Source organism: Sinorhizobium fredii USDA 257 (assembly GCF_000265205.3).
GTDB lineage: Bacteria > Pseudomonadota > Alphaproteobacteria > Rhizobiales > Rhizobiaceae > Sinorhizobium > Sinorhizobium fredii_B.
Genome location: NC_018000.1, coordinates 456,372 through 514,042 on the forward strand (window position 1 = coordinate 456,372; position 57,671 = coordinate 514,042).

The following is a 57,671-nucleotide window of genomic DNA, read 5'->3' on the forward strand; positions in this document are numbered from 1 at the left end:
TGGGCTATCTCCGAAATTATTGGATGGTGAGCGGAAGCCTTCGGGGGCGGAGCGATGTAATAGCCAAGCCAGGAGTGCTGCGCCACGTTGGAAACAGAAACAGCCTGTGGCTGACGCCCGTCGATCAGATAGCGATAGCGGGATAAAAGCCTGGTCTGATGAACGAACAGGCCCTGGTCAGGGCCTTGGTCGAGAAAGCCGTCCCGGCCTGTCGCAAGGACGGTCCGGCCTTTGCTCACATAGATGGTTTCCGGACGTGCCCGCAGGCGAATGAGGCTGTGGTCGGGGAGTTCAAGGGGCATTTCCGTCGGCTCCAACCTGCAGGATATTACGGCGGGTGGCCAGCGAGAAATGTCGGGCGTTCAATTCCCCGTGAATCCACCCGGCAGGCGGGAACAGCCGACCCGTTCGGGCCGTTCCTTCCGAGCAGAAATTTCGCCCGAAAGGGAGTTACAGCTATGGCCTATCGGGAATACATCCACACGCCAGTGACACCGCGCGACATGCGGTGGGGTCTTCGGCAGGGCGCCATCGCAGGCATAGTCGCGGGCATCGTGTTTGCTGCCTTCGAAATGATCGTCAGCGCGTCGATGATGGGGGCGGAGGCGTTCTTCATGCCGTTGCGCATGATCGGCGCGATCGCGCTCGGACCGGCGGCACTCGATCCTGGCTATTCGCTCGTGACGGCAGGCGTCACCGGCGTCGTCGTCCATTTCGTACTTGCGATCATCTACGGAATAATCTTCGGTGAAATCGCAGCAATGTTGCGAGGCCCTGTTGCCTTTATCGGAGCAGGCGGCCTCTTCGGGCTCGTCCTTTGGCTGATCAACTTCTATGTGATCGCACCGGCCCTGTTCCCCTGGTTTCTGGAATCGAGCCCGCTGGTGCAGTTCATCGCCCATACCTTCTTCTTCGGGTCGGTGCTCGGCTACTATCTGTGGAAGTCGCACCAGAGAAGCGGGTTGGAAGACCCGGTGGTTTAGTCGTGCCTCTGGCATTTGCTAAGTCGGAAGCACGACTCAAGGTAAAGCAGTAGTGACTCGCCGGCGCATCCGCCAGTTGGAGGCGCCACTCGAAGCTGGCTCGGCGGGGACTTTCGAGCGGGACTGTGTTGCGAAGACCGGAGGCGGAATTGAGCCGACGGCCGTCAAGTCCGCGCAACGAACGTTTTCTTCGTTCCCAGGGAAGCCCGCGCCAGCGACGTGCGGTCAACTATGCACTGGGTTCTGAGGAATAGCCGCGCCAGGTGTGTTGGAGTCAAATTGGTTCAACTTGTGCACCATTCCGAACTATCGGGGAGGACGGTTGTCGTAACGGGAGCATCCGCGGGCGTTGGCCGGGCAACCGCTGTTGCCCTTGCTGGCATGGGCGCCAAGGTCTGTCTTATTGCCCGGCAAAGTCAGGGCCTGCTTGATGCTACAGCCGAAGCTGAGTCCAGGGGCGCGAACGCAATTGCCATTGCGGCAGACGTGGCAGATGCCAGCGCGGTGTTCGCTGCCGCCGCCGAATGTGAACGGCGCCTTGGAGCGATCGATGTCTGGATCAACAACGCGATGGCTACCGTGTTCTCGCCGGTGGCGGAGATTACTCCAGAAGAGGTCCAGCGCGTAACGGAAGTGACCTATCTCGGATGTGTCCACGGCACGATGGCTGCCCTCGGCGTCATGCGTCCCCGTAATCGGGGAGTAATCGTCCAGGTTGGCTCTGCTCTGGCGTATCGCGGCATTCCGCTTCAGGCTGCTTATTGCGGCGCGAAGCATGCCATACGCGGCTTTACAGATTCACTCCGCGCTGAACTCATTCACGAAGACAGCAAGATCGCGCTGACTACAGTCCATTTGCCTGCGGTGGACACGCCGCAATTCGATTGGGCACGTACGCACATGGACGCGCAGCCGAGGCCGGTCGCGCCGGTCTACCGGGCGGAGGTGGCGGCAGCTGCTATTGTTCGTGCAGCACTCCGTCCGAAGCGCGAATACTGGCTCGGGAATCGGACGTCGCTGATCATTCTAGGCAACATTGTTGCGCCCTCGATGCTGGACCGGCTCTTGGCATGGACGGCGGTCGAGGCTCAGCAGACTGACCGGCCGGCGAATCCCAACCGCAAAGACAATCTCTTTACGTCTGTCGAGGGAATGCACCGGACCAACGGGTCTTTTGGGATTGAAGCAGGAGCCGATGCAATTGCCGTTTCGGAGCCTCGGGCCAGAATCGCGGCCATAATCGGCGGGGCACTCATTGCAGCAGTCCTCGGGGCCCTTATCGGGCGCGCCCGGCGCCACAGACGGATCTGGCGCTGACTGCGACAACCGGCGTGCACCGCCGCCTTTTCCCATCCTTTTGCAGGCGGACCGAATGAATTGGCGATAATCACGTCATGCTGCCGAGAGTAGAGGTCCTTCAGAGGTTCGGGGGTTGCCCTTCACGAAGGCATCCAAAGCCCGATGATCCTGCTCGATGAATTTCTTTAGCTCAGATTGTTCTTCAGCGTGACACGTGGCTTTCGCCTCTGCGATGTGTCTCGACCGACAGCTACGCTCCTGCCTTCGCGCGACAGGAATATGGTCGCGGAATCTCTATTAGAAGAGGTTCACACTGTGTGGACCGACGTACGCTATCCTGTATCCCTGTGCGCGCGCTGTTCTCATGAACTCGTTCGCCCCGATGAGGTCTATTCTGACGACATCATCTCCAGAGAGAGAACCCGATTGGTAATTGGCTCGGAGCCATCTGCCTGCGCGCTCAGATAAGGCAAGGATTTCCCACAAGCGGTCCGCCGCCCTTTGGACGCGAAAATCAGCGCCCTCTGCCCGTTGCGAAGCGGAGTCACTTTGAAGACCAGGGAGTTCTGTCAGCGCCTCGGTCGAAACGATTGAGCGGTCCATGATTCCTCCTCCTTCAGGCATTCTTTTGACGTGAGCGCGAGAGTATCGCAGTCCCTAGAGTTTCTTATCCGAGCTGCGCCAGCGATCGTTGGCTCGTCTCTTGATGATTATGGAAATGGAGTCGCATTTTACTGCGCTCAATACTATCATAAATAGTAATGGTTTTGCGGTATTTTCATCTTTTGGTAGTATGGTCTCACGACGTCAAGACCGGTCGCACGCGCAAGACCGTGCTTATCGTGGGAAGACGAGTTCCTGATAGCAGGAGCACTCATCAGCTCCACCGAATTCTATATGATTCCGGGATGCTTTTGCTGTTCGATAATGTAGGCGACTGCGGCAGCCTCCGGCTGGCGGCATTCCTCTTCCGCGCGAAGGAGGGCTTCATCGTCTGTTTGTGCCGCACAGCGAAGAGCATCGCGCTCCAGGCACGCAAGCTCGTATGCCTCGCATAGCTTCATGAATACGAGGTCTTTTATCATCCAGGCATCGCGTAGCTTGGGGGTTGCGAGAAACAGCCGGCCTTGCCTGCGTTCTGCACGTCTATGACGATCGCTCGTCCTTTGACGGGCCGATCGGCGTTTTCGGAAACAGGTAGCTATCGAAAAGTTCCGGACGGGCAGGGCCCCGGGATTAAGCTAGCGAACTTGGGAGCAGAGAACGAACAAAATCGTCTGTCGCTGGTTGGGAGTTCACTGAGTGAATTCAGGAGGACACGTGATGGACTGGAACCGAGTTGAAGGGAATTGGAAGCAGGTCAAAGGCAAGATCAAAGAGCAGTGGGGCAAACTCACTGACGACGATCTGGATCGAATCGCCGGCAACCGTGACCAACTTGAAGGCAAGATCCAGGAACGCTACGGCATTGAACGGGACCGAGTGCGGCGGGATCTGGACGACTGGTACAATCGACAGACCTGGTAATTGCACCCTTGTCACAAAATTGACCCCGCTTCGGCGCGCCCCTCTCCGCGGCAGGATTGAAATGGCTTCTGTTGGGGCAGGGCGGCAGCCGGCACACGCAAGGTGCCTGGGGTCTGTGAAAGAGCCGCTCGGAAGCGGCTATCGATGCGAAGCTTTGGGACTGCCGGCGGCGTTATAACGATACGGGGCTACCCGACCCAGACCGGCGAACGATCTGGAACATGTTGTCGGTTGCGCTGCCCGGCCTGCCTGGGACGCTCGGCGCTGCCGCTCTCGAAGCTTGGACAGTCTCTCTGGCGGGTCGGCGCTCGCCAGAAAGGCGATCACCATGGCGGCTCCCATATAGATTCCAATCGAAAAGGGGCCGGATATTCCCCATAGAAAATCGGAGATCCGATCCTTCCATCCCGTGTGCGATGTCATAGCGGCTTATCCGGTACATTTGTCTTGATTGATAACCTTTGCGCCGGCGGCGCTTACGCGCGGAAGTATGGAATGGACAAACCGTTCTGCAACCGACCTCAGACCTTGCCCGCACGGATTGGACTAAGGTCCTATGGGAGCCACCCTAGATTTCTGGGGTGCTTGCGTTGCTAAGCTCCTGGTGAAGCGGATTTCCGCCGCGCGCACTGGGCAAGGCAAACTTGAAATCCGCGCGAGTGCCGCAATCTTTCGCCGATGCCTCTGTTCCGCCTTCATGTGGCGTTCACGATGAATTTCCGAAACCAAGGCACCGCCCGAGGCGTTGATTCGCCACACGGATAAAGGAGCTCAATATGAAGATTGTGACCTTGACTGCCGCCGCTGGCGTAGCTTTCACCGCTTTTGCGGGTGGCGCACTAGCCGATCCTTGGAAGGACGAAAGCGGCCACGGGCGCTGGCGCGGCTATTACGACGGACCGCGATATGAGAGAAGAGCATACAAGGAAGAGTATCGTCGCGGTCGATGCAAGATCGAGCGAAAGTGGGACGACGACGAGTACAAGGAAGAAATCAAGTGCAAGCGCGGCGCCCGGCCTGTGTATGGGTACTACCGCTACTGATCGACGGAACGGATTCTCACAAGGCGTCCGCTACTCCAGGTGCTCATTTTAGCCACTTGAACCCCGCCGCTGAAGCCCGGAGGTGACCACTTCAGGCTGGTGGATTGGCGGTGATCAACGCAGGAGGTGCCCGCTAATCTAACGCCACTCGCCGTCAGACGATCGGAACCCATTCCCTTCTCAAGAGTTGAGAGGCCACCTGCAGTACACTTGCTTTTGGGAGGATATGCTATGAAATCTCCGCGTGTGAACTCTCTCCTGACCGGGCTCGCCGTTCTCGCAATCTTGGCAGCGGGCTCCGTTTCCGCCGAGACATTGAAATTCAAGGCCGACTTGAAAGGAGCGAGTGAAGTGCCGGCTAGCGACAGCGCTGGCCAGGGAATGGGTGACATTACTTTAGACACTGACACCAAAAAGCTGACCTGGACGGTCACGTCCAGCGGCCTTTCCGGGGAAGTCACGGCCGCCCATTTTCATGGCCCAGCCGCACCGGGCGAAAATGCTGGTCCGGTCGTCGACATTTCCAAGGCGATAGCCTCCGGGTCTGCCGAAATCACCGACCAGCACCTGGCGGATTTGCAGTCCGGAAAGTGGTATCTCAACATCCACACGGCGAAGTTCCCCGACGGAGAGATCCGCGGTCAGGTGGAAAAAGCACAATAGGCAGTCCGCTGCCCGTGCACTTGAGGTTACCTAACCCTCGCGATCGTTCATGGATGGCGGCACCGGTCCAAATCCGCCAAGTACGCGCCATCAGCAGTCGCACGACGGTTTCCGATAGGTGGAAGGAATCGACCCCATTGCGGCCATCCGAACCTGCTCGCGCTACGGCGCAAATTGGGGTTGGAAGCACACGTTCGACGTTTGACATGGGGCGGCCGCAAGTCAGCGAAGCCCCGGTTGTGGACGTCCCCTGGATGGAAGGGTTAAGCCTCACGGTTCGTGGCAAACCGCTTCGATATTGTGCCCGTCCGGACCAATGACGAAAGCTGCATAGTAGTTCGCGTGGTAGTGCGGGCGCAGACCAGGCGCGCCATTGTCTTTGCCACCCGCCTCCAGAGCCGCGCGATAGAAAGCTTCGACTTGCCGGCGATTCTCGGCCGTGAACGCCAAGTGAAGATGCGCCGGCTTCTCCTCGGTTTGGTACAGGCACAATGAAGCCTTACCCTTTGGGCTAAGCTCGACACCGTACGTCGGCGGCCCCTCCGAGACAACGGCTACGCCGAGCGGTTCGAGTGCCTTGAGGAAGAACGCTTTGCTCGCTGCATAGTCGCTGACTCCGAATTTGACATGATCAAACATGAGTTCTCCTGAAGTGTTGGGCCTGCCTGACGGAGAGGCAACCGGAGCATGCCGTCCTGCTGCGCACCTTGCAATGTCTTGTGGCGTTCCTGCCGATTCAGATCGTCGGCAGGAATGTGAACTTTCCACCCATCCAGGACGGAAGGTGGAACCGGAAAGATCGACCCACTACAGACATCCGCACGCTTGCCGAGGCAAGCAAGTTCTGCCGTGCGAACTGGATCGCCGCGCTAAACAGACTGCAAGGCAATCCGCTGGTTTCGTGCGGTTATGAAGGCCGTGACGTTATTCTTGTACACGCGGTATTCATCGACGTCTGCCGGCAAAGGTGCAGTGTCGAAACCGTGAAACGGAATGAAGAAATTGATGGAGGTACCGTCGTTCCCAATCAGGTCCTGAAGCAAGAAGAAGTCGACATATCCCTCGAAGCCGCCGAACAGCTCGAAATAGTCGGCATATCGCGCCAATGCTTCACCAAGCGGGCTGTCTTGGTTTTGGTAGTGACGCCTGATGCACTCCAAGGTGAGGTGGAAGCGGTCCTTGATCTTGCTATTGAGCCCGCGTACGCCATTGATGGTCGGCTTTCGATCGATCTTTCGAGCAGGAAATACCATGTAGGCGCCGACAGTGCTGCAAACTAAAAAGAACTGGTCGAGTTCTTCTTGGGGAACTTCTCCAATGATGTGCGCCATCGATCTGACGTAGCGATAGGTGTGCCCGATCGAGTCGCTGGATAGAACATGTTCTCACAAGTCGGACTTGGAAATTCGTCGCAGGTTGCGACATGAAATCAGCAGCCAGAAGCATGCTGGCGCTAACCAGTTGATTTTATTATGGAAATTGTTGGCTGGGGAACCTGGATTCGAACCAGGACTAACGGAGTCAGAGCCCGCCAGCGTGCTTTGTTTTTATTGAATTATCAGGCGCCATGTCGCGTCTGTGTCGCACCGAGAGCCAGCAGACTGCGTTCGGCGGTCGCCAATGCTTCGGCGTCATCCGTGCTTGGGAAGAGATGACCATACACGTCCATCGTCATTTGGATTGACGAATGTCCCATGCGTTGCTGAACCATCTTACCGGGAAGCTCTAGCCCGCCATCTACGCGCCTGTTGATGCACCAGGAGGCAAACCAGTGTCGCAAAGCATGCATGCCTGTGTACTTCGCACCAACGATAGGATTTCCCTCATCGTCGAGTTCTCCGGTCGGCTTCACTACGCCGGCCGCGACTTGCACGGGGTGCAGTCCGCGCTTGACGATATTTGAATGCCATTCCACGTTGCCTTCGCCGTTGGGGAAGACGAGGTTCAGATCACCTTTGGGGCAGGCGAGCTTCCATTCCTTGAGCGTGTTGATCACGATCGGGGGCAGGGGAATTGTTCTTTGCCCGGCGTCCGACTTGGGCATGCCGATGGCGTGATATTTGTCGGCGCGCCGCCGGACATGGATCTCAGCCTTTGCGAGATCGACGTCGTCCCATGTCAGGCCGCGTAGTTCGGAAGCTCGCAGGCCGGTGAAGATAGCTGTCAGGAGGAGCGGGCGGTATCGTCCCTGAGAATGTTCGATTATCTTCCGGATTTCCTCATTCGTCGGGATGTCGGTACCGATGCGCAAGTGAGCCTTTTGGCGTCGTTCCCTCTTGCTGGCACTTTTCCTACGGCGACTCATCTCATGTACGGCATTGCGCACGATAAGCCCGCGCTCCTGTGCGTCGGCGAGAATGCTGCCGAGGCTTACGGTGACTCGCTTGATCATAGCCGGCGATCGGCCGTTCCCCCGCAACTGATCCTGAAATTGTCGGATTGTCGGCAGGTTGATCTTTGACAGCTTCAGGCTGCCTAAGAAAGGCGTGATGTGCAGGTCGAGGTGTTGGCGGTATTGATCGAGCGTCGAGCGTTCTAGTCCGGCATTGGTGCCGGTCTCAAACCATTTCTCACCTGCTTGCTTGATAGTGAAGGTGGCGCTGTCGGCGACGTGAATGCCATCTCTTACTCCAATATGAGCGGTGGCAGCGAAGACATCCGCGTCTTTCTTCCTCGCGAATGTCTTTAAACGTCGCACGCCTTTGATGTCGGTGTAATTGACGACCCAGGCTTCTTTCTCAACGCCGTTTCTCGTCCATTTGCGCTTGCGAACTGACATGGATCAGCCCTCCTTTGCAGAGTTGCGTGCGCGCATTGCCGCAACCCGGCAGCGATCGGAACAGTATTTTGCGTGTGATCGCCGGCCGGTAAGGGGGCCGGTTAGAAAGATTGTTCGGCAGTGCTCACAAGACGTTGCGACTGCGCCTGCCTCGTAGATAGCGGCCACTTCCATCACCATGAAGTCCCAGAGCGTGTCGGCTTTCAACACAAAACGCATCGTGCCTTCGGAATGCACGAAGCACGGGTGCACGATTACCTCTGCGCTATCCATCAGTTCGTTCAGATCACGCACTTTTGTTTTGGCGTCGATGTGTCGCGCCACCCGGGTTGCGTTGATGAGTGCCTTTAGGGACAACGCACGGTCTCTAAGCACGGTCAAAATTACAGGCACTGAATTCGACCCAATTCCGGCCGGCCGACGGTAGCCGGACGATCTCGGCTTCTGGAAGCTGCCTAGCGTGTACTCGATGTCTCCTTCGATCTCGTCGCTCTTGCTGATCTCCGTTTCTTCCAAGGTGCCGAAGCGCGCGAGAAAGGCGATAAATTCCATATCGGTCTCGCAGTTGATGAAGTGAAGCACGACCGGGTCTTCGAGATGGATTGCCTCATAAAGGATCGGATCGGTCCGCGCGCTTCCCGGTTCGGCAATTGTCACCTTGGAACCGTTTGAGTTCTTAAACTCTACCGGCTCGAAGCCGTCCGTTAGCAGTTGCCAGTTTAGCCGAATCGGGATCAAAATCGTCTCCTCCTGTTACGGTATTTCCATTAAGTCCGTTATATGAAAATTTTCCGTTTGGCGCAAGCTGCCCTTCTGAGTTACGATCTTTTTCACAAGTCACGGACAGAGGAATGGAGCCATGAAGGCGAGCGAGACGCAATTGAAGGACGATCTTTTGTGGGGGGCGTGCGCCATTGCCAGGGAAATTGGGCGCGGCGAGCGTGCGACGTATTACCTTCTCGAGAGGGGGGAGTTGCCGGCCAAGAAAGTCTGCGGTCGATGGGTATCCACAAAGAGCAAACTGCGGAGATACCTAGCGGGCGAGCAGCCCGCCTAACAAAACCGTCGTAAGGGGTGGGGCGGTTTGAGAAGGATTTAGAGGCACCCGCTAAAGTCCTCGTCCAGTCCAAACGCGCAAATGAGCGGCGATTTGTCCAGTTTTGCAGAAGGAGACCGTTGATGGCCAGCGAATTTACGAAGCTGCGCTCCCTACTGCGGCGTGACTTCGCGGCTGCTAGGAGCGTTATCCACTCGCTGCATTCGGGTGGACTCGAGCTCATCGGCAGCGGTGCCGAGCCGGTCAATTGCGACGCGCGTGCCGGAGAAGCCTTTGAGCAGGCCGGCAAACCCAGCTTGAGCGAGCAGGAGCGGGCAACCGAAATCGATGACCAGAAGGTCGCGCGAGGCGGGGAACCGGAGGAAGTTGCCCGGCAATTTTGGCCGCAGATCGCCCCGGAACCGCACGGACGCTTTTTGGTTTTCGCCCCAGAGGACATGCCGGAACCGCGGCCCGTTATACGTCCCGATGGATCACTTTCCGATGGCAGCCGATCCTTATCAATACCGGTAAATGCCCATCGTCGGTGGCAAGGACGGGGAGAAACTAAATGAACCTTCACGATCTCGCCCGGCGGTTGGGCGGCGAACTCGCCCGCAACGGCATTGTCACATGTCCCGGCCCAGGCCATTCGCCGAAAGACCGATCACTAACCGTCTGGCTTGAGAGTGACGACGTCAATGTTCACAGCTTCGCAGGTGATGACTGGCAAACGTGTAAGGACTATGTGCGCGAACAACTTGGCCTGCCTTCGTGGGAAGCGGGAAAGGGTCAGAAAGGTAGAGCTCGTCGTCCCACTTCAAAACGGACGTCCTACGACGACGAGGGGTCCCGCATCGCTCTTGTCCGCCGCATCTGGCGCGAAGCGAAAGACCCGCGCATCGCTCCGGTCCTTGCATACCTTGAACATCGCGGCCTGCCTCCGTTCACGAACGATCAGATACCCGTCTTTCGCTACCATCCGAATTGCCCCTTCGGCGGCGAGCACGTGCCGGCCTTGATCGCTCGTTTTTCGCCAATCGAAAATGATCCCGGCCTTGAGGTCGAGCCGACCGCAATCTTTCGCATCCGCCTTGACCTTTACGACGGCGACCGGCGCAAGCTGGCGCTCGGTCCTTCACGCGGACAGGTCATCAAGCTGGACCGGGATATTTCCCTTGCAGGACTCGGCATCACCGAAGGCATCGAAAAGGGGCTCGCGCTCGTCGCAAGCGGGTGGCAGCCAATCTGGGTGACCTGCGGCACATCGACTATGCGCAACTTTCCGTTGCTGCCCTGGATGGAATGTCTGACGATCTTCTGCGACCGCGACGAACCCGGTCGCGACGCGGCGCTGGTCGGCATAGATCGCTGGCGCAATGCTGGGCGAGAGGCACGGGCACTTGCACCGCCAGCGCCCTTTAAGGACTGGGATGCATGGACTCGTAGGGGCGGTCAGGGATGACCCGCACCGTGGATGATATAGAGCGTGAGGCCGAACGAGTGGACGTTGCAGTTTCCAACGGCTCATGGACGTGCAACTTATCGGAACTAGGCAGCGGCGGCGGTTCGGCCGGCAAGTCTGACACCGGTAGGAAAGCTGGCGGGATGAACAGGCAAGCGTCCGCGCCTGAAATATATGATGCCGCGGATCTGCGTATGGAGACTTTCCCCCCGCTGAGGCAGGTCGCCGGGGATATCATACTCGAAGGGCTTACTATACTCGCGGCACGGCCGAAGGTTGGCAAAACCTGGCTCATGCTCCAGATCGCTATTGCCGTCAGTGAAGGCGGCTATTGCCTTGGTGATATCCAGTGCGAGTCGGGCGACGTGCTCTATCTGGCGCTCGAGGACAACAAGCGGCGGCTTCAGCGGCGATTGACGAAGATGCTCGGAGTTCACGGGCGGGAATGGCCGCATTTCAAGGTCGCGCACAAATGGCCGCGCGCCGACCAAGGTGGGCTCGACCAACTTCGGAAGTGGATCGACAGCGCCGATAACCCCCGGCTGATCGTGATCGATGTTTTTGCCCGCTTCCGCAAACCAGCATCGCCAGCCAAGCAAAGCTACGATACCGACTACGCCTCGATTAGCGAGTTGCAGACATTGGCCGCCGAGACCGGCATAGCCATCGTCATCGTGCATCACCTCCGCAAGTCCGAGGCCGACGACGACCCTCTCGATACTGTTTCCGGCACGCTCGGACTGACTGCCGCCGCCGATGCGATACTCGTTATCAAAAGGACCGGTCAAGGCACCACACTCTACGGCCGTTCTCGCGATGCCGACGAGATCGACAAGGCGGTTCAATTTCACCCGGGCACCGCGCTTTGGACCGTCATCGGTGAGCGGGACCAGGTGCAGCGCAGCGAAGAGCGCTGCGCAATCCTCAAAGTCTTGGCAGATGCCAGAGAGCCAATGTCGCCGAAGGACATCGCCGCAGCGCTTCGCCGCAAGGATGGAAGCATCCGATTCCTGCTTTCAAAAATGGTCAAGGATGGCGAGATCATCAAACTGAAACGCGGCGTTTATGCAGTCTCTCCGTCCCCCCGCTAACATCGCCAACATCGCTAACAATTAGATGAGGGAGCGAAGGGAAGGATTTCTTGTGAGGGCCCCGCTCTAGCGGTCCAAGGCAGGAACCGCTGAACCGAAGAAAACCGCCCAACAAATCGATCTCAACCTGGAAGGTGCAAGCAAAGAGGGTCCAGCCGACCCTCTGAACATCGCCAACATGCTAACAAATGCACAACCACAGGACACCCATCGTAGCGTTGTTAGCGTTGTTAGCGGGGGTGACACTGAAGGGGCAAGCCGGGAGACCCATGTCATGGGTCCTTCCGACGCGTTGATTAAATGCGGGGGAGGCGGCAGCGCAGGCTTTTTGGCTGTGTGTCGTTCCGAATGGGTTTGCTTTCGCCTTGTTGTTTTCTTGACTCCTGTGCGAGCCCCGAGCGGACGCGCACGCTGATCCAGAGAGGAAAGCAGAACTGTGCACGGGTGCGGGAGATGGCTTTCTAGCGCGAATCCCGCAGCCCAATCCGGATTTTTCATCTCGCCAGGCTGTCCGCTCACGCATCGATTAGGAAACATTGGCCAATGCCGAGAGCACGCCAATAAACCGCTTCTGCTCGCGACGGCTGCCGGGTTGGAGCGCCAGTTGGTACCTGGCGATCAATGTGGCGATTCGATCTCGGCCACCAATGGAAGGTGGTCGCTGAGGCCCATTGCGAAAAAGTGTTCAGGATCTCCGATGAATGCTGACTTCAGGTGGACCCGAAAGGTCCCGGAGAGATAGAGATGGTCCAACTGGTGCCGGAAAATGTCCCTCTTGCGGTAGGATTTCCACGAGGGCACCGGCCCACCGCAGATGTGCCGGATAGCTTCCACAAAACCGAGGCGCTTCATTCGTTCGATCACTTCGCGGTTGGCGTCATTCTGACGTTTCGTCCTGCCGATAAATTCACTGGTGTTGAAGTCCCCTCCGACGATCCAATCCCCTCCGAGAGAGGGCATCGTCTCCTTTAACGCCGCCCAAAGCAGTTCCGACATGCTGATCGTTCTGTATCCGGGCAGCATAACGTCCGTAACATCTTCCGAGGTGAATTCTTTGTACGGAAAGGGCCGCGCCGGCATGTGGACGCTTACGACATTGACGTCCCCCCAAGCCTCGAACGAAACCTTCCGCGCGACGAAGTTTCCCGGAAAGGTCGTCAATCCCTCATTGACCCAGCTCTGCTTTGCGGTCAGTTCGATCGGGGGTCCAATTTTCCCCTTTGCCAATATGCATGTCCTGAACCTGCGTGGGGTACGGTTGTGCCCCATTGCGGGCTCGCAGTAGAAGCTGAAGCCGGAGAGGTCGTCCGGAATGAAGTTCGCTTCCGAGATCAGCGCCAGGTCCGGGTCAAGAGCCATAAGCTCGTCCCATGCTCCTTGATTGTTACGTCTGTTGTTCAGGTTCCAGGCTACGACTCTCATTTGGCTTTTCCGGGCGAGTTACATGGGTGAAGAAGGCCAGCGCCTTTGGTGCGCCCTGTCATTCGCAGGCCACACCGTCGCCGTCCCGGTCGAGTTTGCGACGAGAACCCGGTTCCCCGGCACGAATGGGCGCGGCGCCAGCCGCGCGTGCGGCGCCGCAGTTTCGGAAGTAGACCTCGCCGCCTTCGGACGCGGCCTGCCCGTCATTGTTCGTCTGGGCCATTGCCGGCAGATCGCCGACAAAGAGGCTGAAGATGGTCGCCGGGGTAAGCAGACACTTATTCATTCGGCTTCTCCCTGTTCCGAGCGACACGCAAAGATCGAGGTGGGTTTTGCGTTGTCCGGCACAGGATTTAGACGATCTGCAACTGCGCGTATATTCGGCCAGTTGGCTTAGCTCGTTAGGGTGGCGTGAACGGATCGAACGATAGTGTCGAAGCTAAGAAGTTTCGGCACGCAGCTCATCGTTGAATCACTTAGAGGAGTGCGCCTCACTGCAGCATGAGCCGACCGTCGGCGTGCATCAGCAAGACGGCTTTACAAGCGGGTTCGGAGTGCCGAAAATTCCAACTGCCGTGCGAAGCACGTCCCGCACGGGACATCAGGCTGAGGAACATGGTGGTGGTGCTCGTTGCTGGCCTCGGGCCTGCAGATGAGGCGAGCGCCACAGGCAGAACCGCTCCTAATCTCCGAGCACGCGGTGTGGGGTCGTCATCGAACCGCCTAGGCCATCTGGCCGAATATACGGTTAGGTCCATGGCGGTTATTGGGATGGACAAATCGCAAATCTCAGAACCTCGAGTTTCGCTAAGGCGGAGGCAGGGAAAACCGAAATGAAGCAGATGACAACCATGGCTGCCCTGTTTGGCGTCCTGATCGCCGATCGGTCGGCGGTGGCTCTGACCAATAATCCACCGGTGGTTAAGCGCCGCTTCTAACCCAACCTACTATTGCGTCTGGCAATCAAATCTGCATCATTCTTGATCCAAGGGGGACATATATGCAAGCGAAGCATGATTCGACATCGGCTGTTTCGGCGGGCTTAGTGGGCCGAACGATCTATCGCTCTCCGGGACGCGTGTAGCGAATGCTTGGCTACCTAGTTCAGCATCGCCTGTTTGGCTGCTGTAAGGTCATCGGTTTTGATGGACGCACCGTTGACATCAAGTTCTGCGATGGCGGCGGCAGGCGCTTCTTCTCCCGTAGTGCGCTCGAAGGCGGTGACTTCAAGCGGGCGAAACTCCATACGGGGGCGCTGGCCATGGGGCCGCATGGTCAGTGCGCGATCGATGCCCTGATCGATGGCGACGGGGAGGGACCGCGCCATTATCGCATCACCTATGAAGACGGTCTCGGTGCGACGGTGAGTGAGGTCCAATTGCTGCCGCTGCCGGTGCGCCTCAGTGACAGCCTTCCCGCCCGTCTCCTCCAGGGACGAACCGACCCTTATGCGACGTTTTCTGCCCGGCACCGACTGCTCGTAGCGCTCGCGCGTTTCAACCGGCAAGTGGGCGGGTTGCGCGCTTTGCTGGCTAGCCGCATTGACCTTCACCCGCATCAGGCATTCGTCGCGGGAACCGTCATTCTCGATCCGGTGCGGCGCTACATCCTTGCCGACGAGGTGGGCCTCGGTAAGACCATTGAAGCTGGGCTCATCATGCATGATCTCCTTTCACGGCGCCCCCACGCACGCATTCTCGTGCTCACACCCGGCCCGCTGACCCGCCAATGGCTGTGTGAAATGCATACCAGTTTCGGTGGGCAGGGATTCAAGCTTGCCGATCTTTATCCATTCGAATCTGTCGATTTAGGTCGCTGGTCCAAAGTAATATGCTCGACCAATTTTGCGCTCGACGGTCTCGATGAGGACCTGCTGGCGGTTCCTTGGGACCTGGTGGTGGTTGACGAGGTCCATCATCTGCTCAACGCGCGCCACCTCTACGACCTGGTGATGCAGCTCTCGCACAGTACGCGTGACCTTCTGCTGCTTAGCGCAGTTCCAGTTCGTCGGCGCGAGTCCGAGCTCTATCGCCTTCTCGCGCTCCTCGATCCGCAGACCTATGGCAAAGACGGCACCGGCGAAGAAGCGTTCCTCGCCATCTACCAGGCGCAGGAACCGCTCGGGCGCCGGCTCAACCTACTATCACACGATCTCACTGACCTAGAAAGTGGTGAGGCTACAAGCGGGGATGTGATCGCGCGTCTTGAGCGGCTGTTGTCTCTGCCGATCGTTCAAAATGACGAGCAGCTTCACGCGCTGTTGGCCGCCGCCGAAGCCGACCCGGAACGCGCTGGGGCGCTCGCGCAAGAGGCGCATCAGACGATCTCTGATCGTTACCGCGTCAATCGTCGTATCCTTCGCAATCGCCGTGAACGCCTGATCAGCCAGGATCGTTTGGCGGCGATTACCCGCGTGCCGGCGCTGCTCCGCTACGAGCCCGATCAGATTGAAGGCGAGGCGGTGACTGCGGCCGAGGCTATGCTTGCGGCGCTGGCCGCCGACACCAATTTGTCGCCTGACATCCTGCGTCCGTTTAGCCGCATCCTCCTGCAGGCGCTGGTCGATCCTATCGCGACACTCGAGGTATTGACCGCCGTGCGTGATGCAAAAGCGGCGACGGTCAATTCCTACGGCCGCGAGATGTTGAATTCAGTGGTTGGCCTGGGTGGTGAGCGCTGGCGCATCCAACTTGACACCGTCTCCGCGGGTGTAAAGGCACATGTCGATCCCGGCCTCCTTTCATCCGCCGTCCGTCTGGCGTCAAACTGGCGCTCCTCGCACACGTCCTCGGTGCGCTGGGAAGCGCTCGTCTCGCTGTTGCGCGGCGAGATCGCCGCCGGCCGGAAGACGCTGGTGTTTGCAGGCTTCCCTGGAGTCGCGCAAAGGCTCGCTGCCCTCCTCAAAAACGCGTTGGGCGAGAAATCCGTGACCGAGTTCCGCAGCGATCTCGAGGACATGGCCAAGGAGGAAAATGTCGGACGGTTCCGTGCCGAAGCCAACGTGTCGATCATGGTCAGCGATGAAAGCGGCGGAGAAGGCCGCAACTTTCAGTTCGCGCATAGTCTCATCCACGCCGACCTCCCCTGGCAGCCGGCGGTAATCGAGCAGCGAATCGGCCGCCTCGACCGTCTCGGCCGGGAGGTTATCTCCAGCGAGGTTGTCTCTCACATTTTAGTCAGCGCTGACACATGGGAAGCTGGCCTTTATGCATGCTACCATGATGGACTCGACCTGTTCGGGAAGTCGGTTAGCGGTTTAGAATTCGCGCTACGGCACCTCCAGGACGAGATCATAGATGCGGCGCTCACCGGTGGTCAGGACGGGATGCATGACCTCACGGCCCGGCTAAAAGCGATCGCTGCAGAAGAACGCGTTCGAGACGACAGCGAAGCGCTACTCGACGAAGCCTCGTATCACGCTGCACGTGCCGAACGTTTCGTCCGCACGCCGTCGGCTGAAAGTGAACTCGCGCTTGAGGCTGCCTTTCTCGACTACTTTCGGGTACTGTCGGGCGGCAGGGGCGTGTCAAGGCACCAGAGCGCCGATGGAGCCGAAGGCGTATGGTGTTTGCGACCCGATAACGTCCCATACGGGGAAATTACTATCATTGACAAGGACGCGACGGGCGAAACCGGCAAGCGCGTCGGCACCTTCCGGCGCAAGCTCGCACAACAGCAGCGCCGCGTCGAATTTTTCACCTACGGTAATCCGCTCTTCGATGCAGTAGTCGAATCAGTAGGCCAGCGCCTGACCGGGAGGACCTATGCGATCGCCTGTCAGGCCGTGGGCGCAACTAGCTTTATCGGGCTTGAGCTGATCATCGCCGCCCAACCCCGCCTCAACGCGAGCGACATCTCACCAAGTCTCCTGAACCTCGCGGAAGCGATCTTCGGGGCACAGCGGCGGCAGTTGTTCGTGCCACTGCTCCCAGGCCAACCAGTTGAAGGATCGCGGCTGGCAGGCATGCTGACTTCATTGTCGACGAAGGGTGGAGGGCCGCACTGGCGCGATCTAACTGGAGATCAGGTCCAGCAGTTGGTCCGACGTTTCGACGGCGATCTGTCGACCTGCCTAAATCGCGCAATGGAGCAGCTGATCCCCGCCGCACGCGGGGTTTTCGCCAAGGCCTTGGCCGAGCCGCTGGCCTCCGAACGCGAACGCATCGCCTTCCAACGACACCAGTTGATCAAGGGTTCAGATGCCGCCGGCGCGGCCGAAGCGGTTATGCTAGAGCGCTATTCCGCGCTTATCGACAGCTGGGATGTTGTCATCGACGGGATCGGCTTTCTCGCCGTCAACGTGCGGTGCTGACATGGCGAGCGTAGCTCCTTCGCCGGCAGAGCCGTCCCTCGCGCAACAATTTCGCGCCGCTCTTTGGAGCGGGGCCGCCCCAAAGTTGATCTTACCGCCGCCTTCGACCTGGCACCCTGAATACCCCCGCTGGCGCTTCCTGTGGCTGCTTCAGCGTTGTCCCGTACCCACGCTCGATCATGGCGTACTGCTGCGACAGGCGGTCCGCTGGTCGGGTGGGAAGCTCTTCATCGGAGGCTGGACGCCCGAACTCGCCGCGGTTGGTGAGGCGTGTGGGGTTACGCTTTCCGCGGCAGGCGATCTGATAGTTGCTCCCTATCGCCCCGATTGGTTGGCCGAAAAAACATGGCCCGACGGCCAGGGTCTCGACGAACCGCCTTTTCTAGCAGTACCTGACGAGTGTCTCCCGGCAGAGCCATGGCTGTGGTCCTTATCCAATGGACAGCTGCGCAGTTGGCACTCCTCTGCTCAGAAGGAGGCATGCTGGCAGGCCCTGACGGCACCGCCCGGCTCGACCACCTTGCTGGGACTGCCCACCGGTGCAGGTAAGAGCCTAAGTTTTCAGCTCGCCGCACGGTTCAGCGCCGGGGTCACACTTGTCGTGGTACCGACAACGGCACTTGCGATCGACCAGTGCTTCGCGGCTAATGAGATCTTGGCCGACTTCCGGCATCTAGGCCCACGTTACTACTCGGCCAACGATCCCGTTAGCGACCCCGCTGCCGTGCGAGCCGCGCTACGCGAAGGGGCTTGCCGATTGCTGTTCGCATCCCCTGAATCCTGCGTGTCGGGCAGCTTGCGGGGGGTGATCGATGATCTGGCGGCCACCGGCCGCCTGGCGACTTTGGTAATTGATGAAGCGCATATTATCGATTCCTGGGGTGGCCATTTCCGCGTCGAGTTCCAGCTGCTGGCGATTCGCCGCAACCAGTGGCTCGCGCTCAGCGGGGGAACGCTGCGAACGCTCCTTCTCTCGGCGACCTTCACACCCCATTGCGTCGACCTGCTGCGCACGATGTTCGGCGGCGATCAATGGCAACAATTCGCCTGTCAACGACTTCGACCCGAAATTTCCTATTTCGTCGGCGGTTTCACTGTGCTCGACGATCGCGAAGTGGCTCTCATCGACGCGCTCCATCATTTGCCGCGCCCACTGATCCTTTATGTGACCGAAGTTGACGAAGCCATTCGCCTGCGCGAGGTGCTCGTCGAAGCGGGCTTTGCCGCGACCGAATGCTTCCATGGCGATACTTCGGGCGCCGACCGCCGTCAGTTGCTGCTCGCATGGCGCGGCCATCAGATTGAGATCATGGTGGCGACCTCCGCTTTTGGCATGGGGGTCGACAAGGCCGATGTTCGCGCAGTCGTCCACGCCTGTTACCCGGAAAATGTCCATCGCTATTATCAGGAGGTCGGGCGCGGCGGCCGTGACGGCGCGAAGTCGATTGCGCTCTGGATGCCGGTGACGCCGAAGGATCGGAAAGTTGCGACCAGCCTCTTGCCCAAGATGCTCGGCGCCGACCTCATCACGCTGCGTTGGCAGACCATGATGGCGGCGGCGCGTGACGAAGACGGGGGTATCCTCAACATGCCGACAAATGCAAAGCATCAGCGATTGATGGGCGGGCGCAGCTATGGCGAGAATATCCGCTGGAACAAACGCTTGCTGTTGATGATGGCACGTGCCGGTCTGATCGACCTGGTTGACCTTCAGTTTGAAGAGGACGGCGCCGAGCCCGAAGGCCGGGTCGAGCGCGTGCGCCTGCGCTGCAACGTTGCGCCGGGCGATCCGCGGATCGCGGATCTGCTCAAGGCGCCGCGCGAGCGTGACCTGAGCGAAGCCGGCCGGGGAATCACGGCGCTCGACGCCTATCTCACTGGCAAGGCCAAGATCTGTCGCCTACTTCGCCGCGAATATGGCGCCGAAACGATCGTCGCCTGTAGCGGGTGCATCGATTGCCGCGACGTCCCGTTTGATCGACATTCCATTCCGGCCCTGGATTTCGACCCATCGCGACCGACCGAACCAAGGCTCGATATCGTGTCTTTGGACATCTTCTCGACCGGGACGAAGGCGATCGGCGTGATGGCCGATCGTGTCGCCGACCTAATTGGCGATCGCAGGCTTCTCCATTTTCTGTGCGCGCCTGACCTGCTTGGGCCGTTGACGGAAGCCCTAGCGGAGCGGCTCGTTCCGGCCAGTCGACATTTCTACCGGCTCGATGACGCGCGAGAAATCGGCAGGCTCAATGTCGACGGCAGCTGCCATGTAGTCGGTCTGCACGGTCGCACGCCCGATCGTGCGATGTTGCGCCTGCGTGCCGGCGCACGGATCTCGCACCTGTTCCCCAAGGATGCGCAGATTACCGATGCCAATGGCCGCGTTCTGCTTACCCAGGAGGGCGCGTTCTTCTTTCCTTCCTATGACGAATGGCTGATACAAGTATGATGTTTACCGATTCCGAAGCGACACCAGCCCGCGTTGAGATGCTGCTCGAAGTGGTCCGTTCTATGAGCGGCCGGAGGCTCGACGCCCCGACTATTCGCCAGTTGCTTCAGCCGGAGGGGCTTCCGGGTCGCACGAGCACGAGCGATCAGGCCGGGCGTGCGATCACTGCGGCGCGTGAACTCGATCTTATCGAGGATCAGGCCGACGGCATGATCCGCGCCAGCCGCTCGCGTGACCATCGCTCCGCCCGGATGGCCGTGGTCGAGGCGGTGGACGAAAAAGTGCTGAGCGACGACAAGATCGAACCGTGGTTTGGACTATTCTACGCTTTCCTGCTTGGTCGGGACGAGTCGGCGGCTTCCGGGAATGAGGCAGGAAAACATTGGGAAGCGCGCTTTGAGCGCGAACTCTTCGGGGGCGCCAAACAGAACAATCGCTTCAACGACAGTAAATATCGCGGCCTCAGGCGCTGGTTCCGCTATTGCGGGCTCGGGTGGCACGATGGGGATGATCGGTTTCATCCCAACCCGTACCAGCGCTTAACCCGGAAGCTCCCGGCAATTTTCGGCCGGGGACACGATCTTTCTATCGACGCCTTTATGGAGCGGCTCTCCGAGCAGTGCCCCGAACTCGACGGGGGACATCTCTTCCTCAGGGCCAACCCGGGCTGGGACCGGTCCGCCCGCACAATCTCGCTCGGACTGTCGCACGCGCTGGTCGACCTGCATCTCGACGGAGCACTGGTGCTCAACTGCCCGCTCGACAGCGATGGGTGGAGCATCGCTAAGGCAGCACCGCCCCGTGATAAGGACTATCTGAAGTCCGATCTTGCCTCGAGCGTCTGCTATATCCCAGTCAACGGAGCACGCGCCAGTGGCTGAGCCGATCGTCGCGCCGGGGCGCTTGGGACAGCCCTGCTGGACCGACGCCAATCTTGAGGCGACGGTGAGGACCATCGCCGCTATGGGGGATGAAAGTACCTCGCGCTTCCTGGCAACTCATGCGCCAGTGTCGCATGTTCGCGGCGGCGAGCGTACGCTGACTGACGCTGAAGTATTTGAACAAATAGTGCGTCTCAGCGCGCGCGAGAATGTCGTGCTGGTGCATGGAGCGCCAGGCACTGGCAAATCGCACCTCATCAATTGGGTGAAGCTACGCTACGATCATGCGGTAAAGTCCGGTCAGCTCTCTGATGTGCTACCCGTGCTCGTGCGCCGGCGCACCGGCAGTCTCAAGGATGCGCTCGAACAGCTTGTCGAGCAACTGCCGGCCCGCTTCCATAAATATCTTGAACCGGTGCAAGCTGCGATCGATCGCATTTCTGAGAAAGAGGCGCGCAAGAAACTCGCGACCGAGCTCCATCTCGAACTCGGCGTTCGCTGGGAAGAAGCGGGCAAACCGCCATTGCCACGGACCATCCGCTATCTCGCCGAAGCCTTCCATGCCGAGGGCTTCGGTGCCTGGCTCTGCCGTGAGGGCGGGGTGATCGACCGCAATATTCAGCAGCTGATCAGCCCAAGTGAAGTTCGCGACCGCGAGAGCTTTCCGCGATTTACCGCGGACGAATTCCGCATTGAGAATCTGCAGCAGCGCAGCGCGGGCCTCAACACCGCCAATGTCCGCCGGCTGATCGACGAATTTGCCGACGAACCGGAGTCGGCTGAACATGCGGCGCGGCTCTGCAACGAGAGCCTGCGCGCGGCATTGCGTGAGTTGACCGGGCTCGGCAATGCCGCCCTTTCGACGATCCTACGCTCCATCCGTCAGGATCTACGCAAGGAGAATAAGCGGCTGATTCTGCTAATCGAGGATGTCTCGACGCTCTCGGTGCTTGATGATGAGGTCGTCAACGCGGTCGAGCCGCAGGACGATGCCAGCCTCTGTGATCTGACGTCAATCCTCGGCATGACCGAGCAGGCTTACCAGCGCTTGCGCGATAACCAGTATCAGCGCATCGCCGGAAGCGGTCTCATACTCTCCTTTCCCAAAGACGCCACCGCAGCATCCTGGACCGACGATAGCGCGGAAATCGATCGGTTCATCGCGCGCTATCTCAACGCCGTGCGCCTGCCCGAGCCGCAGGTCGATCTGATTGCCAACCATCGCCAGCAGGGCGGAGACGTCAGCATAAGCGCGTGCGACGACTGCCCAGTGCGCGAGGCGTGTCACGCTTCATTCGGCAAAGTCGCTTTTGGGGACACCGCCGTCGGCCTGTTTCCGTTCAGGCCCGGCACCGCGCCCTATCTGCTCAACCAACTTGATGACTTCCAGACCGGCGTGCGTCCGACGCAGCGCGGACTGCTTGATCATGTCACTAAGCCTGTCATGCGCCATGTCGATGCACTCGCTCAGGGCGACCGCCATCCCCTCACAATGCCGATCCGCCGACAGCCTCCGACCGACTGGCAGACTCTCGCCGAGACCTATCTGGGCGGCTGGCCCGCAGCCGATCAGGCGCGCTTGCGCCTCTTGGTGGAAGCCTGGACGCGCAAGGCCAAAGCACCCGAAATCGCCGCCGACCTTAAAGCGCTGCTAAGGCCGTTCAGCCTTCCTGACTTCAGCGCCAAAACCGCCGATGCTGCTCCGGCCGACCAGGTTCGCGATAAGCCGCATTATCCCGACCCACCGCCGGCCCCGCCTTCAGCCCCGGTTGATGCAGCAACGCAGAAACGGCTCGCCGATCTGCTTAACCGGCTCGATCGCTGGTGGTCAGGCGAAAAGCTAGAAACGCCGAGAGATTACCAGGAAATGCTACTCGCGTTTCTGAAGGGCGCGCTTCCGCTTGATGATATCCGGTCGCCAGCAGTACCTGCCCAGCGTCTATTGCGCGAAGCGAGGCGAGATTCCATTCGTATCGAAGACGCCGCCACGCAGACGGCGCTAATGCGGGTTGCCTTTTCCTTCGTGCGCAATCAGGAGAGCTATGACCTTCTGGGCGCCCTGACCCATTTCACCGTCGAAGGCCGCGGGACATGGGACTTCCCGCAAGGCGAGCGGTATAAGCGGATCGTCGCGCGTTGGCTGCGCAAACATCAGGCCGGGATGCTCGCGGCCCTCGATCCGATCGGGCTGTCAACAACGCAGCCGATCAAATATGCAACCAAATTCCTGTGTATGTCGGCTATGATCGAGCGCCGCGCCGAACTGCCGCGCGATACGCCTGCCGCATTGTCGCGGGTAACGTCTTCCGAGGCAATCACGCTGCCGACAGTGCTCACCGAACCGCTGCGCAAACTCTACGACGACCTTCCTGAGCGACGACGAATGCTGCAATCCTTTCTCGTTGAAGAGACTAATCTTCCACAAGGGGCAACCGGCGGCATCGTCGTCATCGATCCCCAGATCATTACCGAAGCGATCACCGACGCGCGCACCGATCCCTCGATTGAGCCGCTCTCGGCCGACTACTTCGCGAATTATTGGAAGTCACGCTATCAGGCGTTCGATGGGCTCAAGGGTTGGGCGGGGCTGGCCGACGCAATCGCGAGCGAGCGCAAGGCAATAGCCGATCTCGTCGGTGATATTGATTATGTGCTCGCCCGGTATGGCTGCGAGACCGGTGGAGACTATGCCGGTTTGGTTGAGTTCATCGCCGACACCGCCCGTTTGATAGATCTGCTCAGATCAGCATTCCGGTGGCCGCCCAGCGAGATCGACTTCTTCAAGCGCGAAAGGATCGTGGATCGTAGCGGCACATTTGCGCAGGTGCTGGCGAATGCCGCCGCGGTCGCGGAAGGGACAAAGGACACCCAGGTGTTGCTCTTCGATGCTGCGGCCTTGCAAGCAGTCGCGGCAATCATCGAGCGCTGTCGACTTGTTGTTGAGGCCGCGAGTGAGCATGCCGAGGCGAAGCTTGCCCATTTGAGCGCGGAGGGCGACCCTGACGTGCTCGAGAGCGAGATCATTGCAGAACTAGCGCGGGTCGGTGGCATTCAGGAGGCATGGGCATGAGCCGGATTTCCGACCTCGTCACGCGCATGGCGGTTATCCCCGACAAGGAGAGACGTGCCATCCAGTTGGGGGAGATGATCGCTGTCCGAGATAAGCTCAGGATCTCGGCGGACCGTGCCGAGGAATTGCGCAGTCTGAGTTCTGCACTCGAACCCGTGGGGGGGACGGATTTCGTCGAAAGGGCCAAACAGGGGCTGGCGCAGGCATCCTCCTCCGCCCTGCGATTGAAGGCGCGCCTCGAAAGCGGATCGGGTTTCGATCGCAAGCGGAGCGATGAGGCGCTAACCGCTATCAACGAGCGCCTTGAAAATGCGACAGCCGCTATCAACAAAGGGTGGCGGACACTGGTCGACGGGCACGGGACACGCTTCAGGCCGCTAGCCGTTGCAGCGGAACGCGCCTCGCTGCCCGGTGCCGATAAGCTCAACGCCGCTATCGTGCGCCTTGAAGAGTGGCGCGACTGCCCGCCGACAACGCCGCAGGAGGCGACCGCCTATGTCGCCAACGCGGCTCGCATTCCTGCCTCGATTGCGGAACTAGGTCTGGAGGGGCGTGCCGGCAAATTCATGGTAGATGCCGCGAACGGTCGCGCGCGAGCTAGGGACCTCCAGGAAGCCGAGGTCATCGCGTTCCTTGATGCCCATCCGGCCGTCTGGTCGCTGTTGAAAGTCGGGTTCTAAATGGCTGCGGCATCGCCTTCGTTCATTTCGGACTTCCTCAATTTTATCGAAGAATGCGAGCAGCGGCTCCAAAACTGGGGCTTCTACGACGTCGCCTTCGACGAAACCGACCTCTCGACTCTCATCGAGTCAGACGCCCCCGATCAGTTGCGCAACGCCTGGGAAGTGCTTGAAGCAGACGGCCTCGAACTCGGCAGCCTGCTAACCCAGATGCGGCGCGTCGATCTCCTCCATCTGATCCCCGATGGCTCGGGCCGCGTCCGCAGCCGTTTCGCCGAAGGGCTTCGACTGCTGGCGCATCTGCGCCAGCGCTTCAGTTATCAGGACTGGGCGAGTGGTCGCCGCCTCGTCGCAGACATGAAGCTCCATCTCGCGCCGCGCCGCTATCCGGCGATCGGTATCGCCGCCGACACCGCATGGGCTGGAATGGCGCCGCATGCGCCACAGCCGGCATTCCAGCGCGCAGTGTTCGAGGCTCTTGCGTCCCGGCCCGATGGCGGCACCTTCACCTTTGCCGGGTTCCAGGTGCGTTCGTTCGAGCGAATCTTCCGATCCTATGGTGCCGAGGAGCAAAGCGGGACCGTGGTCTGCGCGAGCACCGGCGCGGGAAAGACCAAGGCCTTCTACATTCCCGCCTTCACCGCAATCGCCGCCGAACTCGGCAAACCGGCCGATCGCTTCACCAAGGTCATTGCGATCTATCCGCGAAATGTCCTGCTCGCCGATCAGCTCCGCGAAGCGATTGCCGAGGCGGGTAAGCTCAGCCCACTGCTCAACGCCAACGGCAGGCGGCCCATCACGGTCGGCGCATTGCTGGGGGATCTTCCCCCCGCCGACCATTTTAATCTTAGCGATAAGAGCCCGTTCCTCAAACAATGGAAGCGCTTGCACAACCGCGGATGGGTGGTGCCCTTCCTGCGCGCGCCGTTCCATGCTAGCCGCGGCGAACTCGTCTGGCTCGATGCCGACCGCAAGGCAGGACGGACCAGGCTATATCGCGTCGACGCGCTCGACGAGTCGCCGGAGATCCCCGATGCCGTCATCCAGCTGACCCGCGAAGGCCTGCAGGCCAATCCGCCCGATATCCTGTTCCTGTCGCTCGAGATGATGCACCGCGAACTAGGCAATCCGCTCTGGGCCAAAACATTCGGCATTGGGGTCGAAGAGAAGCCGCGGCTGTTCCTGTTCGATGAGGTCCACAATTACAGCGGGCTGAGCGGCGCCCAGGCTCCCTGGATTATCGCACGTTGGCGTCAGGCGGCACGGCTTAAGGGCCTGCATGTCGTTGGTTTGTCGGCGACGCTGCGCGACGCGCCCAAACATCTCGCTACGATCGGCTGCGTCAATCCCGAACGCGTCGTCGAATGCACGCCGACGAATGACGAACTCACGCCGGAGGGCCGCGATTACACCGTTATCGTCAAGAGCGACGCCGCGTCCGGCGCCTCGCTGCTCGCCACATCGATCCAGGCGGCCATGTTGCAATCACGGCTGCTGACGCCCACCCATGTCAGCTATCCGCCGAGGGATAGCCTCGCCGGTCGGTCGCTCTATCTGCGCAAGGTCTTCGGCTTTACCGACCAACTCGACAGCCTGAACCGCTGGCTGCCCGATCTCGATGACGCCGAGTGGAACCGCTTGGCCCAATATCGGCTGCCGCCCGACAAATCTGGACAGACGGTAAGCCAGGCAACCCAACTTGCAATGCTCGTGGACGGCCAGATCTGGTCGCTGCCCGACACGCTCGGCTATGACCTGCGCCAGAGTGCTCGGGTCAGCCGCTGTAGCTCGCAAGACCCAGGCGCCGATACCTCCTCCGATATCATCGTCGCGACCGCGAGTCTCGAGGTCGGCTATGACGACCCCGATGTTGGCGCCGTCATTCACCACAAGGCGCCTCGCAGCATCGCCTCCTTCCTGCAGCGCAAGGGCCGCGCCGGGCGCACGCGCGGTTCGCGACCGACGACGCTCGTCGTGCTATCGGACTGGGGCCGCGACCGCTGGCTGTTTCAGAACAGCGAGCGCCTGTTCAAGCCTGACGTCGAGTCGATTAAGGTGCCATTGCTCAATCCCTATGTGCAGCATGTCCAGGCGACGAGCTTCCTGCTCGATTGGCTGGGCCGGCGGGTAGGCGCCGCGGACCCGGTGCGCTATCTGCGGCGCCCCCGCCAACATGACGCGGCCGCGCGCGGACGCGCGATCGCCTTGCTGCGCCGCCTGCTCGATCTCGGCGACGACTACGCCGCCTTCCACCGCGAGCTCGGCTGGGTGGTGCGCCATACTCAGCGGTTCGGTTCGGCGAGCGACGAGGACATCGACCGGGTCGTTGACAAGATGCTCTGGGAATCGCCGCGGCCGGTGCTGCGTCACGCCGTGCCATCGCTGTTGCGCAAGCTCGAGGCGGAATGGCGGTTCGCCGACCCGAGCCGAGGTAATAAGCTTGAGGACAGTGGCGCGCGCCAGCCGCTCCCCAGCTTCATTCCAGCCGCCTCATTCGCCGATCTGGCTGCATCTGATGTGACCGTCAACTTCCCCGGCACGACCAAAGATGACGAGACCCGCGGGATCGCGCCGCAGCTCATTGAATCCTGTCCGGGGCGCGTCTCCAAGCGTTTTTCGGTACGTCGCCAGGAGCGCGGCTATTGGCTCGCCGGGTCGGAGCTACTTCTCACCGCGCCCAGTCCAGTCATGTTGCCGGCGCGGCAACTCTTCCCTGAAAGTATTGCCACCGGCAACGACCATGCCTCGGCAGCGCTCCAGCCGCTTCGCATGGCGCTGGTCGAGCGGCCGGGCGACGTCAAGGACAGCAGTAACGCCGCCTGGCTTTGGGTGAGCAGCGCCGAGCATGTCGGCGATGGGCGTTCGCTTCCCTTGTTCGGCCGGCAATATTGGCAGGCTATCTTCAAGAACACGCGCGCTTATCTGCACGGCGACCTCAATGCAGTGCTGATTCGCCGCCGCGCCAGCGAAGGCCGCTTCGACATCCTGATGAACGGCGGCGTCGAACGCCGCGGCACCATCCTGCTGGCCTCAACTTCGGAAGATGGCGAGGTCGTGCGCGAGCCCGTCGGCTTCGAGCAGACGGTCGACGCCCTTGTGTTCCAAATTCGCGAAGAGCATCTGCGCGCCCGCCCACCTCTCGATGACGCGACCATGGGCCGGTTGCGCCAGGACTATTTCAAGCATCTGCTTATGGGTTCATCGCTGCTGCGGGAAACGGCGAGCAGCTTCACGCTCGAATGGGTGTGGCAAACCAGTCTGGCGATGCTCACCGCGACCGCGCTCAAGGGCAAGTGCAGCCTCGAAGCGGCGCAAGCGCGGCTCGACGGCAAGCGGGTCGCCGCGATCGGGCGGGTCCTCTCGCGCATGTTCAGCGTCTCCGCGCTCGACGATGACGATGCCGATGATCATCATGCCGGCGGCAAGGCGCGTCAGCGGCTCGAGGCGCTCTGGTCCAATGCTGCCTGCGCGGCGGAGATCGCGCGCGCCGAGACTGCGCTCTGGGCCAATTTTGGCGAGGATTTCGAGGCCTGGCTGCGCCAGCGCCATTTGCGAACGCTCGCCGAGGCCTGCCTCAGCGCCGCCCATGCGATCGCGACTGATGTCGGTGAGAGTGATCTCATCGTCGATGTCCTCGACGATGGCGGGGATCCGCTGATCGTCATTTCAGAAAGCGCGCCGGGCGGCATCGGGCAGATCGAAGCTTTCGTGCAAATGTCGCTTGACGGCGAAGGTACGTTCGAACGGGCCCTGGCGCACGCGCTTGCCTTCTGCACTCGCGCGCATATCAGCGAGAGCCTAATCGCGGTCGTCGCGCACGCCCGCACTTCCGGAGTGCTCGCAGACGCATTCGACGCCGCGCGGCTTGCGCGCGGCTATCAGCAAACTCTGTCCGCACAAGCGAGTCTCACCGCGGCTCTGGAGGAAGCGGGTCTCGGCGCATCGCGCCAGAATATCGTCGCAGTGATCGGCCGTCTGCTCCAGCCGAGCAGCGACCGGACCACCGACGCCTGGTTCGACGGCCTCAACCGGTTGTGGGCGAACAGGGAAGGGCGGCTTGGTGCGCCGATTGATGCACGTGTCTTCGCCTACCTGTTGGTCGACTCCCCTTATCTCCGCCGACGCTTCTCGGCGATGATCGTGCGCATGACCGGGCAGCAACCAACCGAGGCGCAACTTTTCGCGCGGATCCAAGATTTTCTGCTGCCCGGCTGTCACGACAGCTGTCCGCAATGCCTTGCTAACACCAATCGTTTCGCGCGCGACATTCGTCCAACGCGCGAGCTGACAACCCAGTGGCTGCGCGCTTCGCGGCCCGAGACGCCCTCGCTCTCGGTGGCGCCGGGCTGGATTGAGCGGCTCTATGCACTCCTGGCGAGCGAGGATCGAATCGAGATCATCGGCGGCACCGACGACCTTGGGGAAATCGCGCGGGCACTGCAGACCCTCCTCACGGAGCCGTTCGAGCGCGATTATCTGCTTGTCTGGCCGGTATTAAGCGGAGTATCGCGCGATTCCGACAGCTGGCGGGTCGACGTTGAAATCCGCAATATGGGAGTTCGGTGATGCGACCAGTGCTGCAAAGCCGCGACATCTGGACACATGGTGGCGGCTGGCCGCTTCCCGACCTGCTGCGCTCGGCGCTGGCGTCGCTCTTGCTCTTGGGCGAGCATCACCGGCCGGCCTATTTCGCAAGTCCCTGGATCACCGACTTCGATCTGTTCGATAACCGCTTCCGGGATTTTGCTGCGCTGTTTCCGGGTCTCGCCGAGCAGCCATGGATCCGTTTCTCGGACTATCTGAGCGTGCTTTCCACCAAGCTCGATGTCCGCCTGCTTACCACGGATAACGACCGTTCCGGCGCCTTCATGAGCATTCCGGCACTCAAGCATGTGTCGCGCGTGTCGTATCGCCTCGGCGACAGCAAGTTCCACGAAAAGGGTATTCTCGCTCCGACCTTCTACATCGAGGGATCGATGAATATCACCCATCACGGAGTGCGCGTGCGCGGCGAGAAGGTCGTGTATCATAGCGTGGTCGGCAACGGCGTGCCCCCCAAGATCGCGGCGGCCTATCTCGAGTTCGACCGCCATTGGAAGACGCTAGCATGAGCGGCAGCGGTTCAATCATCACGGTGCTCGACATGTTTGGCGCCCGACTTCCCGGGGATTTGGCCTTTTCGCTATCCCAGTGCGGCAGCATTTCCGCCGACCATCCGCTCGCCGGCGAGATAGCCGCCGCGCTCGGCGGAAAGGCCGCTTCCCTACCCTATCCGCGCCGACAGGATTTCATGTGGGTGACCCTCGCGCCGACGGCCGAGCAGCTCCGGTGCGTGATCGAGGACCTGCGGTGCTGGGTTCTCCCGAGCTTTGGCTGGGAATCCTCGCCACCGATCGTCTCGGATGGCGGCCCGGCCGGACGAATGGGGGCGCTTCTACTGGCGCAGTCGCCGCAGGGCTATTTTCGCTGGCACAGTCGTCCCGCCGACACCGATCATGTCATTGCGCGCCTGGCCACAATGCGCGCGGTCATCGCGCAAGCACCTGCCCGCCTGTCGCAGCTGCGCCCGACCCTTGAAATGTTGCGCCGCCAGTTCACGTTGGGGCTCGCGACCGGTGACCGGGACATGGCGCTCCAGGCCATAGACGAGATCGACCAGCGCCAACTTGATACGGCGTCGAATGCGCTCTCGATGAGCATTCGCGTTGCCGCTGCCTTTGGCGACGATCAGGCGATCGTCGATCACCCGCAATTAGACAACCTGCTTTCGATGCGCGTGCCCCAGCGCGTCATCGAAAGCGTGCTCCTCGCCCATCATGCGGTCTTCTTGGCCGATCTCGAGGCCGCCGGTGACATCAAGGCCGCTCTCGCGGCCTATCTTCCCTTACACGACCGGCTTTCCGGGCTTGCCGGTCACCCCGCGGACGATGCCGATACCGGGATTGTGCGCATGGCCGCCTATGACGCGGCGCTCGCGGAAGATGCGCGCCGGCTTCATTTACTGGCAGACCGTTTCGCGGGCGATACGGTTGTTGCCGCGCTCGTCGCCAGCCCGCCGCCGATCGCACCACTGCCGATTTTAGAACCCGCGGGGCAACCCGCTCCAGAGACCGAAGCCCAGTCGGTCGAGCCGGCGTTTGGGGAGCCCCTCCAGCCATCTGTTGCCGAGCTTGAAACGGTTAGAGTCGCGCCGGTCGCCGTCACGGCCGAGCCCGCGCTGCCGCTCGGCTGGTCAGACGTTCCTGCGCTCGTTGCGACCAGCGCACGCGAGCCATTGGCCGCGCTTCTCCAGCACGCCGCGCTGATGCCCGATGCCTGCGATCCGGGTGACGGCGACTTCCTCATCGAGCTCCTCACGGACTCGGAAATTATAGCGGATACGAAAAAGCGCGCCCAAGCCGATCAAGTTCTGACGACCGTCATCGACGCCTATGTCTGCGAAGAGCGGTTTCCGCGCCGAGAACGGCTCGGGCTCTATGAGACGGTGCTCGACATCTGGTCGTCGAGTCGTGCCCTGTCCACCGATCCGATAGACGGGCAGTTGCTGCTCACCATGGCGGACGCGCTGCTACGTCTCAACGGCCACTTAGAAGCGGCTGTCGCAACCATGATCACCCGCTGGTGGGAAGCCCGGCCGGTCCGCTCGCGCCTTGCCTGGCTCGGCGAAGCTCTAGAGCTTCTCACCGAGCAGAGCAGCGCTCAAGACTATCTAGGGCTATGGTATGCAGGCGCCGGGCTCATAAACGTCGATCATGAAGGCTTTTCCGTCGCGGATCGGTATCTCTGGTATCGGCTTGGTCGCCGCCTCGGTCTGGACGGGACTGCGACCGACGAAGCGCTCGGTGTCGATTGGCTGCCCCTCCACTCCGCGGACGACCCGCTGCTTGCGGCGGGGTTCAGGAAGATCGCAATCGTCTCGTTGCATGAACGCGCGGCGCGAGAAGCGGCCGCGCAAATCGAAGATCGCACGCAAGCCCATGTCGTCTTAGTCACCGATCATGCTGCAGGCGAAGGCACCGCGTCAGCAGCAACGGCCGATGTCATCTTGTTCGTGTGGGGCGCGGCCAAACATGCAGTTTATCGTGCGTTCGATAAGGTACGAGATCGCCTCGAATATGTGCAAGGGACAGGTAGCGCTAGTATTGTCCGGGCCCTCGAACGCAGAGTTCGCGCGGCCGGAGGCTGATGTCATTTGGCCTTGGATGCGGGAATTGCAACGGTTTCGGAACGGCAACGAGACGAGCGGCACATCGTTCGGCTAGTCGACAGGCGGCTGCTACGGTTGCGGCTGCATTGATCAGCCACCGTGGAGCCGATTGGTCCGAAAATCTTGCGCGTTACCCAAGCATCGTCGATCAGCAGAGAGGCCCCAGCGGCACAGAATCGGAATGGTTTTGAAGGCACTATCGAGACGATAATGCAGCGCCAAGACGCCGGGTTCGCACAATGCGGATCGCGACCTGACGATCATGCTGGTAACAAACCCAATCGACGATCGCGATCGCGCATCCAATACAGGACCGGAAGCGTGGCAATGACCATGATTGTCTTACCGACCACCTGCCCGGCCAGGAACTCAAGCGAACCGAAGGCGAGCCACAGGAACATAATACTGTCGACAATCAAGCCTGCGATGCTGCTCGCCATGGCAGCCTTCACGAGGCCTTTCTTTTGCAGCGGTGTGAAAACCAGAAGGTCGACGACTTCGGAAGTCAGGAAGGCCGCAGCCGATGCGAGAGCGAGGGCAGGGGGGGTGAAAGTCGTGGACAGGAATGCGCCGATCACGATCGCGCCGATTGCCCATAAGAGCCCAAGTCGGCGCTGAACCAGATCGCGCAGCACCAGCGCAAGCCCAACCAGCAACACACCGCTCGGCGCTGTCAGCCCTGGTCCAACCGGAATAAGGCATGGTCCGTCTGGCACGCAGACGGTTCCAACGTTTCCGATCATGTAGTTTGCGAGGGGGATGCAGGCGGCAAAACCAACCAGGAAGATCCCGCCTTCAATCCACCGCTTGTTTGTTAAGTTCATCACGACCTCCTCTCGCCAATCAAACTTCTTGTGCCAAGAAGCGTTCGTAGCCGCTCGCCCGCAACTCGCAGGCTGGGCATTTCCCGCAGCCGTAGCCCCAATCGTGCAAATCACCGCGCTCGCCAAGATAGCAAGTGTGGCTATCTCTCACGATCACATCGACCAGCTTCGACCCGCCGAGGCGTTTCGCCAATCTCCAGGTTTCGGCCTTATCAATCCTCATCAACGGCGTATCGAGCACAAACCGCCGTTCCATTCCGAGGTTCAGTGCTACCTGGAGAGCCTTGATCGTATCGTCGCGGCAGTCGGGATAACCGGAAAAGTCGGTTTCACACATGCCGCCGACAATGTGCTTCAACCCCCGTCGGTATGCCAATGCAGCCGCGAATGTCAGGAAGATCAGATTGCGTCCCGGAACAAATGTGTTGGGGAGGCCGGTGTCAGCTATCTCAATGGCGATATCGCTGGTAAGGGCCGTGTTGGAAATCTCCCCGAGCGCACCGAGTGAAATCGTGTGGTCATCGCCGAGCCGTTCGGCCCATTTTTTGCCGATGTCTCGAAGCTCGCTGCGCAGCTTAGTTCTGCATTCGAGTTCGATGCGATGCCGCTGTCCATAGTCGAAGCCGACTGTTTCGACGCGGTCATACCGATCGAGTGCCCACGCCAAGCAAGTCGTTGAATCCTGGCCTCCCGAAAACAGAACAAGTGCTGTCGCCGTCATGTCGGTCTCCGATCGCTCTCTAATTACCGTCGTACTCTGCCCAACAGGAGGGCGTCTCGAAGACTCTCACTGAACTCAGTTCACCAAGCAGAGGTTTGACCCTTTCCCATATCCAAGCGGCAATGTTCTCGGCTGTCGGGTTCTCAAGTCCTGCAATGTCATTGAGCGTGTGGTGGTCCAGTTGCCCAAGAAGAGGCCCAAAGACCTTTTCGACGTCGAAGAAATCAATGACGAACCCGGTATCTGGGTTCACCCGACCGTCGAGTTGCAGTTCGACCCGATAGGAGTGCCCGTGCATACGATGGCACTTGTGCGTGGCCGGCACGTGCGGGAGCCGATGAGCGGCCTCGAAAGTGAATGCTTGCGTGATTTTCATGGGATCCCAATCATCTTGTGAGTTTGCAGACTGAGCCGCCACTGCGGGTTCTGGAGGCAAAATTCGGTAACCGCAGCGGTGTTCTCAACCCGACCAGGCCCGTCCATGGGCTGGAGGAAATAATGGTCAAATTGCAGGTCTTTAAGATCGTCAGGAAGGAGGTCCGGCTGGGGGTAAACGAGTTTAAGCTCGCTGCCCGATCGGAGTTTCAGCGGAGCACCCGCCTTGGGACTGACGCAGATCCAATCGATACCTGCCGGCGGCTCAAGGGTGCCGTTCGTCTCTATTGCAATTTCGAAGCCGCTTTGGTGCACCGCATCGATTAGTTCGGCATCAAGTTGCAGCAGTGGCTCTCCGCCCGTGAAGACGACGTACCTGTTGCGGCTACTTTCGCCCCAGGTCGTCGCAATCGACCGCGATAAGCTTTCTGCATCGTGGTACTTACCGCCGCCAACCCCGTCGGTACCGATGAAGTCAGTGTCGCAAAACTTGCAGATCGCCTTTTCTCTGTCCTCTTCTCTCCCGGACCATAAATTGCAGCCGGAAAACCGGCAGAACACGGCGGCTCTGCCAGCTTGAGCGCCTTCCCCCTGCAGCGTTTTGAAGAGTTCCTTGACAGCGTAGCTCATGTCGCGCTCGCGACCTTGGGCGGTTTCGGATCGGCCGACGCGTCGGTTGGAGTGCTGCGACGCCGTTTTACGTCCGCCCTGACGATGCCGATGAGATACTGTGCCAAGGTGACGATGTCCCGGTTGACGTTCTGGATGGATTTCCAGTGGCGTCTATCACTGTCTGCGAAGTTCCATTCGCCCGAAGTCCAGGCGGTGCCGTCGACCAGGCAGGCAAGTCCCCTCGAAAACTCCTGCCAGGTGCGTGCTCCGTCAAGAAGCGCTAGAACCTCCATCACGTAGCCCAGCGCCATGATCCCAGCGCCGTGCACTAGACGCGAGGTTTTCGGTGTGTGCTCTTCCCACTCGCTGCGGAACACGAACTGAACAGCGCGATAAAACTCGCTGATAAGGCGGAAGCTAAGGTCGTTACCGTCCGGTTCGCGGATCATCTCGCGCATTACGCCATCACTCATCGAATTGATGATGACGCGTTGGATGGCAGTGTCGCGGATGATCCCTGTCGGGTTCGTGTGCTGATAAATCTTCCCCTTTAGCGAGGAGCTTTCATCATAGTTCAGGCGCGCGGCGATTTCAGCGGCCACAGATCGATCGCCCAGGCGCCGTGGTAGGCCTGCCACGGTAGGAAGCAGTTCATAAATCAGCGATTTCGGAAGCGGTCTCGTGTTGTTGATCAACACAAACTGTCGACGAAGTTCTTCGTCGTCACGGCAGATGATCGCCGATACGAAAACCTGGAAATCTTTTTCCTCAACCTGTCCCAGAGCTGTCAGGCGTTGTTGACCATCTACGACGAGGCCAGGCGCACCATATGCAGTGTCGATCTCGACAGTGCATCGACCGTCTGGACGTTCGTCCTTGACTTTGACGCTGTTCGTGAACGCGACCACAATAGGATTTGGCAGGATCGCCTCGGGCTTTTCCAGGTAGTCTCGAATTTCTCGTATATGCCCAGCGATCTGCGGACGCTGGAACCCGCTCAGCGCGCCTTCAGCATCTCTCGCCACCCTCTCGATCAGGGCGAATTTTTGTAGTTCAGACGCTAGCGCTGCAAAGGAAAGAACTGTGTGCGTTTCGCTCTGCCTGGCTCGAATCGCTGGAAAATTGAGTGCTGTCATTTCGGTCACTATTCGCTGGAAGTTGATTGACGAGGGCGTTGTACACGCCCAAATTATGAATGCCTCGACGCTTGTTTCGATTGCTGGCTCGGAAAAGAACAACCTCGATTGAGAGGGCTTGGCAGATAGCGCACGAGCACTTGCGCCAAGGCCGATCGCTGAGCGTCCGCCTGTAGCGTTCCCCTAAGTCCTTGACCGCCTTTGCGTCAGGTAGCTCTTCTAACGGAGCCCCCATGACTGCTGGCGCGGCATACGCGAGAACGATGTCAAGCGTCTCGTCTAACTGTGCTTCACCGCGGTCATAGGACCTCAATGCAGCAAGTGCATCTTTCTCCATCGACACGAGTTGCTCCTGCTTGAGCGAACCGCGCTTGGCCAATCGGATCAGCTTCGGGTTCTCGAGTGCCTGGGGCACTCGAATCGCCGTATAGTATTCGAGCTTTCCGCTCGTCGTCGGCAGATAATAATTCGCCTTGGCATCCTTGAAGGCCCGGATCAGCGGTGACGTCGTGTCAAAACTGGTGATCTTGAACGGGCCGAAGGTATCGATCTCGTCGGCTTTCGCGAACCCGAGAATGTGAAGCTGGGTCTTTTCCGGCACGACCGCGCGAATTGCGGCAAGGCAGGCCTTAATCTGTGAGGCTTTGAGCGGAACTGTACCGCCGAGCGCCAGGTAGTCATAACCCATGGAAACGAGCCTGCGTGCACCCTCAGCCATACTGCCCGGCGACCATCCTTGGATCACACCCATAGGCGTAAATCGCCCGGACATATGAGCTGTCGCAGATCTGAAGGCTGATGCATTTTCTAGAGTGATCTCAAAGCGCCGGCGCGCTTCTTCGGTCCCGCCTTCGAAGCCTTTCAAGCTTTCGTCGAAGTCGAAGATAATATGGTCGACCGAACATCCATGAGTGAATTTGGCGTCGTCGTAAAACTCAGCCGTATCCTCGGGCGTATAAGGCGGCTTGTCCTCTTTGTGATAGGTGAAAGCACCGCAATCGCCGAAAATCGGGAGCTCCTTGAATTGCGGTTTGTCGAGACGCAGGAACTCACGGGCTCCAACACGACGGAACCGCATAGCTTGGGCTTCGGTATATTTACCACCGACAGCCGCACCGCCCACGATCCCTCTCGAGACGAGCATGCCTTTGTAGGGCGCGTAGCCCATGATCTCATGCGGATAGGCGTCGTCCCAATACGGTGTCCGACCCTCGGAATACCGATCCCTTAGAAAATCATAGCCTGGATCGACGTGATCGAGGCTGTCTGCAAAAATAAACTTCATCGAGACGCCTTCGATAATTTGCGATCTAGTTGGATGAGGTATTGCGAAAGGCGGTCGATATGCTGTGACGTGCCCTGTACATCATTCCATTTCCAACCCAGTTCGTCCCATTTTCCGTCAGTCCAGCAGCAATAAGGTCGAAGCCTTTCCAGTGAGCGTCTGATATCCTCTTCGGCATCGCTGACGCTTTCCGCCCGCAGCATGATTGGATCCATCAGCGATCCCATCGCCCGGATCCCCGCCATGTGCATCAACCGGCTTTTCTCCGGGCTCTTGCCCCAGGCCTCAGGAAAGGTGTCGCGCACGGCGCTCCAATATTTGACAAGGACATGGAACATCTCGTCCGCGTCGGACGTGCCGTCCGGGCCCGTGTATTGGCTAAGCGCGCTCGTTGGCGCTTTCAGATTTGCCTTGATCGCGGCAATCAATGCAGAATCGCTTACAACTGCAGACGAGGCCTTTTGATCAGATCGCCGTTTAATCAATTGAAAGAACGGCGAGTCCTTATGGGTATTTAGAAGGTTGCAGAGTTCGCTCGGAAGCTTGTTGGCCGCAAGATCCCTCGGCAACAGCGTGCTGACTTCCGGAAGCAATTCGTTGATCAATCTCGTGTCGAGCGCTTTGACCTTGTTGACCAGGATAAACTGCTGTCGCTGGACCTCTATGTTCTGAGACACGAATGCGATGATTGGAACCGGAATATCCTTGTTCTTAGCGCGAGACAGCGCGAGCGATCGCTGCTGGCCGTCGACAATCCAAGCAACCTTCTTGCCTTCTGAGCGTACCGGGATCCGTAGCGTCCCAGATGTCACAATCTCCACGGCTTCTGATGGCTTGGATCCTCTAGCCGCTGTAAAAGCAACCTCATCTGACAAGGCCAATATGATTGCATTCGGGAACAAGACGGGGCCACTGTCCAGGAATTCAACGATCGAGTTGACGTGGCTTCGAATTTCCTGACGCTGGAAACCCTGGAGTTCGGCCTCATCCCGTTTGATCCGGCTGATTTCCGCGATCTTCATCACGTCCGATCCGGGAAGGAAGAATGCGTAAACGTCGGTTCCATAGCCTTGCTGTGTCTTAACAGCCCGGACCGCAATGTGCTGCGAGTCGCTCATTGCGGCGTCTTTTCTCCACGTACAACTGCGACCAATCGGGAAAATCGGCGCTGCTCGCACGCCACACCGAGCTCACCTCGGAAGAATGAAAGACTTGCTGGTCGGCCGCCAACCCAGTGCTGCCTTATAAGCCGTATGACTTCCTCGTCACTGACCGGAGCTCCGGATGTTCGATGCGGTCTCCGCCAGTAGCGCTGCTCGGCCTGGACAAGACCAGCATGTTCGGACGCGCTGCCATTCGGTGCTGCGGGGAGAACGGTGGCCGAGAAATGTCGAAGTGCTCGCTGAGCAAAATCGCCGAGCGTACCTGCGATCGGGCTATCCGGACCGTCAAGCCTTCGATCATATGGCATGCGAAACGGCTTGAGAGCCGCGTCGATGTCGATCTTCTCCGAGCCGGTGAAAAGGCGTAGTCGGCCATCTCTCGTAACTGAAAGTGACAAGATGAGCGGCGTGAGCATCCTCAAGTAGGCAGCCGGGAGCGATACCAGCAAAAGCGATTGCGCTTTCTGCTGCAAGTTTTGCACCAATCTAAGCACCTGGTCCTTGTTGGAAATTTCTTCCCACCATTCGCGTTCGCTCGTGCCGGGCGGCAGTTTCGTTAGTATCGAATCTGCGGAGGTGCCGGATACCGTGATGTTATAGCTGGGGATCAACTCGTCAGCCCGGAGAAGCCCGAGGCCGGCTGAAGCGATCATCAGTTGAGCCTTTACAGTCGTCGCAGCTATACGGGCTTCCGCGATGCTGCGCCCGGAGTAAACGTCAATCGCCGGTGCCTGCGGCTGTGAGCGTCCCAATCTCTCTCGCCATTCGGCCCCGACAGACTGCAAAGGTCCAGGTTTCAGGCTTTTGGCCTGCAAACAAGGAACTGGGGAAAACCTCTTGCGCATAGTGCACGCTGTAAGAATAACCGTCATGCTATGACCCTGCGCATAAAACTGCATGTCGACTTGCGCGGAATAATTTAATTGTAGGCGTCATCGATTTCAACAGGAAACTACACGCACTTGGGTGTCATCCACCGAAACTGCGCTAGTCATCCGAAATGCATCAAAACTGAGATCAGGCTCGCCTCGGTCAATTCTTCAGTCGCTATCACGACCCCGGAATGACAGTGAAACAAATTCCGCGATGGGCCACAGATGCGTTATGACCATGGACGACGCGATGATCGCAAAGGCGGACTCACCATTTACGGATCACTTAGTAGGCCTTGGTCAAAGAGCGAGAGTGAAACGCTTTGGCAGCTTCCAACTCCTGTCTGCGGGGATCGTGCCCACTGGAGTGGTGTAACTGACGGCTTTGGTCGCCGTGCTCTCCGGCGTAGGCCGGACTGATCAGCGTGCCACTGCCGGCAGGCTGATGAGCGGATCATCACTCATCTGGCTAATAGTTTCCAGTGTCATGTAGCGAGCCCGCTGCACGGCCCACTCGTCATTTTGTTCAAGCAGCAATGCGCCGACGAGGCGGACGATGGCATCGTCGTTGGGAAAGATGCCAACGACCTCGGTGCGCCGCTTGATCTCGCCATTGAGTCGCTCGATCGGATTGATCGAGTGTAGCTTGACGCGGTGCTCCTTGGGGAAGCTCATGTAGGCGAGGACGTCGTGCTCGGCCTCGTCCATGATGGCGGCGAGCTTCGGCACTTTCGGGCGGATCTGGTCGGCGACGGCGCGCCATTGCAGGCTTGCCGCCTCTGCCGTCTCCTGGGCGAAGGCGGTGGCAATGAAGGCCGACACGACACGACGGCCACTCTTTCCGGCATGCGCCAGCACGTTGCGAGCGAAATGAACCCTGGGGCTGTTGAAGAACCAATCGTCGGCGGAGCTATGCGGAAGCCACCGACAAGCCAATTCCAAAAACTTTCCTTTGCCTGAAGGGATGTCGGGCTGAACTGGTAGCTTCTTGGCTGTACACGAACAGCAAAATTGACAGAAAAGCACTCGCCAGTCGTTTCAAGTTGACTGCCGCAGCCGTCAGATAGGCTTGGATTTTCATATTTATGAGGCCGCGCCGGATCGCTCTCGATAGCCCGTGCCAAGTCTTCGCTTCGCCGTGATATCCCTCTGAGCGCCAGCGGTGACGCTGGTACAAAGCTCGGTCCTCGTCCGACCATCGTTCTCTTCGGCGACGAGCTCGCAGGAGTGCCGGATAGTCATCGCCGAGCACTACCGCCTTGTTCACACGGCCATTGGAAAGGCAAAGTCGCGCCAGATCGCAGTGCCGACAGTCGGCCGCGCGAGATGTAAAGAAGCGCCCATGTTTAACGGCACGGCCCGCCTTCAGCATCTTGCCACGCGGACATTTAAGGGTGTCGTGCTTGGCGTCATAACGAAAGCGGCGCATAGGCACAGGGCTACGGATTGGCTCTGCCTTTGCCGGAATAACCGCTTCGATCGCGCGTTGCTCCATTCCTGCGAACACCTTAGCATACGCATAGCCGGCGTCGGCCGTTGCCGTTTTGATTATCGTGCCGGTCATCGCGGCGACCGCGTCGAGACGACTGAGTATGACTTGCCCCTCATTAATCTCGCCTGTGGTGACCTCCACATCTAAAATTACGCCGCAAGCATCATCCACCACGGCATGTTGCTTGTAGGCCGGCTCCAGTCTCCGATTACGCCCGTTGGTCGCCATGGACGCGTCAGGGTCGGTGACGCAGACTTTCTTGTATTTGCCTGTTTTGCGGCTTTTTCGTTCGCTCTCAGCGGCTTCGTTGGCGTCGGTGACCGCATCTATATGGCGGACCGCAAGACTTTCCCAACTGACGTCGGCCCGAATGAGTGAGGCGTCGACATGAACGACCTCACCCTTGGCGACTTTGGCCGCTACGCAGACCTTTACCGTCCGCTCAAAGATAGTTCGGAAACGTTCTGCACCCCAGCGCTGACGGATACGGGTCAACGACGAATGGTCCGGGAGAGCTTCGTGCAGACCGAAGCCGATAAACCAGCGAATAGCGATGTTTACCTGAGCCTCGCGCATCAGCCGACGGTCATGGACAATTCCGAGAAGAAAGCCTGCAAGCATCAGCCGGACTGCTACTTCCGGGTCGATGCCGGGTCGGCCGAAGCCCGCCGCATAAAGCTCAGCCACCTCCTCGTGTAGCCAGGAGAGGTCGAGAACTCGATCGACCTTTACCAATACGTGATCGTCAGGGACCAGATCCCGAAGCGAGCCGCACATGTACAGTTCAAGCTGATCGCGTTCCTTACGGCCGAGCATCGTGGAGGCTCCAGAGAATCAACGACTGCTCAATTGAATCAGATACATAGCACTTCTTCAACAGCCCCACCCTGCAGCGCTGCCAGGTGGCGCACAGAACTTTGGAAACCGCCGCCTTGATGCCTTCGTGGGCATCGGAAACGACGAGCCTGACGCCGCGCAGGCCACGCCGAGTTAGCTTGCGCAGGAACTCTGTCCAGATCGGCTCGGCTTCCGATGTGCCGACCTCCATGCCCAGCACCTCGCGCCGGCCGTCCGTGTTGACGCCGACGGCGATGATCACAGCGACGGAGACGATGCGGCCGCCGCGGCGCACCTTCAGGTAGGTGGCATCGACCCACAGATATGGCCAGTCGCCCTCGATCGGCCGGTCGAGAAAGGCCTTCACCTTGCCGTCGATCTCCTCGCAGAGCCGGCTGACCTGGCTCTTGGAGACGCCGCTCATGCCCATGGCCTTGACCAGGTCGTCGACCGAGCGGGTCGAGATGCCCTGAATGTAAGCCTCCTGGATCACCGCCGTCAGCGCCTTCTCAGCCATGCGCCGCGGCTCCAGGAACGAAGGGAAGTAGGTGCCTTTCCTGAGCTTGGGATGCGCAGCTCGACGGTGCCGGCTCGCGTCTCCCAGTCCCGGTCGCGATATCCGTTGCGCTGGGCCGTGCGCAACGGGTTCTTCTCGCCATAGCCGGCGCCGGTGGAGGCACCCACCTCCATCTCCATCAGCCGTTCAGCGGCAAAGCCGATCATCTCGCGCAGAATATCGGCGTCGGGGGTCTTCTCCACGAGCATGCGCAGGTTCATCATGGCATCGGTCATCGGTGCTTCCTTCGAATCAGGTTGGTGTGAGCAACCCGACCCTACCGGGGAACATCGATGACCGCTGCTAGCCGCTCGCTCGCTACAGCGCTGTTGAGGGCGCGCTCCCGAGCGGCTTCGCTACCGCCGAGTTACACCACTCGACGGGACACAACCCCTGCGGGTGATGGAGTCACCCGAATATTTCACAAATCGCCGGTGTCCAGCCCAAAGGGCCGAGCGCGAACAGTTTCCGGTCGACCTCCGCTTGGCCAATGTCTGCAGAGGGGCCGATTCCAGCTGATCGGAAACTGTCGTGCGACTGCTGTTGGCGCAAAATCGGACTCCGGAGAGGCACATCGGGAACGGAGGGGTGGTGCCCTGTGCCGGGCATGTCCACGGAACCGGGGCACCGCGAAGCTCGGAATAAAATGGTTGTGGAGGACCGACCCCATGCGATCCCCCCAATTCATCTTCGGGCGTTTTGCTTGATGAGGCGGCCCCCGAAGCCGCCGATCGGCCGACCACTTGAGAGGTACGCATCAAGATCCGCAGAGGCGTGGTGGGGAGAAATCGACCATAATTAGACAGCGATATTGCAATGCCCGTACACAATCTTCCGCACCTTCTGCGATAACTCTTCAAGAGTTGCCATGACGCGGTTCACCTGTGACAGCCTAGCGGTCATTTCAGGGTCGTATTTGTGACGAGGTATTCTCTCTTAGAGGTCAGTGTTGCTAAGTGCTCGGCCGTACGCTTTCTCAAGATCAAACCAGCATCAATCGCCATTCGTGATCGCTCGCCAATGTCGTGCTGAAGGCCGCGTATGGCCTTAGGGTCGTGCCCTTTTAGCGAGCAGAAACCCGTTTAGGTAGAGCTCAATTGAATGCAGCGCCAAAAATCGGCGGGGTGTGTGAGATAGCGGTTTGCTCCGAGGAGAGCGTTCTCCAAGCAAGATAGCGGCCGATCTGTAATGCCATGCCAACTCGAGAATATCATGAAGGCTTGCCGATTCCCCCGGATACAGTGCATCCACGAAAGCGTCCCCCATTAGCCTGCGGTTTGGTCGCCGTTCTCCGGCATCGTTCAGATGATACCGAAGGACTACTCGTCGAGGCGCTGCGAGCTCGAAATTTCAAAAACTTCGCGCTCTGCTCCGCAGTGTAACGATCCACGACTTTGCTCCCCACGAAGTACAACCAAGCGCTTGAAGCGTCGCACAGGGCACGTTGCTGTCAAGGATTAGGGCGCCGCCCAAACGGGGTAATTTAATTTCGTCGCGCGCTAGGTCATGCTGAGAACAAACCAAGGAGGGGCAGATGTCGAAATACGAGGGGCTGACGCAGCGGCTTGCCAAGGAAACGCTCTCTGAAATCATCCTGACCTTCGCCGAGATCGAAACGGCCGCAGGTGTAAATTTACCTAAGAGCGCAAGGCTTCCGCAGTACTGAGAGAATCCCACGAACCCTAGGCACATCCAAGGCGCCAAGAAGGCAGTAAGGGAAGCTGGTTTCAAGAGCTTCCTACTGGCACGACAGGAGAAGGTGCGCTTTGTTCGCCATTGAGGTAGTCCATGGCCGTTCTGAGTGATTTCCTCGACCAGGAACGGTTCTTGGCCTGTTGGCTGGCATCACCGTTGGATTGCTGGCGTACTTTGCGGTGTCAAAATGAATCACGAGCTTTCCAACCAACTCTCCGGAGGGACTTCGGAATTGCCGGAGAACTCGGGAAGTATTGTCCGACATTCTGCGGTGGACCGGGCGGACCGGGCTGGGGTTGTTGCCCAGGCTGCATTTTGAGATGGGTGATGTGACCGACTATGATTGCATCGCGGTCAAGCTACTCGGATACTCGGCGGGAACAAAGACACAGCGAGCTGGCTGCGCCCGGAAGGAGCGACCACGGCTGAGGTGACGGTTATCAATGGAGGTCCGTACCTCAATTGCCTGAAGGAGGTCGAAGCCAAAGGCGACACAAATGAAGATCGCGAAGGTAATGGGCTTCATGCCCGGCCCCTACCAAAGAAGGCACGTCTGGGTGAAAGGTAGTAGGATCTCCTGTTTTGCTTCTGTTGTAATCGTGACGGCTATAATTTCGTTTCCCGCTGGTGCGCAAAACATCGGCGAGAGCGCCGAGCAGATTCGCTCGAAATGGGAGAGCGCACACAACAGCGAGAATGCAAAGGAGGTGGCCGCACTCTACTCAGAAGACGCTGTTCTCTTGATCCCGAATGAGGAGCACGTAAAAGGTCGGGCCGCCATCGAGAACCTCATCAACTCTCAGATTCAAGAGTTTGGTCTGTCGGATCTTCAAATTACGACCGACGAAACGCAAGAAGTGGGAGATGCACTCTTACAGTCCGGCACCTATACCATGAAAGCTAAGGGCCCGAAGGGGACAGTGCCAGTTTCAGGTGATTGGGTGACTCTGTTGAAAAAGGACGCGGACGGAAACTGGCGCATCAGCAGGCACATCTGGAACGAGGATGCGCCAGAAGCCGGTCCACAATAGCGTCAGGAATGGTGATCAAATATACGGGTGCTATCGAGGCATTGCCGAAGGGGCGACGCATGCGGATCCGCGTCGAACGAGCGAGCTGAAGGCGAGCGGATGCGATGAACGGCGCAGATCCGCATGCGTCGCCAACAACGGGCCTGCCTTCATCCGGCAAAACGCCTGAAGGTGAATTGGGTGGATCGATTGAAACGGCCCTCCACAACCAATTTATCTCCGAGTTTTGCGGCGCCCCCGCAGGGGCACCAACGGCGGAACCTGATCCCGTTCGACGTTCATCGGGGGGCCGAATACCCTTTGCACTCAGAGTGAAATTTGTCCTCGTATGACGTATAGTTGCTCTTGCCAGCCCAGGGATGGGGCACCCAAGAATGGAGCGCAGACTTTCCGCAATCTTGGCCGCTGACGTGGTCGGCTACTCGACGCTCATGGAGCGGGACGAGGCGGGTACCTTTGATCGTCTAAGGGTAAGCGCGAATTTCCCCGCACCTTCTGTGATGGTGTGAGCTTTGGCATTTGGTGTCCACCTAAAGGAGGTGGACACCAAATGATGGAAGAAGGTCAAAAGCTTGTCGTGCGACTCGTTGGTCGGAATGGACGACGCCGGTTCGATCCAGCATCGAAAGACCGTCTTATTTCGGCCTGCCTTGAACCTGGCGCATCAGTATCGAAACTTGCGCTCGAACATGGGGTCAACGCGAACCTCGTTTGGAAATGGATAAAGAAGGCCAAGGAGTTCCGTGCTCTGCCGCCGTCTTCGACATCGGCTTTTCTTCCGGTTCAGATCACCGCGGCGAGCAGCCTGCCAATGCAGAGCAGCGCGTTTGCGTTGGAGATGCCTGCCACGGATGGTGAAGAGCGACGATCGCAATCGGAGAGGATCGACCGGCTGTCCTCTCCAGCCAAGGTGAGCGCGTCACTGCCGAACGGTGTGAAGCTGACGCTGGAATGTAGTGATGTGGACGTGTTGGCAGCAATAATCGGAGCGTTGGGTCATGTTCAGACTGGGCGCTGACCTTCAGGTCTACCTGCATCGCGAACCGATCGACTTTCGGGCTGGCATCAACAGCCTTGCAGTTCTGGTCCAGGAGACGATGGCGCTCGATCCGTTTGCTCCAGCGGTTTTTGCGTTCTGCAATCGCCGTCGCGACCGGATGAAGCTCTTGTTCTTCGACCGATCGGGCTTTGTGCTGGTCCTGAAGCGGCTGACCGAGGACAAGTTCCGATGGCCTCGCCGTGAGGTGGCGGTGGTCACGGTGACGACCGAGCAACTGCACTGGATCCTCGACGGCATCGATATCGATGCGATGGTCCGCCACCCGGTGCGGCAGTATCAGGTCGCCGGCTGAGGGTGGCGAATTGAGCTGTTGACGTAGGGTAGCGGTTCAGATTCAAAACTACGATGAATCGAACCGGCGAACCGAGCGTTGCAGAGCTGATGGCGCAGTTGGCGGCCAATGCTGCCGAAATCGCCGCGCTGAAAGCCGAGAAGGAAACGCTCTCGCAGCGGGTCGTCAAGCTGGAGGAAGAGCTGGCGCTTGCACGGCTCCATCGCTTTGCGCCGCGCAGCGAAAAGCACGTTGATCGCATCTTCAACGAAGCCGAAGAGGCTGCGGACGAGGATGGAGCGGACAGCCACGAGAGCGAGGTCATCGACATTCCGGACACAGGCCTGCCGCCTGTCGAAAGCACGACGGGTCAGAAGCGTGGCCGCAGACCACTACCGCAGAACCTGCCGCGCGAGCGCGTCGAGTATGACCTTCCCGACGATCAGAAGGCTTGTCCTTGCTGCCGTGGGCAGATGCACCGCATGGGCGAGGCCGTTACCGAGCAACTTCATATCGAAGTGAAGGCGAAGGTCTTACAGAATGTGCGGTTCAAATATGCATGCCGCCATTGCGACCGCACCGGGATCAACACGCCTGTCGTGACCGCGCCGATGCCGGTGCAGCCCTTGCCGGGCAGCATCGCCACGGCCTCGACATTGGCCTTCGCACTCGTTCACAAGTACGTCGACGGCACACCGCTCTACCGTCTGGCGCAGACCTTCGAACGCGCCGGTGTTCCTGTCAGCCGTGGTGCTCTCGGCCACTGGGTGATCGGTTCGAGCGAGAAGCATCTGCATCGCATCTATGACGCGCTGAAACTGCGGCTCAGGTCGCAACCCCTCATCCATGGCGACGAGACGACCGTTCAGGTCCTGAAGGAAAAGGACAAAGAGGCCACCAGCACATCGTATATGTGGGCCTATCGGAGCGGCGACGACAGTGACGAGCCGATCGTGCTTCTCGATTATCAGCCGGGCCGCGGCCAGATTCACCCCCAGACCTTCCTCGGCGATTACCGCGGCATATTGATGAGCGATGGTTACACCGCCTGGCGCACGCTGGATGGCGCGATCCATATCGGATGCATGGCCCATTCGAGGCGGCGCTTCGTCGATGCCCTCAAAGCCAGAAAGAAAGGCGGCGGTCCGCCCGAGCAGGCTCTCCGGTTCTTCGAACAACTCTATCGGGTTGAAAGGCAAGCACGAGACAAGAAGCCTGATGCCGGCGAAACGAAGGCCGACAGCGTTCGCCGATTCCGACAGCAACACAGCATACCCGTCCTGACCGCTCTCAAGGTATGGCTCGACGAAATCGCGCCGAAGGTCATGCCGGACACCAAGCTGGGCGATGCTGTATCCTACACCCTGAACCAGTGGGATTATCTGACGCGCTACACAGACGATGGCAGGATGCCGATCGACAACAACATCTTGGAGCGCGACATCAGAGTTTTTGCGACCGGCAGAAAGAGCTGGCTGTTCAGCGATACCACCGACGGAGCCAAGGCCAGCGCCGTCATCTACAGCCTCATGCTGACCTGCCGTGCCTGCGGCGTCGAGCCGTTGACGTGGTTGCGCCACGTCCTTACCGAATTGCCTCAACGCGCGGGCGATGCTGATATCGACGACTTGTTGCCCTTCAACTTCACACAGACTGCCACCGCCTGACCAGATGCCGTTCCCAACGCAAGACGATCCGTCGAAATCGCCGGCGTCAATGTGCGGGGAAAATCGCGCTTACGTCTAAGGGCACGTCGCATCGAATTGTTTGAGCCCGAGATCGCGCGACATCACGGCCGCATTTTCAAGCTCATGGGCGATGGCCTTCTCGCCGAGTTCGGCAGCGTGGTCGAGGCAGTCGAGTGCGCCGTATCCCTTCAGCGCGGGATGGCGGAGCGCAACGCTGCCGTCACCGAGGAGGAAAGGTTTGACGTCCGGATTGGCATCAATATTGGCGAAGTAATTGTTGAGGGCGAGGATCGGTACGGCGAAGGGGTAAACGTTGCCGCCCGCTTGGAACAATTGGCGCCTCCCGGCGGGATCTATGTGTCCGGCAAAGTGGCGAAGGAGGTTGAGAAGAAACTCGCCTTTGTTTTCGACCCGGCGGGGCAGCGGAAGGTGAAGAACATCGACGAGCCGGTCGACGTGTACCAGGTGCGGATCGACGCCCCATCCCGCCGACGTGCCTTCCTCAAACGCAAACCTGCGTACCTCTGGTGGACGCTAGGCGTGCCTGGCGCGATTGTTGTGCTGGTAGCCGCGTGGATCACCTTCTATCATCCTCTGACTGCGACCTCTCCCGTTTCCGCAACCATGCCGGCGGTCGCGGTGCTTCCCTTCAAGGACCTGAGCCCGGACAAGAGCCTCGGGTACCTTGGGGACGGGGTGGCCAACGACATAATTACCGTCCTCTCGCGCTTCCCGGACATCGCCGTCGTCTCACGCACGTCCTCATTTGGATACAAAGACAAGGAAGGCGACGTGCGCCAGATCGGCAAGGATCTCGGCGTCGAATACATCCTGGAGGGCAGCGTGCGGAAAGAAGGGGAGAGGATACGCATCATCGCAGAACTCATAGATGCCAAGACTGGGGACCACGTCTGGGCTGACCATTTCGACAGAGCTGGCCCTGACCCCTGGGCGCTTCAGGACGAGATGACGGGTAAGATTGTCGGCGCGATGACAGGCGAGACGGGTGCAATTCGTCGCGCAGACTACAATCGAGCTTGGGGAAAGGACAGCACGAACTTACAAGAATACGACTATTATCTTCGCGGCCACAGCCAGCTAATGACCTATACAATGGAAGGGATCGAGCAATCCGAATTAATCTTGCGAGAGGGCTTGAAGACATTTCCGGAATCGCCGCTTCTACTGGTTAATCTTGGCTGGGCAGCCATGATCAAGGTCCTCGCCTTTTTCAATGAACCTGAAGCCAACATCGAAGAGGCTGGTCGGTTGGCAAATCAGGTTCTCTCCAGTGAGCGCCTCAGTCCTCAGGTGGCAAAGGCTGCGCACTGGCTCCATGCTTGGGTCCTGATCTTGAGGGGAAACCACGATGGCGCTGTTGCGGAGGCCAATAAAGCCATCTCGATGGCGCCATACGATGCATTGCAGTTGTCAGATACAGCGTACATATTCCTTCAAGCGGGAGATCCCGAGAAGGCTCTGGAGCTTGCTGACATCGCTGCTGAGCGCGATCCAAGCCTCTCCTGGTCATTCAACCTCTCGAGAGGATGGGCACTCATCCTGCTGGGAAGGTATGAAGACGCCGTGGAGCCGCTGAAAGCCACCGAATTGTCGGATGCGCCGTTGGCATTGGCTATTGCTTACATGCGATTGGGCCGGACAGCCGATGCTAAGGCCGCAGTGGAGAAAATGCTCAAGGCCAACCCCAAAATAACGATCCAGACTTGGCGGCAGACTCTCAACTTTCGAGACCCTTCAATCCTCGATCAATTGGCAGCAGACCTAGCGCGCGCCGGCCTGCCGGAGTAGGCCCACCTCAGCAGTCCTTCCAGATCGTCGGATGTAGGCAGCTTCGGGCCGAGAGCTGCCCGCCTTCATGCAGCAAAACGCTCGAAGGTGAATTGGGGGGATCGATCGAGCGGCCCTCCACAACCAAAAATTCGAGCGGCAGGGAGGGCTCGGCCCGCGGCATGTCCGGCATGCGACACCGCCCCCAAGTTCGAAGTCCGGTTTGCGGACTTTTCGGACGCTTGGGGACACCACGTCGAACGTCGTGAGTGAGGCCGACACCAGTCCGTCAGCTTTCGGGAAGGCGATGTCGAGAAGCTGCCGTTCCGCTGCACGAGACATGGCATAATACCGACACTAAATTATGCCGGCATCTGTTCTGGAGAGCCTGAAGCGGTCGCCTCTGGTTTTCAGGTTGGCCCGATCAAAGGAAGAAGGTTATAAAAATCGACCCTCGGCGGTCGCCCGTCAATTTCCACTTCCGCTTCGCAGTTTACGGGCGCATTCAAAGGGATGTGGGCGCCAGCGTCGGGCCCCCTATAGGGTCCAGTATCAAATCGGAATAGCCGTTTGTGACCAGCGGCATCTCATTGAAACCCGGAGCAACGTTCACCATGGCGAAGACGCGCAGCCCCAAGCCGTAACCCGATCGAGGTATCCGACCGCCCGTTTGAGGCTCGCGAGATGGGCCAGGGCAACGAGCCGCGCTGACGCGTAACCCTGCTCTGGGCGAAACCTCGGTCCCGACCTTGCCGAGGGGTTTTGCCAATGTCCCATCCTTGTTGCACGCCACGTGACCCGAGATGTAGGCGCGGGTGCCGCGCACCCGGTACCCAGGCGAAACGCATACGCAGCCCCTCGCAAACTTTCGTTCCAGACCCATTGCGGCCAGACGTTGTTCAATGATGGCCATAGCGCACCTCCCCGCCTGATTAGGGCACGATCTCGTCGAGTTCCGGCATCAGCACGACGCTCTCGTTCGCTGCGGGGTCGTTGCGAGCACCGAGGAACTCGGCGTTTTCAGTGCTGCGATTGACGGCCACGTGCGGAACGCCTGCCGGAATGAACAGGTAGTCGCCGGGGAGAACCGTTTCGCACCGTTCGAGCGCTGCCCCCGACCAGATCTCGATCTCTTTGCCCGCGGTCATAAGAAGGGCCGTCTCGTGCCCCCGATGGCGATGGGCGCTGGTTCGTCTCCCTGCTGGTAGTGAGATCGTCCCGAGCCACAGCATGCTGGATCCGACGCTCTCCGCCGAGACCCCCGAGCGATAGACAGATCCTTGCTCGGCGACATAACTGTCACTCCCGCGCACGATTTTCGCGGTTAATGCATGAACATTTTTCGGTTGCATTGCTTCGTTCCTCATCGTTTCCACCACCTCAACTGCTGCATGGAGCTGAATCTGTGCGCGGAGCCGGCGCAAGTCCTGAAACGAGGGCCGAAAAATTCCGAAAAACTACGAAATCGGGCGTATCATTCCCAATCATGAACACCCAGCACCTTGTATTCGGCCCCTTCGAGTTCATTACCGAGAACGGATGCCTTCTCCGTGACAATCGGCCTGTCGCCATCGGCGCCCGCGGCGCTTCGCTGCTTGCCGTTCTGCTCGCGGCAGATGGGCGTGTTGTCACCAAATCGGCGCTGATGGATGCCGTTTGGCCGGGCCTCGCCGTCGAGGAGAGTAATCTTTCCGTTCAGATTGCTGCCCTTCGCAAGCTGCTCGGGCCGGCATCAGACGACGGCGACTGGATCGTCACGGTCCCACGGGTCGGATACAGATTTTCCGGTCCGGTGGAGAGCCGGACCGACGGATCCGGTAGCGAAGGGCATGTGGAGGCGAGATCCAGCCCCGCGATTGCAGTACTGCCCTTCGAGAATCTCAGCGGCGAGGCCGAGAGACAATATCTGGCCGACGGTATCGCCGACGACCTGATCATGGCGCTCGCCCGGTTCCGATGGTTCCGCGTCGCGTCGCGTGGGGCGAGTTTCGCAAGGAGGAATGGCTCGAGGGATCCGAATTCTATCGCGCACGAACTTGGCGTCGATTTTCTGGTGGATGGAGCCATCCGGCGTACCGGCGATCGGATGCGGATATCCGTGCACCTCGCCGACGCAGTGAAGGGCGCCACCATCTGGTCCGAACATTACGATCTTCAGGTGGCCGAGGTATTTGCGGTGCAGGACGCCATCGCCGAGCGGATCGCAGCGGCGGTCGAGCCCGAGCTGCTGTTGCGGCATGGACTTCAGGTTGCTCCGCACACGGGCAACGTGACCGCCTGGGACCTTGTACGGCAAGGTACATTCAATTTTCACAAGGTAACGCAGCCAACCCACCTTCTCGCACGGCGATTCTTCCGAGAGGCCGCGGAGCTCGATCCCATGCTTCCAGAGGCGCAGATCTGGCGGGCGCGGGTCAACGCAGGCCTCATCGCCTATGGCTGGACGGAAAATCCCGCCGCCGACGCGAAGGAAGGACTCGATGCGGCCCTGCGGGCGATATATCTCGACGCCCGGAATCCGTATGCGCACTATGCGTTGGCGATTGTGTCGGCCTACACAGGCAGGGCTGACCAGGCGATCCTCGCAGCGGAGCGGTCCATCGATCTCGGTCCGAGCTTCGCCTTGGGCTATCTCGTCCTCGGCATGGCCCGTCTTTTCGTGGGCGATGCGGCCGGCGCGCGAAAGCCGCTGGCTCGCGGCCTCGAACTCAACCCCCATGATCCGCAGAATGCGGTCTGGTTCAGTCTCTTGATGCTTGCGCTGTTCTTTTCGGGCGAAGTCGAGGGCGCGCTTGATACGGGCCGTGCGGGGCTGAAGGCGCGGCCTGACTGGCCGGCGCTGCTCCGCATTCAGGCGTGCTGCCACACGGCCTTGGGGCACAGGCAGGAGGCTCTCCGCTTCGCCGCCGCTGCGGGCGATCTCCCGGAGCCTGCCGGCGATGCGCTTGGTCCGTTCAGAGATGGCAACAAGGAATGGGCGACCTGCCTCGAAGGCCTGCTGCGAGAAGCGGAACATCAAACGACCGATTCCGGTCGTAACGCCATCTTTCCTGAATAGTAGGGTCAGGACCCATAACCTACCGAAAGGCTCGGATAAGGGCTTCGAGCCGCAAACGACGACCAGGCCTGCCGAGTCGTCCGCTTTCGAGCGGCGGCAAAGTTTGCCTCTAGGGCGGAGATGACGGCGCAATCAAGTCGTCCAGCCGTGTCGCTGGCGACGTCTGCTTTTGGGCCGCGGAAGCTGGTCTCTACCGCCGACATTGAAGCGCAAAGTTGCCGCCTCACCGCCAGATGTCCGCTTTTAGGAGACGGCTAGGATGCAAGCTATGGCCGAGGTGGGGCGCACACCGGCCGAGGTCGGTGCTCGCGTTCGGCCGAGATGGTCAAGCGCGAGTGTGCCTCAGTTGTCTTTTCGACCTCGCGAGATGCGGCCGCCACCGGCGCCAGCGAATTCGCCAGGATGGCGCGCACCCCAGAACCTCTCAACCTGCCTGCATGTAATCCGCAACGCTGTAGCAATGGCTCGCCTGGTAGGCGTTCCGCCCGCGGTTCATGTGCGTCAGGTTGAACGTCCGAATGGCGCGCAACACGCGGCGGCTCCCGAGGAGTTTGCGGATCGAGACAGAACCGCGCACATTGATGCCGAAAATGTCCGCACCACGCGGGAAGAAATAACTGACGTCCTCTGGCATCGCGACGCTTTGCTCGAGAAAGGGTTCGTTCACTCGGCTCGGCGTGGCTGAACGATCCGTAGTAAAATCCGAAAGATGCACGATGAATCTGGCGCGGACATCCTCGCCATGCGCATAGAGCGTGAAAAGCTCCATCCAGCTCGCATTGACACGTACGAGCGGCTTGTCCGAGGTCGACGGCAGACAGGAGACCGACCAGTAGTAACGCTCGGTCTTGCGCGGGATCGGAATGCAGTTTGGACCGTATAGCCCGAGAATCTCCAGCACTTCCCTTGCCTGCGGGCGACAAAGCAGCTTCTCAAATCGAGCGACATATTTGAAGCGCTGTTCCAGGCACTCTGAGCGGTCACCCGCGTCCGGGAAGTCGGCCTTACCCTCTATCCAATCGCGCTGCTGCTCAAGATCAAGGAATTGCCGCACACCAGTGGTTCTGGGGCGAGAAGTCGTGCCCATGTCAGGCACCCTTCGAAATTCGTGTGCTCGTCATCGGCCGACTCCTGTGTTGTTGCTTGGGCGGTTGCGATTGTAAGCATCGCGCCCAATGCGCCTCCGAAGGATACGTCGCGGACGGAGAATTTGGAACGGCTGCGCGACCACGAGGAGAAAGTCGCCTCACCGTTCGCTGCCTTCGCAACGGCTTGACTTCAAGGCTGATGTTGCCGGCTCTGCAGAGCGGCCGCTTCTGGGATCAGAGTTCGATCTACACGATGGCCGCAAATGAGGGCGCGTAGCTGCGCGGCTGCTTGGACCTCATTCTCTCCGTTTAAGTCGTTGCAATGCCTCGCTGGAACCTGCCATTAGAGTCGCAGCAGAGTTCGAGAAGGTCCACAATTGATGGAAGAGTTGGTCGAGATCACAACTAAATATCAGCCCGCCTATATCGAGCGCTGCTTCAACTCAATCGCCGGACTGCATGAGTTTTCCGTCACTTTTTATCAGGATGTTGGCAACCTCTACGACGCGCTGACGCGGTTGAAGAATGTGGATCGGAACCCGACCGGCTTCTCAATTGACGACGCGCCCATTCTCGGCCTGCTCGTGCGCATTTCGAAGCTCGTCAAGGAAGTGGTGAAATACTACGAGCAGGATAACGCCGAGATCATCGGTGTTCTCGAACGGCCCATGATTGAGGGTTCGATCATCGCAACCTATCTGATGCTCAACGGGACCGATGCAATCACCGACTATCGGAAATGCTCCTACAAAGACCGCCTTCGTATTTTGCGTGATTTGGAGAACGGATCGCCCTTCTTCGATACGAAAGCGGGCAAACGTCTTTTAGCCGCCGTACGCGAAAAAATGCGTTTCGAGGGCCTGACGAAAGACGACTTCGCCGCGCAAAAAAAGAACGGGTGGAAGCTGCAGGGCAAAAACTTCCGGACGATATTCGCTGAGATCGAACATGATGATCTATATGCTTCAACCTACGGTATGATGTCGGAATCGATCCACGGTTCATGGAATGAATCGATGGACTGGGGCCTGGTCCGCAATGACGATGGCACCTTTTCGGCATTCACTGACTACCATCCGGCGGACATCCGCTTCATGGCCCCAGTCCTAAATTTCACGATCCGTCCGTTTCGGATGTGGCTGGAACGGATCGACGTCCACGATGATAACATCAAGGGGACGATGGACTGGATCGAGCGTGTAAACACGCGCCTCTTTCGCACGTTCGACGGTCTATACGCTGGGGAGTATGACGCCAAACGAGGATAAAAGCGCCTAGCCTGTGCAGGGTATCGTTCAGTGAACTTCCGCTATGGGCGCTTGCTACCCGAAAGCCATCCTTCCGCCTTCCACCCCAAGTGGTTCCCGCCAGCTAAGCCGACCGGCAGCTTTCAGGAGTCCGCACGGTCCGAGTGTACGACTGAATTTGCGGGCGCACAGCGGTCGTTCGTGAACCGTGGCTGGAAAGTCGTTTTCGGGCCGATAGCTGCCCGCCTTCATGAAGCAAAACGCCCGAAAGTGAATTGGGGGGATCGATTGAGTCGGCCCTCCGCCACCAACGAATTCGCCGATAAAATCAGCGGAGAAACGAAGGCTCCGGGGTTCCGGGGGCCTATGTCGCATCTATGTCGCACAAAATTTCTCCAACAAATACAACGAATCTCATTTGAGCTACGGCAAGTAAGTGCGACAAAAACTGCGACATAGATGGCACATAAAATGCAGGATCGGCCTCCGGAGCAGGCCCCGAAAAAATTTAACCGTCGATTGGGTGCACCCCGGGGACGCTCCGCCCATCATTGCGTATATTAGCACGGAGGAAGAAGGAGGTGTCCTCCATGACTCCGTTATTGCCGTAATGTTCCGTCGCCTTGGCACAGGGCCATCTCCGTCATCTCTATGGGTGACGCGAGCCGGAAGGAAGGGAGCCCGTTATGACAAAGCTACCCCGCCACATGCGGCATATTTCCGATGAAGAGGAAGCCGAAATCCAGCGTAAGATCGCCAGCGATCCAGAAGCGCCGGAGGCAACCGACGAGGAGCTCGCACAGGCGAGACCATTCGCCGAGGTGTTTCCCGACCTAGCCGAGAGCATCAAGCGCGCCAGGGGCCGGCCGGCTGTCGAGAACCCGCGCAAGCAGATTTCCCTCCGCCTCGATCCCGATATCATCGAGCATTACAAGCGGAAGTGCGGCAAAGGCTGGCAGAACCGGATGAACGACGATCTGCGGAAGGCCGCCGGCTTGAAGAAGGCCGGTTGACTTCCACAAAACCGGGTTCCTGGCAGACAAGCGGGTGTCTCCTGTGAAAGGCAACGACAATGATGGGGCATCGTGAAAAGATCAAAGGCGGCGACGAGCAGGACTGCTTTACTCGGTGGCGGCATGTCATGTGCTACCTGCATCGCCCGCGCGTGAAGCACAACATCAAGAAGAAGTTCTCCCGCCGGGCGCGCAAAGAAGCAAGAAGGGCCACAAATGACCACACTGAGCGTTCGTTTGGGTAGTATGGCGGACTTCAAGGCGGAATTCGTGGAAGCGGTTCGCCGTGCGGAATCAGGGGAAGACGTTGAGACGGCTTATTCCCTTGAGTTCGCAAGCTACGAACACATGCATAGCGTTCTCGCGCCGGCCCGCCTCGATATCGTGAAGGCGCTCGCTAGACAGGGATTGTTGTCGACCCATGAAGTCTCTCGGCGAGCCAATCGCGATGTACAGGCGGTCAACCGTGACGTGACCACGCTCATCAATGCCGGAGTGATTGACCGGACAGAGAGCGGCATCGAGTTCCCATATGACGGTATTCATTTCGAATTCGATATGAACGTCACGGCATGAGCATCTATCTCGCACTCGTCGAACCCGGCAATGAGACGACGGCTCACGGCATCGCTTTCCCTGATCTTCCCGGCGTGCATTCCGCCGCCGATGAAGCGGTCGACATTTTGCCGAATGCCCTCGAAGCGTTGCAGCTATGGGCGGAAGACGGGGACATGCCTTTGCCTTCCGACATCGCAGCGATCATCAATCGCGATGACATTCGCAAGGCGCTCGCCGCAGGTTCATTTCTTCTGGCTGTGCCATTCACCAGGAAAGCTACGGGAATGAAGCCATACGATTTCAACATCGGCGACGAATTCGTCATGGCGAACGGTTGGCGCTGGCGGGTCACTGATATCGGGACGCGGGTGGTCGTCGCCATCCGCATCCAGCCTCTCGTGCTTCAGTCGACACGCGACGGTAAGGTTAGACGGGAGGAAATCTCCGAAATCGAGGCCGAGCATTATGGTTGGTTCGACGGCCCGCCTTACGCCGTCGCCGAACAGGTGTTCGACGAATGTGATTTAGAAGGCATCGAAGAGATATGCCGCAAGGAAGCATGATGGCGCGCTTACGGCATCGCATGAAGACAATCCGTTTCGACATCCAAGATTTCATCAAGACCGGCGAACGACGGGCCGGCATCTGGAGGCCGTTTTTGAGGACGGCGACCCTGAAACGATCGCGGTGGCTATGAAACGATCGCGGTGGCTATTGATGATGTGCGCGAGGCGATCAGGCGCGAGAACAAGCGAAAAGACGGGCGCGCGACAAATGGGGCATAGGGGCGTGATGGAAAATCTTCATCGGTTTGTAGCGCCCGGCGCCGTCGCGGCAAGCGCCCGCGAGGACATGGAAGCGGCATACTCAGTCACCTGCCGGCAGTATGGACCCGTGGTGTGCTGCGACTATCGCCCCCTCCGGCCGAGGCAGCACCTGCCTACCCGCCGGAAAAAACCTCGCTCTGGACTTTTGGCAAGGTCAAACGCCGTTGACTAGCTTGAGCTAGTGCATTGATTCACCTAACCTTTTCAGGCCTCCCCCACCGCAAGCCACTCGATGCCCTAAGCAACGAAGAGCCCGAAGGTGATTTGGGGGATCGCTTGAGTCGGCCCTCCGCTACCACACGTCCCCCACTTTCGTCTGTTTAGTCGGCGCAAGTATCCGCAGAATTCCACTGCCGTCGCCGAACCGTCCATCACCGCTCTGATGTCGCGTGCATTTCTAAGGATTTCATTTTTCTGTCGTGTTTTTCACGCGTTTACGACGAGATCCATGTGGCAGCCATGTCGCGTCTGTGTCGCGCGGAGCCGCCGTCATGAGATTGCGAGTGTTGAAAATAAACGGAAATTTGTCGCAGGTTGCGCGACATGAAATCAGCAGCCAAAAGGCGC

The 57,671-nt window shown here is 59.4% G+C and carries 45 protein-coding genes and 4 pseudogenes (1 of these 49 only partly in view); 27 read left to right on the forward strand and 22 right to left on the reverse strand.

Annotated features, from left to right (window positions below; all coding sequences use genetic code 11):
- Positions 1-302: the 5' portion of an amylo-alpha-1,6-glucosidase gene (locus tag USDA257_RS02045; RefSeq protein WP_014761208.1), read on the reverse strand. The gene continues 2,008 nt to the left of window position 1, outside the view; only the first 302 of its 2,310 coding nucleotides appear in the window; the start codon lies at positions 300-302; its stop codon lies off the left edge, out of view.
- Between the two features lie 156 nt (positions 303-458).
- On the opposite strand from USDA257_RS02045, the gene USDA257_RS02050 reads away from it, so the two are divergent.
- Together USDA257_RS02050 and USDA257_RS02055 are read left to right on the forward strand one after the other, a co-directional pair.
- Complete coding sequence (locus tag USDA257_RS02050) at positions 459-983, forward strand: hypothetical protein (protein ID WP_014761209.1); 525 nt, start codon at positions 459-461, stop codon at positions 981-983.
- Positions 984-1,262: 279 nt separating this feature from the next.
- Complete coding sequence (locus USDA257_RS02055) at positions 1,263-2,300, forward strand: SDR family oxidoreductase (protein ID WP_014761210.1); 1,038 nt, start codon at positions 1,263-1,265, stop codon at positions 2,298-2,300.
- Positions 2,301-3,175: 875 nt separating this feature from the next.
- Here USDA257_RS02055 and USDA257_RS38680 read toward each other — a convergent pair.
- A pseudogene (locus USDA257_RS38680) lies at positions 3,176-3,432 on the reverse strand (hypothetical protein).
- Between the two features lie 173 nt (positions 3,433-3,605).
- Between USDA257_RS38680 and USDA257_RS02070 the strand changes: the two are divergent.
- The 3 genes from USDA257_RS02070 (at position 3,606) to USDA257_RS02080 (ending at position 5,515) form a co-directional block, all read left to right on the forward strand.
- Positions 3,606-3,809 carry a CsbD family protein gene (locus tag USDA257_RS02070; protein ID WP_014761212.1) on the forward strand — a complete coding sequence of 68 codons (204 nt, stop codon included), beginning with the start codon at positions 3,606-3,608 and terminating at the stop codon, positions 3,807-3,809.
- Positions 3,810-4,585: 776 nt separating this feature from the next.
- Positions 4,586-4,852 carry a hypothetical protein gene (locus USDA257_RS02075; RefSeq protein ID WP_014761213.1) on the forward strand — a complete coding sequence of 89 codons (267 nt, stop codon included), beginning with the start codon at positions 4,586-4,588 and terminating at the stop codon, positions 4,850-4,852.
- A 231-nt stretch (positions 4,853-5,083) separates the two neighbouring features.
- Complete coding sequence (locus USDA257_RS02080; protein WP_014761214.1) at positions 5,084-5,515, forward strand: CHRD domain-containing protein; 432 nt, start codon at positions 5,084-5,086, stop codon at positions 5,513-5,515.
- 270 nt (positions 5,516-5,785) lie between these two features.
- Here the strand turns inward: USDA257_RS02080 and USDA257_RS02085 are convergent, their stop codons facing one another.
- The 4 genes from USDA257_RS02085 to USDA257_RS37360 all read right to left on the reverse strand — a co-directional run bounded on the left by USDA257_RS02085 (position 5,786) and on the right by USDA257_RS37360 (position 9,032).
- Positions 5,786-6,154 (reverse strand): VOC family protein, encoded by a 369-nt coding sequence (locus USDA257_RS02085; protein WP_014761215.1) that lies wholly within the window; start codon positions 6,152-6,154, stop codon positions 5,786-5,788.
- 230 nt (positions 6,155-6,384) lie between these two features.
- Entirely contained in the window at positions 6,385-6,846 is a 462-nt protein-coding gene (locus USDA257_RS02090; protein WP_014761216.1) for a DUF6994 family protein, read from the reverse strand.
- Between the two features lie 227 nt (positions 6,847-7,073).
- Positions 7,074-8,294, reverse strand: coding sequence for a tyrosine-type recombinase/integrase (locus tag USDA257_RS02095; protein WP_014761217.1), 1,221 nt, complete (start codon positions 8,292-8,294; stop codon positions 7,074-7,076).
- A 3-nt stretch (positions 8,295-8,297) separates the two neighbouring features.
- Complete coding sequence (locus USDA257_RS37360; RefSeq protein ID WP_014761218.1) at positions 8,298-9,032, reverse strand: hypothetical protein; 735 nt, start codon at positions 9,030-9,032, stop codon at positions 8,298-8,300.
- A 441-nt stretch (positions 9,033-9,473) separates the two neighbouring features.
- Here USDA257_RS37360 and USDA257_RS35805 point away from each other — a divergent pair, with 441 nt between their 5' ends.
- The 3 genes from USDA257_RS35805 to USDA257_RS02120 all read left to right on the forward strand — a co-directional run bounded on the left by USDA257_RS35805 (position 9,474) and on the right by USDA257_RS02120 (position 11,886).
- Positions 9,474-9,905, forward strand: coding sequence for a hypothetical protein (locus USDA257_RS35805; RefSeq protein WP_144051886.1), 432 nt, complete (start codon positions 9,474-9,476; stop codon positions 9,903-9,905).
- The gene (locus USDA257_RS02115) at positions 9,902-10,795 is read left to right on the forward strand and encodes a DUF7146 domain-containing protein (protein ID WP_014761220.1); all 894 of its coding nucleotides are present in this window, start codon (positions 9,902-9,904) and stop codon (positions 10,793-10,795) included. Before USDA257_RS35805 ends, USDA257_RS02115 begins: the two co-directional genes overlap by 4 nt.
- Positions 10,796-10,989: 194 nt before the next feature.
- A complete protein-coding gene (locus tag USDA257_RS02120; protein ID WP_206742318.1) occupies positions 10,990-11,886 on the forward strand; it encodes an AAA family ATPase in 897 nt (298 codons plus the stop codon).
- A gap of 618 nt (positions 11,887-12,504) precedes the next feature.
- On the opposite strand, the gene USDA257_RS02125 is transcribed toward USDA257_RS02120, so the two are convergent.
- Positions 12,505-13,308 (reverse strand): endonuclease/exonuclease/phosphatase family protein, encoded by an 804-nt coding sequence (locus USDA257_RS02125; protein WP_041413834.1) that lies wholly within the window; start codon positions 13,306-13,308, stop codon positions 12,505-12,507.
- Positions 13,309-13,366: 58 nt separating this feature from the next.
- A complete protein-coding gene (locus USDA257_RS02130) occupies positions 13,367-13,594 on the reverse strand; it encodes an excalibur calcium-binding domain-containing protein (RefSeq protein WP_014761223.1) in 228 nt (75 codons plus the stop codon).
- An 801-nt stretch (positions 13,595-14,395) separates the two neighbouring features.
- Here USDA257_RS02130 and USDA257_RS02135 point away from each other — a divergent pair.
- From USDA257_RS02135 to USDA257_RS02170, 8 genes are read left to right on the forward strand one after another with little or no spacing between them, the layout of a single operon-like run.
- Positions 14,396-17,620, forward strand: coding sequence for an SNF2-related protein (locus USDA257_RS02135; RefSeq protein WP_014761224.1), 3,225 nt, complete (start codon positions 14,396-14,398; stop codon positions 17,618-17,620).
- Position 17,621: 1 nt separating this feature from the next.
- Positions 17,622-20,069, forward strand: a complete 2,448-nt coding sequence (locus USDA257_RS02140) for a DEAD/DEAH box helicase (protein ID WP_014761225.1) — start codon at positions 17,622-17,624, stop codon at positions 20,067-20,069.
- A 38-nt stretch (positions 20,070-20,107) separates the two neighbouring features.
- The gene (locus USDA257_RS02145) at positions 20,108-20,950 is read left to right on the forward strand and encodes a hypothetical protein (RefSeq protein ID WP_144051887.1); all 843 of its coding nucleotides are present in this window, start codon (positions 20,108-20,110) and stop codon (positions 20,948-20,950) included.
- Positions 20,943-24,020, forward strand: coding sequence for a hypothetical protein (locus USDA257_RS02150; protein WP_041413840.1), 3,078 nt, complete (start codon positions 20,943-20,945; stop codon positions 24,018-24,020). Before USDA257_RS02145 ends, USDA257_RS02150 begins: the two co-directional genes overlap by 8 nt.
- Entirely contained in the window at positions 24,017-24,700 is a 684-nt protein-coding gene (locus tag USDA257_RS02155; RefSeq protein WP_014761228.1) for a hypothetical protein, read from the forward strand. Before USDA257_RS02150 ends, USDA257_RS02155 begins: the two co-directional genes overlap by 4 nt.
- A complete protein-coding gene (dpdJ, locus tag USDA257_RS02160) occupies positions 24,701-29,266 on the forward strand; it encodes a protein DpdJ (protein WP_014761229.1) in 4,566 nt (1,521 codons plus the stop codon).
- Entirely contained in the window at positions 29,266-29,811 is a 546-nt protein-coding gene (locus tag USDA257_RS02165) for a hypothetical protein (protein ID WP_014761230.1), read from the forward strand. Before dpdJ ends, USDA257_RS02165 begins: the two co-directional genes overlap by 1 nt.
- The gene (locus USDA257_RS02170) at positions 29,808-31,886 is read left to right on the forward strand and encodes a hypothetical protein (protein ID WP_014761231.1); all 2,079 of its coding nucleotides are present in this window, start codon (positions 29,808-29,810) and stop codon (positions 31,884-31,886) included. The genes USDA257_RS02165 and USDA257_RS02170 overlap by 4 nt, the downstream gene beginning before the upstream one ends.
- Positions 31,887-32,167: 281 nt before the next feature.
- Here USDA257_RS02170 and USDA257_RS02175 read toward each other — a convergent pair whose 3' ends face one another.
- The 11 genes and pseudogenes from USDA257_RS02175 to USDA257_RS02220 form a co-directional block, all read right to left on the reverse strand.
- Complete coding sequence (locus USDA257_RS02175; RefSeq protein ID WP_014761232.1) at positions 32,168-32,731, reverse strand: VUT family protein; 564 nt, start codon at positions 32,729-32,731, stop codon at positions 32,168-32,170.
- Between the two features lie 19 nt (positions 32,732-32,750).
- A complete protein-coding gene (queC, locus tag USDA257_RS02180) occupies positions 32,751-33,452 on the reverse strand; it encodes a 7-cyano-7-deazaguanine synthase QueC (RefSeq protein ID WP_014761233.1) in 702 nt (233 codons plus the stop codon).
- 19 nt (positions 33,453-33,471) lie between these two features.
- Positions 33,472-33,828: a 6-carboxytetrahydropterin synthase QueD gene (queD, locus tag USDA257_RS02185; RefSeq protein WP_014761234.1), complete on the reverse strand. Its 357-nt coding sequence runs from the start codon at positions 33,826-33,828 to the stop codon at positions 33,472-33,474.
- Positions 33,825-34,457: a 7-carboxy-7-deazaguanine synthase gene (gene queE / locus USDA257_RS02190; RefSeq protein ID WP_014761235.1), complete on the reverse strand. Its 633-nt coding sequence runs from the start codon at positions 34,455-34,457 to the stop codon at positions 33,825-33,827. Before queE ends, queD begins: the two co-directional genes overlap by 4 nt.
- A complete protein-coding gene (gene dbpB, locus USDA257_RS02195) occupies positions 34,454-35,575 on the reverse strand; it encodes a DGQHR domain-containing protein DpdB (RefSeq protein WP_014761236.1) in 1,122 nt (373 codons plus the stop codon). The genes queE and dbpB (USDA257_RS02195) overlap by 4 nt, the downstream gene beginning before the upstream one ends.
- Positions 35,493-36,860, reverse strand: a complete 1,368-nt coding sequence (gene dpdA, locus USDA257_RS02200; protein ID WP_014761237.1) for a tRNA-guanine transglycosylase DpdA — start codon at positions 36,858-36,860, stop codon at positions 35,493-35,495. The genes dbpB (USDA257_RS02195) and dpdA overlap by 83 nt, the downstream gene beginning before the upstream one ends.
- Positions 36,857-37,978, reverse strand: coding sequence for a DGQHR domain-containing protein DpdB (dbpB, locus tag USDA257_RS02205; protein ID WP_041413843.1), 1,122 nt, complete (start codon positions 37,976-37,978; stop codon positions 36,857-36,859). The genes dpdA and dbpB (USDA257_RS02205) overlap by 4 nt, the downstream gene beginning before the upstream one ends.
- Entirely contained in the window at positions 37,975-38,895 is a 921-nt protein-coding gene (locus USDA257_RS35810; RefSeq protein WP_144051888.1) for a hypothetical protein, read from the reverse strand. The genes dbpB (USDA257_RS02205) and USDA257_RS35810 overlap by 4 nt, the downstream gene beginning before the upstream one ends.
- A gap of 420 nt (positions 38,896-39,315) precedes the next feature.
- A pseudogene (locus tag USDA257_RS02210) lies at positions 39,316-39,774 on the reverse strand (IS256 family transposase); the annotation flags it as partial.
- Between the two features lie 31 nt (positions 39,775-39,805).
- Positions 39,806-41,203 carry an IS1182 family transposase gene (locus USDA257_RS02215; protein ID WP_014328799.1) on the reverse strand — a complete coding sequence of 466 codons (1,398 nt, stop codon included), beginning with the start codon at positions 41,201-41,203 and terminating at the stop codon, positions 39,806-39,808.
- A gap of 55 nt (positions 41,204-41,258) precedes the next feature.
- Positions 41,259-42,016: pseudogene (locus USDA257_RS02220) on the reverse strand (IS256 family transposase); the annotation flags it as partial.
- 1,298 nt (positions 42,017-43,314) lie between these two features.
- On the opposite strand from USDA257_RS02220, the gene USDA257_RS38360 reads away from it, so the two are divergent.
- The 6 genes from USDA257_RS38360 (at position 43,315) to USDA257_RS02250 (ending at position 49,334) form a co-directional block, all read left to right on the forward strand.
- Positions 43,315-43,446, forward strand: coding sequence for a hypothetical protein (locus tag USDA257_RS38360; protein WP_014761242.1), 132 nt, complete (start codon positions 43,315-43,317; stop codon positions 43,444-43,446).
- Positions 43,447-43,972: 526 nt separating this feature from the next.
- On the forward strand, positions 43,973-44,506 hold the full coding sequence (locus USDA257_RS02230; protein ID WP_041413845.1) for a YybH family protein: 534 nt from the start codon (positions 43,973-43,975) through the stop codon (positions 44,504-44,506).
- Positions 44,507-45,056: 550 nt separating this feature from the next.
- Positions 45,057-45,524, forward strand: a complete 468-nt coding sequence (gene tnpA / locus USDA257_RS02235) for an IS66-like element accessory protein TnpA (RefSeq protein WP_014761245.1) — start codon at positions 45,057-45,059, stop codon at positions 45,522-45,524.
- Positions 45,505-45,858 carry an IS66 family insertion sequence element accessory protein TnpB gene (tnpB, locus tag USDA257_RS02240; RefSeq protein WP_014761246.1) on the forward strand — a complete coding sequence of 118 codons (354 nt, stop codon included), beginning with the start codon at positions 45,505-45,507 and terminating at the stop codon, positions 45,856-45,858. The genes tnpA and tnpB overlap by 20 nt, the downstream gene beginning before the upstream one ends.
- A 53-nt stretch (positions 45,859-45,911) precedes the next feature.
- Positions 45,912-47,504, forward strand: coding sequence for an IS66 family transposase (tnpC, locus tag USDA257_RS02245; RefSeq protein WP_014761247.1), 1,593 nt, complete (start codon positions 45,912-45,914; stop codon positions 47,502-47,504).
- 144 nt (positions 47,505-47,648) lie between these two features.
- Positions 47,649-49,334 (forward strand): adenylate/guanylate cyclase domain-containing protein, encoded by a 1,686-nt coding sequence (locus tag USDA257_RS02250; protein ID WP_231698948.1) that lies wholly within the window; start codon positions 47,649-47,651, stop codon positions 49,332-49,334.
- Between the two features lie 389 nt (positions 49,335-49,723).
- Here USDA257_RS02250 and USDA257_RS38685 read toward each other — a convergent pair.
- Both USDA257_RS38685 and USDA257_RS02255 read right to left on the reverse strand, forming a co-directional pair.
- Positions 49,724-50,226: pseudogene (locus tag USDA257_RS38685) on the reverse strand (RidA family protein).
- 19 nt (positions 50,227-50,245) lie between these two features.
- Positions 50,246-50,680: a cupin domain-containing protein gene (locus USDA257_RS02255; protein WP_014761251.1), complete on the reverse strand. Its 435-nt coding sequence runs from the start codon at positions 50,678-50,680 to the stop codon at positions 50,246-50,248.
- 119 nt (positions 50,681-50,799) lie between these two features.
- Between USDA257_RS02255 and USDA257_RS02260 the strand changes: the two genes are divergently transcribed.
- On the forward strand, positions 50,800-52,371 hold the full coding sequence (locus USDA257_RS02260) for a winged helix-turn-helix domain-containing protein (protein WP_041413847.1): 1,572 nt from the start codon (positions 50,800-50,802) through the stop codon (positions 52,369-52,371).
- Positions 52,372-52,795: 424 nt separating this feature from the next.
- Here USDA257_RS02260 and USDA257_RS02265 read toward each other — a convergent pair whose 3' ends face one another.
- On the reverse strand, positions 52,796-53,458 hold the full coding sequence (locus USDA257_RS02265; RefSeq protein ID WP_014761253.1) for a hypothetical protein: 663 nt from the start codon (positions 53,456-53,458) through the stop codon (positions 52,796-52,798).
- Between the two features lie 381 nt (positions 53,459-53,839).
- On the opposite strand from USDA257_RS02265, the gene USDA257_RS02270 reads away from it, so the two are divergent.
- The 4 genes from USDA257_RS02270 to USDA257_RS37565 all read left to right on the forward strand — a co-directional run bounded on the left by USDA257_RS02270 (position 53,840) and on the right by USDA257_RS37565 (position 56,840).
- Positions 53,840-54,727 (forward strand): DUF5677 domain-containing protein, encoded by an 888-nt coding sequence (locus tag USDA257_RS02270; protein WP_014761254.1) that lies wholly within the window; start codon positions 53,840-53,842, stop codon positions 54,725-54,727.
- A 665-nt stretch (positions 54,728-55,392) separates the two neighbouring features.
- On the forward strand, positions 55,393-55,719 hold the full coding sequence (locus USDA257_RS02275; RefSeq protein ID WP_014761255.1) for a BrnA antitoxin family protein: 327 nt from the start codon (positions 55,393-55,395) through the stop codon (positions 55,717-55,719).
- Between the two features lie 216 nt (positions 55,720-55,935).
- Complete coding sequence (locus USDA257_RS02280) at positions 55,936-56,295, forward strand: HVO_A0114 family putative DNA-binding protein (RefSeq protein ID WP_041413850.1); 360 nt, start codon at positions 55,936-55,938, stop codon at positions 56,293-56,295.
- Positions 56,292-56,840 (forward strand): type II toxin-antitoxin system HicB family antitoxin, encoded by a 549-nt coding sequence (locus tag USDA257_RS37565; protein ID WP_014761257.1) that lies wholly within the window; start codon positions 56,292-56,294, stop codon positions 56,838-56,840. The genes USDA257_RS02280 and USDA257_RS37565 overlap by 4 nt, the downstream gene beginning before the upstream one ends.
- The last annotated feature ends 831 nt before the right edge of the window (positions 56,841-57,671 follow it).

Excerpts from the sequence above, each read along its gene's own strand:
- USDA257_RS02050 (WP_014761209.1), top strand. The coding sequence starts at position 459 with ATGGCCTATCGGGAATACATCCACACGCCAGTGACACCGCGCGACATG.
- USDA257_RS02070 (WP_014761212.1), top strand. The coding sequence starts at position 3,606 with ATGGACTGGAACCGAGTTGAAGGGAATTGGAAGCAGGTCAAAGGCAAG.
- USDA257_RS02075 (WP_014761213.1), top strand. The coding sequence starts at position 4,586 with ATGAAGATTGTGACCTTGACTGCCGCCGCTGGCGTAGCTTTCACCGCT.
- USDA257_RS02080 (WP_014761214.1), top strand. The coding sequence starts at position 5,084 with ATGAAATCTCCGCGTGTGAACTCTCTCCTGACCGGGCTCGCCGTTCTC.
- USDA257_RS02085 (WP_014761215.1), bottom strand. The coding sequence starts at position 6,154 with ATGTTTGATCATGTCAAATTCGGAGTCAGCGACTATGCAGCGAGCAAA.
- USDA257_RS02090 (WP_014761216.1), bottom strand. The coding sequence starts at position 6,846 with ATGGCGCACATCATTGGAGAAGTTCCCCAAGAAGAACTCGACCAGTTC.
- USDA257_RS02095 (WP_014761217.1), bottom strand. The coding sequence starts at position 8,294 with ATGTCAGTTCGCAAGCGCAAATGGACGAGAAACGGCGTTGAGAAAGAA.
- USDA257_RS35805 (WP_144051886.1), top strand. The coding sequence starts at position 9,474 with ATGGCCAGCGAATTTACGAAGCTGCGCTCCCTACTGCGGCGTGACTTC.
- USDA257_RS02115 (WP_014761220.1), top strand. The coding sequence starts at position 9,902 with ATGAACCTTCACGATCTCGCCCGGCGGTTGGGCGGCGAACTCGCCCGC.
- USDA257_RS02120 (WP_206742318.1), top strand. The coding sequence starts at position 10,990 with ATGGAGACTTTCCCCCCGCTGAGGCAGGTCGCCGGGGATATCATACTC.
- USDA257_RS02125 (WP_041413834.1), bottom strand. The coding sequence starts at position 13,308 with ATGAGAGTCGTAGCCTGGAACCTGAACAACAGACGTAACAATCAAGGA.
- USDA257_RS02130 (WP_014761223.1), bottom strand. The coding sequence starts at position 13,594 with ATGAATAAGTGTCTGCTTACCCCGGCGACCATCTTCAGCCTCTTTGTC.
- USDA257_RS02135 (WP_014761224.1), top strand. The coding sequence starts at position 14,396 with ATGCTTGGCTACCTAGTTCAGCATCGCCTGTTTGGCTGCTGTAAGGTC.
- USDA257_RS02140 (WP_014761225.1), top strand. The coding sequence starts at position 17,622 with ATGGCGAGCGTAGCTCCTTCGCCGGCAGAGCCGTCCCTCGCGCAACAA.
- USDA257_RS02145 (WP_144051887.1), top strand. The coding sequence starts at position 20,108 with ATGCTGCTCGAAGTGGTCCGTTCTATGAGCGGCCGGAGGCTCGACGCC.
- USDA257_RS02155 (WP_014761228.1), top strand. The coding sequence starts at position 24,017 with ATGAGCCGGATTTCCGACCTCGTCACGCGCATGGCGGTTATCCCCGAC.
- dpdJ (WP_014761229.1), top strand. The coding sequence starts at position 24,701 with ATGGCTGCGGCATCGCCTTCGTTCATTTCGGACTTCCTCAATTTTATC.
- USDA257_RS02165 (WP_014761230.1), top strand. The coding sequence starts at position 29,266 with ATGCGACCAGTGCTGCAAAGCCGCGACATCTGGACACATGGTGGCGGC.
- USDA257_RS02170 (WP_014761231.1), top strand. The coding sequence starts at position 29,808 with ATGAGCGGCAGCGGTTCAATCATCACGGTGCTCGACATGTTTGGCGCC.
- USDA257_RS02175 (WP_014761232.1), bottom strand. The coding sequence starts at position 32,731 with ATGAACTTAACAAACAAGCGGTGGATTGAAGGCGGGATCTTCCTGGTT.
- queC (WP_014761233.1), bottom strand. The coding sequence starts at position 33,452 with ATGACGGCGACAGCACTTGTTCTGTTTTCGGGAGGCCAGGATTCAACG.
- queD (WP_014761234.1), bottom strand. The coding sequence starts at position 33,828 with ATGAAAATCACGCAAGCATTCACTTTCGAGGCCGCTCATCGGCTCCCG.
- queE (WP_014761235.1), bottom strand. The coding sequence starts at position 34,457 with ATGAGCTACGCTGTCAAGGAACTCTTCAAAACGCTGCAGGGGGAAGGC.
- dbpB (WP_014761236.1), bottom strand. The coding sequence starts at position 35,575 with ATGACAGCACTCAATTTTCCAGCGATTCGAGCCAGGCAGAGCGAAACG.
- dpdA (WP_014761237.1), bottom strand. The coding sequence starts at position 36,860 with ATGAAGTTTATTTTTGCAGACAGCCTCGATCACGTCGATCCAGGCTAT.
- dbpB (WP_041413843.1), bottom strand. The coding sequence starts at position 37,978 with ATGAGCGACTCGCAGCACATTGCGGTCCGGGCTGTTAAGACACAGCAA.
- USDA257_RS35810 (WP_144051888.1), bottom strand. The coding sequence starts at position 38,895 with ATGACGGTTATTCTTACAGCGTGCACTATGCGCAAGAGGTTTTCCCCA.
- USDA257_RS02215 (WP_014328799.1), bottom strand. The coding sequence starts at position 41,203 with ATGCTCGGCCGTAAGGAACGCGATCAGCTTGAACTGTACATGTGCGGC.
- USDA257_RS38360 (WP_014761242.1), top strand. The coding sequence starts at position 43,315 with ATGTCGAAATACGAGGGGCTGACGCAGCGGCTTGCCAAGGAAACGCTC.
- USDA257_RS02230 (WP_041413845.1), top strand. The coding sequence starts at position 43,973 with ATGAAGATCGCGAAGGTAATGGGCTTCATGCCCGGCCCCTACCAAAGA.
- tnpA (WP_014761245.1), top strand. The coding sequence starts at position 45,057 with ATGATGGAAGAAGGTCAAAAGCTTGTCGTGCGACTCGTTGGTCGGAAT.
- tnpB (WP_014761246.1), top strand. The coding sequence starts at position 45,505 with ATGTTCAGACTGGGCGCTGACCTTCAGGTCTACCTGCATCGCGAACCG.
- tnpC (WP_014761247.1), top strand. The coding sequence starts at position 45,912 with ATGAATCGAACCGGCGAACCGAGCGTTGCAGAGCTGATGGCGCAGTTG.
- USDA257_RS02250 (WP_231698948.1), top strand. The coding sequence starts at position 47,649 with ATGGGCGATGGCCTTCTCGCCGAGTTCGGCAGCGTGGTCGAGGCAGTC.
- USDA257_RS02255 (WP_014761251.1), bottom strand. The coding sequence starts at position 50,680 with ATGAGGAACGAAGCAATGCAACCGAAAAATGTTCATGCATTAACCGCG.
- USDA257_RS02260 (WP_041413847.1), top strand. The coding sequence starts at position 50,800 with ATGAACACCCAGCACCTTGTATTCGGCCCCTTCGAGTTCATTACCGAG.
- USDA257_RS02265 (WP_014761253.1), bottom strand. The coding sequence starts at position 53,458 with ATGGGCACGACTTCTCGCCCCAGAACCACTGGTGTGCGGCAATTCCTT.
- USDA257_RS02270 (WP_014761254.1), top strand. The coding sequence starts at position 53,840 with ATGGAAGAGTTGGTCGAGATCACAACTAAATATCAGCCCGCCTATATC.
- USDA257_RS02275 (WP_014761255.1), top strand. The coding sequence starts at position 55,393 with ATGACAAAGCTACCCCGCCACATGCGGCATATTTCCGATGAAGAGGAA.
- USDA257_RS02280 (WP_041413850.1), top strand. The coding sequence starts at position 55,936 with ATGACCACACTGAGCGTTCGTTTGGGTAGTATGGCGGACTTCAAGGCG.
- USDA257_RS37565 (WP_014761257.1), top strand. The coding sequence starts at position 56,292 with ATGAGCATCTATCTCGCACTCGTCGAACCCGGCAATGAGACGACGGCT.